The 57,671-nt window shown below is 45.3% G+C and carries 43 protein-coding genes and 2 tRNA genes (2 of these 45 cut by a window edge); 25 read left to right on the forward strand and 20 right to left on the reverse strand.

From position 1 onward, the window contains the following. On the reverse strand, positions 1 to 368 hold the 5' portion of the coding sequence (locus AC5JPT_RS12555; protein WP_443524796.1) for a dienelactone hydrolase family protein. The gene continues 424 nt to the left of window position 1, outside the view; only the first 368 of its 792 coding nucleotides appear in the window; it begins with the start codon at positions 366 to 368; the stop codon falls past the left edge of the window. A gap of 425 nt (positions 369 to 793) precedes the next feature. On the opposite strand from AC5JPT_RS12555, the gene AC5JPT_RS12560 reads away from it, so the two are divergent. Then, positions 794 to 2,881, forward strand: a complete 2,088-nt coding sequence (locus tag AC5JPT_RS12560; RefSeq protein WP_493858290.1) for a catalase — start codon at positions 794 to 796, stop codon at positions 2,879 to 2,881. Between the two features lie 302 nt (positions 2,882 to 3,183). Next, entirely contained in the window at positions 3,184 to 3,972 is a 789-nt protein-coding gene (locus AC5JPT_RS12565; RefSeq protein ID WP_493858291.1) for an MBL fold metallo-hydrolase, read from the forward strand. Positions 3,973 to 4,041: 69 nt separating this feature from the next. On the opposite strand, the gene AC5JPT_RS12570 is transcribed toward AC5JPT_RS12565, so the two are convergent. From AC5JPT_RS12570 to leuS, 7 genes are all read right to left on the reverse strand, one after another. Further along, a tRNA-Lys gene (locus tag AC5JPT_RS12570) sits at positions 4,042 to 4,117 on the reverse strand. A gap of 203 nt (positions 4,118 to 4,320) precedes the next feature. Next, positions 4,321 to 4,396, reverse strand: a tRNA-Lys gene (locus tag AC5JPT_RS12575). 205 nt (positions 4,397 to 4,601) lie between these two features. Then, positions 4,602 to 6,551, reverse strand: coding sequence for a MacB family efflux pump subunit (locus tag AC5JPT_RS12580; RefSeq protein WP_493858479.1), 1,950 nt, complete (start codon positions 6,549 to 6,551; stop codon positions 4,602 to 4,604). 260 nt (positions 6,552 to 6,811) lie between these two features. Next, on the reverse strand, positions 6,812 to 8,134 hold the full coding sequence (locus tag AC5JPT_RS12585) for an efflux RND transporter periplasmic adaptor subunit (RefSeq protein WP_493858292.1): 1,323 nt from the start codon (positions 8,132 to 8,134) through the stop codon (positions 6,812 to 6,814). Positions 8,135 to 8,455: 321 nt separating this feature from the next. Beyond that, on the reverse strand, positions 8,456 to 9,529 hold the full coding sequence (locus AC5JPT_RS12590) for a DNA polymerase III subunit delta (RefSeq protein WP_493858293.1): 1,074 nt from the start codon (positions 9,527 to 9,529) through the stop codon (positions 8,456 to 8,458). Positions 9,530 to 9,715: 186 nt separating this feature from the next. Beyond that, positions 9,716 to 10,426, reverse strand: coding sequence for an LPS-assembly lipoprotein LptE (locus AC5JPT_RS12595; protein ID WP_493858294.1), 711 nt, complete (start codon positions 10,424 to 10,426; stop codon positions 9,716 to 9,718). A gap of 50 nt (positions 10,427 to 10,476) precedes the next feature. Next, complete coding sequence (gene leuS, locus AC5JPT_RS12600; RefSeq protein ID WP_493858295.1) at positions 10,477 to 13,176, reverse strand: leucine--tRNA ligase; 2,700 nt, start codon at positions 13,174 to 13,176, stop codon at positions 10,477 to 10,479. Positions 13,177 to 13,413: 237 nt separating this feature from the next. Between leuS and AC5JPT_RS12605 the strand changes: the two genes are divergently transcribed. Further along, entirely contained in the window at positions 13,414 to 13,785 is a 372-nt protein-coding gene (locus AC5JPT_RS12605) for an arsenate reductase (RefSeq protein ID WP_493858296.1), read from the forward strand. A 154-nt stretch (positions 13,786 to 13,939) separates the two neighbouring features. On the opposite strand, the gene argB is transcribed toward AC5JPT_RS12605, so the two are convergent. The 5 genes from argB to AC5JPT_RS12630 all read right to left on the reverse strand — a co-directional run bounded on the left by argB (position 13,940) and on the right by AC5JPT_RS12630 (position 21,191). After that, positions 13,940 to 14,842, reverse strand: coding sequence for an acetylglutamate kinase (gene argB / locus AC5JPT_RS12610; RefSeq protein WP_493858297.1), 903 nt, complete (start codon positions 14,840 to 14,842; stop codon positions 13,940 to 13,942). A gap of 84 nt (positions 14,843 to 14,926) precedes the next feature. After that, complete coding sequence (locus tag AC5JPT_RS12615; RefSeq protein ID WP_493858298.1) at positions 14,927 to 16,876, reverse strand: phosphohexomutase domain-containing protein; 1,950 nt, start codon at positions 16,874 to 16,876, stop codon at positions 14,927 to 14,929. Positions 16,877 to 17,001: 125 nt separating this feature from the next. After that, positions 17,002 to 17,466 carry a dUTP diphosphatase gene (gene dut, locus AC5JPT_RS12620; protein WP_493858299.1) on the reverse strand — a complete coding sequence of 155 codons (465 nt, stop codon included), beginning with the start codon at positions 17,464 to 17,466 and terminating at the stop codon, positions 17,002 to 17,004. 161 nt (positions 17,467 to 17,627) lie between these two features. Then, positions 17,628 to 19,031, reverse strand: a complete 1,404-nt coding sequence (gene mgtE, locus AC5JPT_RS12625; RefSeq protein ID WP_493858300.1) for a magnesium transporter — start codon at positions 19,029 to 19,031, stop codon at positions 17,628 to 17,630. A 126-nt stretch (positions 19,032 to 19,157) separates the two neighbouring features. Beyond that, positions 19,158 to 21,191 carry a UvrD-helicase domain-containing protein gene (locus AC5JPT_RS12630; protein ID WP_493852479.1) on the reverse strand — a complete coding sequence of 678 codons (2,034 nt, stop codon included), beginning with the start codon at positions 21,189 to 21,191 and terminating at the stop codon, positions 19,158 to 19,160. Positions 21,192 to 22,021: 830 nt separating this feature from the next. On the opposite strand from AC5JPT_RS12630, the gene ndhC reads away from it, so the two are divergent. The 14 genes from ndhC to AC5JPT_RS12700 all read left to right on the forward strand — a co-directional run bounded on the left by ndhC (position 22,022) and on the right by AC5JPT_RS12700 (position 39,402). Beyond that, a complete protein-coding gene (gene ndhC, locus AC5JPT_RS12635; RefSeq protein WP_493858301.1) occupies positions 22,022 to 22,645 on the forward strand; it encodes an NADH-quinone oxidoreductase subunit A in 624 nt (207 codons plus the stop codon). A gap of 186 nt (positions 22,646 to 22,831) precedes the next feature. Next, on the forward strand, positions 22,832 to 23,500 hold the full coding sequence (locus tag AC5JPT_RS12640) for a NuoB/complex I 20 kDa subunit family protein (protein WP_443524778.1): 669 nt from the start codon (positions 22,832 to 22,834) through the stop codon (positions 23,498 to 23,500). Between the two features lie 168 nt (positions 23,501 to 23,668). Then, on the forward strand, positions 23,669 to 25,423 hold the full coding sequence (gene nuoC / locus AC5JPT_RS12645) for an NADH-quinone oxidoreductase subunit C/D (RefSeq protein ID WP_493858480.1): 1,755 nt from the start codon (positions 23,669 to 23,671) through the stop codon (positions 25,421 to 25,423). Between the two features lie 152 nt (positions 25,424 to 25,575). Beyond that, the gene (gene nuoE / locus AC5JPT_RS12650) at positions 25,576 to 26,085 is read left to right on the forward strand and encodes an NADH-quinone oxidoreductase subunit NuoE (protein WP_201555956.1); all 510 of its coding nucleotides are present in this window, start codon (positions 25,576 to 25,578) and stop codon (positions 26,083 to 26,085) included. Continuing rightward, positions 26,082 to 27,506, forward strand: coding sequence for an NADH-quinone oxidoreductase subunit NuoF (gene nuoF, locus AC5JPT_RS12655; protein ID WP_493858302.1), 1,425 nt, complete (start codon positions 26,082 to 26,084; stop codon positions 27,504 to 27,506). Before nuoE ends, nuoF begins: the two co-directional genes overlap by 4 nt. A 10-nt stretch (positions 27,507 to 27,516) precedes the next feature. Continuing rightward, positions 27,517 to 30,594, forward strand: a complete 3,078-nt coding sequence (nuoG, locus tag AC5JPT_RS12660; protein WP_493858303.1) for an NADH-quinone oxidoreductase subunit NuoG — start codon at positions 27,517 to 27,519, stop codon at positions 30,592 to 30,594. A 1-nt stretch (position 30,595) separates the two neighbouring features. Continuing rightward, positions 30,596 to 31,639 carry an NADH-quinone oxidoreductase subunit NuoH gene (gene nuoH, locus AC5JPT_RS12665; protein WP_493858304.1) on the forward strand — a complete coding sequence of 348 codons (1,044 nt, stop codon included), beginning with the start codon at positions 30,596 to 30,598 and terminating at the stop codon, positions 31,637 to 31,639. Positions 31,640 to 31,697: 58 nt separating this feature from the next. Continuing rightward, a complete protein-coding gene (gene nuoI / locus AC5JPT_RS12670) occupies positions 31,698 to 32,246 on the forward strand; it encodes an NADH-quinone oxidoreductase subunit NuoI (RefSeq protein ID WP_021813437.1) in 549 nt (182 codons plus the stop codon). Continuing rightward, positions 32,243 to 32,998 (forward strand): NADH-quinone oxidoreductase subunit J, encoded by a 756-nt coding sequence (gene nuoJ, locus AC5JPT_RS12675; protein ID WP_493858305.1) that lies wholly within the window; start codon positions 32,243 to 32,245, stop codon positions 32,996 to 32,998. Before nuoI ends, nuoJ begins: the two co-directional genes overlap by 4 nt. A 98-nt stretch (positions 32,999 to 33,096) precedes the next feature. Continuing rightward, positions 33,097 to 33,405, forward strand: a complete 309-nt coding sequence (gene nuoK / locus AC5JPT_RS12680) for an NADH-quinone oxidoreductase subunit NuoK (RefSeq protein WP_025653102.1) — start codon at positions 33,097 to 33,099, stop codon at positions 33,403 to 33,405. 4 nt (positions 33,406 to 33,409) lie between these two features. Next, positions 33,410 to 35,284 (forward strand): NADH-quinone oxidoreductase subunit L, encoded by a 1,875-nt coding sequence (gene nuoL, locus AC5JPT_RS12685; protein WP_493843583.1) that lies wholly within the window; start codon positions 33,410 to 33,412, stop codon positions 35,282 to 35,284. A 3-nt stretch (positions 35,285 to 35,287) separates the two neighbouring features. Further along, positions 35,288 to 36,913: an NADH-quinone oxidoreductase subunit M gene (gene nuoM, locus AC5JPT_RS12690; protein ID WP_319049918.1), complete on the forward strand. Its 1,626-nt coding sequence runs from the start codon at positions 35,288 to 35,290 to the stop codon at positions 36,911 to 36,913. A 3-nt stretch (positions 36,914 to 36,916) separates the two neighbouring features. Continuing rightward, positions 36,917 to 38,395, forward strand: a complete 1,479-nt coding sequence (locus AC5JPT_RS12695) for an NADH-quinone oxidoreductase subunit N (protein WP_493843582.1) — start codon at positions 36,917 to 36,919, stop codon at positions 38,393 to 38,395. A gap of 176 nt (positions 38,396 to 38,571) precedes the next feature. Further along, on the forward strand, positions 38,572 to 39,402 hold the full coding sequence (locus AC5JPT_RS12700; RefSeq protein WP_493858306.1) for a ferredoxin--NADP reductase: 831 nt from the start codon (positions 38,572 to 38,574) through the stop codon (positions 39,400 to 39,402). A 93-nt stretch (positions 39,403 to 39,495) separates the two neighbouring features. Here AC5JPT_RS12700 and AC5JPT_RS12705 read toward each other — a convergent pair whose 3' ends face one another. Beyond that, positions 39,496 to 40,275, reverse strand: a complete 780-nt coding sequence (locus tag AC5JPT_RS12705) for a hypothetical protein (protein WP_493853458.1) — start codon at positions 40,273 to 40,275, stop codon at positions 39,496 to 39,498. A gap of 514 nt (positions 40,276 to 40,789) precedes the next feature. Here AC5JPT_RS12705 and AC5JPT_RS12710 point away from each other — a divergent pair. Both AC5JPT_RS12710 and AC5JPT_RS12715 read left to right on the forward strand, forming a co-directional pair. After that, complete coding sequence (locus tag AC5JPT_RS12710; protein WP_319049922.1) at positions 40,790 to 41,677, forward strand: energy transducer TonB; 888 nt, start codon at positions 40,790 to 40,792, stop codon at positions 41,675 to 41,677. A gap of 164 nt (positions 41,678 to 41,841) precedes the next feature. Next, a complete protein-coding gene (locus AC5JPT_RS12715) occupies positions 41,842 to 42,717 on the forward strand; it encodes a mechanosensitive ion channel family protein (protein ID WP_493843578.1) in 876 nt (291 codons plus the stop codon). A gap of 34 nt (positions 42,718 to 42,751) precedes the next feature. Here the strand turns inward: AC5JPT_RS12715 and ybeY are convergent, their stop codons facing one another. Both ybeY and AC5JPT_RS12725 read right to left on the reverse strand, forming a co-directional pair. After that, a complete protein-coding gene (gene ybeY / locus AC5JPT_RS12720; protein ID WP_493858307.1) occupies positions 42,752 to 43,381 on the reverse strand; it encodes an rRNA maturation RNase YbeY in 630 nt (209 codons plus the stop codon). A gap of 350 nt (positions 43,382 to 43,731) precedes the next feature. After that, positions 43,732 to 44,817, reverse strand: coding sequence for a PhoH family protein (locus tag AC5JPT_RS12725; protein WP_493858481.1), 1,086 nt, complete (start codon positions 44,815 to 44,817; stop codon positions 43,732 to 43,734). A 697-nt stretch (positions 44,818 to 45,514) separates the two neighbouring features. Between AC5JPT_RS12725 and AC5JPT_RS12730 the strand changes: the two genes are divergently transcribed. From AC5JPT_RS12730 to AC5JPT_RS12740, 3 genes are all read left to right on the forward strand, one after another. Then, positions 45,515 to 46,822: a UbiH/UbiF/VisC/COQ6 family ubiquinone biosynthesis hydroxylase gene (locus tag AC5JPT_RS12730; protein ID WP_493858308.1), complete on the forward strand. Its 1,308-nt coding sequence runs from the start codon at positions 45,515 to 45,517 to the stop codon at positions 46,820 to 46,822. A 166-nt stretch (positions 46,823 to 46,988) separates the two neighbouring features. Further along, entirely contained in the window at positions 46,989 to 48,248 is a 1,260-nt protein-coding gene (locus AC5JPT_RS12735; protein WP_493858309.1) for an FAD-dependent monooxygenase, read from the forward strand. Positions 48,249 to 48,394: 146 nt separating this feature from the next. After that, positions 48,395 to 49,366 carry a DUF3644 domain-containing protein gene (locus tag AC5JPT_RS12740; RefSeq protein WP_493858310.1) on the forward strand — a complete coding sequence of 324 codons (972 nt, stop codon included), beginning with the start codon at positions 48,395 to 48,397 and terminating at the stop codon, positions 49,364 to 49,366. 64 nt (positions 49,367 to 49,430) lie between these two features. Here AC5JPT_RS12740 and AC5JPT_RS12745 read toward each other — a convergent pair whose 3' ends face one another. The 3 genes from AC5JPT_RS12745 to nadA form a co-directional block, all read right to left on the reverse strand. Continuing rightward, positions 49,431 to 50,342 (reverse strand): LysO family transporter, encoded by a 912-nt coding sequence (locus tag AC5JPT_RS12745; protein WP_493858311.1) that lies wholly within the window; start codon positions 50,340 to 50,342, stop codon positions 49,431 to 49,433. Positions 50,343 to 50,476: 134 nt separating this feature from the next. Next, complete coding sequence (gene nadB, locus AC5JPT_RS12750) at positions 50,477 to 52,444, reverse strand: L-aspartate oxidase (protein WP_493858482.1); 1,968 nt, start codon at positions 52,442 to 52,444, stop codon at positions 50,477 to 50,479. 70 nt (positions 52,445 to 52,514) lie between these two features. Continuing rightward, complete coding sequence (gene nadA / locus AC5JPT_RS12755; RefSeq protein WP_493858312.1) at positions 52,515 to 53,654, reverse strand: quinolinate synthase NadA; 1,140 nt, start codon at positions 53,652 to 53,654, stop codon at positions 52,515 to 52,517. A gap of 346 nt (positions 53,655 to 54,000) precedes the next feature. Between nadA and AC5JPT_RS12760 the strand changes: the two genes are divergently transcribed. The 3 genes from AC5JPT_RS12760 to AC5JPT_RS12770 all read left to right on the forward strand — a co-directional run bounded on the left by AC5JPT_RS12760 (position 54,001) and on the right by AC5JPT_RS12770 (position 56,942). Beyond that, entirely contained in the window at positions 54,001 to 55,032 is a 1,032-nt protein-coding gene (locus tag AC5JPT_RS12760) for an NUDIX hydrolase (protein WP_493858313.1), read from the forward strand. Positions 55,033 to 55,207: 175 nt separating this feature from the next. Next, positions 55,208 to 56,068, forward strand: coding sequence for a carboxylating nicotinate-nucleotide diphosphorylase (gene nadC / locus AC5JPT_RS12765; protein WP_493858314.1), 861 nt, complete (start codon positions 55,208 to 55,210; stop codon positions 56,066 to 56,068). Between the two features lie 232 nt (positions 56,069 to 56,300). Continuing rightward, positions 56,301 to 56,942 (forward strand): MarC family protein, encoded by a 642-nt coding sequence (locus tag AC5JPT_RS12770; RefSeq protein ID WP_319049933.1) that lies wholly within the window; start codon positions 56,301 to 56,303, stop codon positions 56,940 to 56,942. A 178-nt stretch (positions 56,943 to 57,120) separates the two neighbouring features. Here the strand turns inward: AC5JPT_RS12770 and AC5JPT_RS12775 are convergent, their stop codons facing one another. Further along, positions 57,121 to 57,671, reverse strand: the 3' portion of a protein-coding gene (locus tag AC5JPT_RS12775) for a LysE/ArgO family amino acid transporter (protein WP_493858315.1). Its footprint extends 52 nt past the window's final position; 551 of the gene's 603 nt are visible here — the last part of the coding sequence; the start codon falls outside the window, past its right edge — the gene reads right to left on this strand; the stop codon is at positions 57,121 to 57,123.

Raw genomic sequence — 57,671 nt, forward strand, 5'->3', positions numbered from 1 at the left:
TTGTTGCGGTCATCGTATAGCTCTCCTGTTAAACGCTTGTTTTCTTCAACAGAGGTAGGACGAATGCCTTGCCCAAACATATCTGCTGCCAGTACGTTATAACCTTCAGCTGCCAACATGTCAGCGCGTTTGCGCTCATAGTCAGTTAAACCATCCCAATCATGAATCAGCAAGATAAAAGGCGCGTTAGCCTTATCTGCTTTGGCGTAATAACCTTCGTAAGTTTGGTTCTCCACTGTATAAGTAACATTTTTGGTGGTGATAGCAGCAGCCGTTTGACTGACTGTTAATGCCATCAAACCCATTGATGCACCCATTAATAATGAGCGATAAGGTTTTTTGGATGCAGAGCTGAAAGTTTGTAACATGGTAGGTGGCCTTATAGTTATATAAATTAGTCATATGAAAAGATAAATATAAAGCTAAAACTATGCCAATGTATTTATCGATTGTCTCTAATACTCTCCAAAAGCATACCTGAAACAATAACTATATTACAAGATTCTATTGTTAACGTTGATGCATCGCTAAGATAGCTTAAAAATACGAATTTATGATGACTGCAAACCTTAACCAAACATCAACAAGGTTCATCACCTACGCAACTTAATTTTTGGGTAGTATAAGCCGTATGCCTTTTATTCTTTTATGTTTTTTAATAATTGGTCATACAAAACACAGAGAAATAACCGACATATGAAGTCACTATTATCTCAAAGGAATCAGCACCCTGTGTAAACCTATTTCTAATGGTCCTATAAGAGACCATTTTACTTATTAGCTAGGATTTTTTATGAATAAGAATATCGATCATACCGACCCAGCAAAGGACATGAATACTGAGCGCGGCAATGGAGGGGAAACCCATCAACGTGCAGGCGACGACACCAAGGTTTTGACCACCCAACAAGGCGTGGCTATTGGTGACAATCAGAACTCACTAAAAGCAGGCGAACGCGGTCCTACTTTGCTAGAAGATTTTGTACTGCGTGAAAAAATCAACCATTTTGACCATGAGCGTATCCCTGAGCGTATCGTTCACGCACGCGGTAGTGCCGCCCATGGTTACTTTGAATTGACTGAATCGTTAGAAGAATATACGACTGCCAAAATCTTGACAGAAACTGGCAAGCAAACCCCGTTGTTTACTCGTTTTTCGACGGTGGCTGGTAATAAAGGCTCAAAAGATACGCCACGTGATGTACGCGGGTTCTCTGTAAAAGTATACACAGAAGAAGGTAACTGGGATATCGTTGGTAACAACATGCCGATCTTCTTTATCCAAGATGCTATCAAGTTTCCAGATTTGATTCACGCCGTAAAACCTGAACCAGATCGCGGTTTCCCGCAAGCAGCATCTGCTCATGATACGTTTTGGGATTTTGTCTCGCTGAGCCCTGAAACCATGCACAATCTGATTTGGCTTATGAGTGATCGCGGACTACCACGTAGCCTACGCATGATGGAAGGTTTTGGTATTCATAGCTATCGCTTAATCAATAAAGAAGGTAAGAGCACGTTTGTACGTTTCCATTGGAAGCCAGTACTGGGTGTGCAGTCGACCACATGGGACGAAGCTGTAAAAATCTCTGGTGCAGATCCTGATTATCATCGCCGTGATTTGTTCGAGTCTATCGACAATGAGATGTATCCTGAATGGGAGTTTGGGGTGCAGTTGTTTACGGAAGAGGAAGCAAACAACTTCCCGTTTGATCACCTAGATGCGACCAAGCTTATTCCTGAAGAAACCGTACCTTTAAAGATCATCGGTAAAATGGTCTTGAATCGCAATGTAGATAATTTCTTTGCAGAGACAGAACAAGTCGCATTTTGCCCATCACATGTCGTGCCAGGTATTGATTATAGTAACGATCCACTATTGCAAGGGCGTCTGTTCAGTTACTTAGATACGCAGCTATCACGCTTGGGATCACCGAACTTTGCGCAGATTCCAATCAATGCACCAAAATGTCCGTTTGCTAATAATCAGCAAGATGGTCATATGCAAATGCAAGTGCCTAAAACGCGTGTTATGTACGAGCCACAAAGCCTGGATCCAACACGTCCACGTGAAAGCGTTAAACGCGGATTTGAATCGTTCCATGAACGGTTGGACGATGGTGTAAAAGGTCGCGTAAGAGCAGAGAGTTTTGCAGATCATTATAGTCAACCACGTATGTTCTATCGCAGCCAGACAGCGACAGGACAAGCACATATTGCCTCTGCGTATGCGTTTGAGCTGGGCAAAGTAGATACCGCACATGTACGTACTCGTACTCTTAGCCATCTGCGTCATATTGATGAAGATTTAGCCAACCGTGTGGCCACAGCGCTCGGTATGGATTTACCAGAGCCTGCAGATGCTGCGGCCCCTGTGCAAGACTTAGGTACTTCTGAGGCTGTTCAAACTATCGGTATCAGTCCTAAGAGTCTAAAAGGACGTTTGGTTGGTATTTTAGTTGCTGAAGGTTCTAGTCATAGCGAAGTTGCGAATTTTGAAAAGGCGGCTGTCGACGCTGGCGCTAGTGTCAAGATCGTCGCTCCTAACAAAGAAGTGACGTTAGACGATGGCACGAAGATCCAAACTGACGAGCGTTTGGCTGGTGCTCCTTCTGTACTCTTTGATGCCATTGTCAGTATTATTATGCATCCACCAGCCAAGAAATTGGCAATGGATAGCGCGGCGTTAGACTGGTTCAATGATGCTTATGCACATTGCAAAGCGATTGCTTATTGCCCTGCGACCGAAGAGCATATTTTGAGCAAATTACCTATCGAAAAAGATGCATTTGTGACGCCGCTTGATAATGTAGATGGTTTTATCGAAAACGCTAAAACTCGTCTATGGGAGCGTGAGCCAAAGGTACGTGACCTCGCGTAATTATATATAGCGCACTGGGCACGTCTCAGTAGAGGTAGGGTAAGCTATTATTTGAACCATACCTAAAGCGCTATAGAACAGTCATATCGAATGTTGTCTCAAACCCAGCCAAAGTGCTGGGTTTTTGCTTTTTGCATTTAGGATTATGATTGACAAGGCCATTTTTGCTTAGCTATTTATAGGCGTTTTTATAGTCACAAGCGTTCACTCAAAGGCATTTTATTTGGAGTGGTGGGCGCTATACTAAATAAGGTTTACGATATACAAACTTATAAGAATAATGAATGCGCTAGGGAATGCCAATGAGTTTATGCAAAATTATACGTTTAGAGGGGTACATCCAAAGTACTTATCTTGCGGTGTATCCAGATAAAATCATGCTACTAGATGGTGGCTGCCGTGCGGACGTACCGATGGTGCTTGATTACATCAAAACGATCTTGAAGCGACCCATAACTGATCTTAAGGTAGTGGTGGTCACGCACATGCATCCTGATCATGCTGGCGGTGCACGTAAGTTTCGGCAAAAGACCGGTTGCCTCATCGTCTCATCTGACAAAAAAGGTCAGTGGTACGGCGGTATTGGGGGACGCGCGATGCACTTCGTAGATATACATCTGGGATACTACGTGGCCAGACGTCAAGGACGCCAATTCAAAAACCTATACTACTCTGCAAGTCTCAAACCAGATATAACGGTTACAGATGGCGATCTGGTCCCGGAGTTTGATGAGTGGCAAGTATTAGAGACACCTGGGCATACAGATCGTGACCTGTCGTTGTTTCATCTGCCCAGTCGCCAAGTATATACGGCTGACTTAATCATCAAATTACGCCATAAGTTTGTAGCACCGTTTCCTGTCTATAGCCCTGTAGACTATGTAGAATCACTAGAGAGAATAAAAGCACTGAAGCCGTCAATGGTGCTTATGGCACATGGTCGAGAGTTGGCAATGAGTACAGCAGAGTTTGATGCTTTTATTGCTCAAGCCCCCAAACATCCACGTACCATCAAAGATACGATCAAGCACAAACTACTATGGCGCAGAAAAGATAAGTCTCGAGTTTTTAAGCGTAAATCAGACAAGTGATTGTAGGTAGATAGAAGCGCAGACAAAAAAAAGCCCAGTTACTATTATAGTAACTGGGCTTCCTAAATATGGTGGGCTGTCCGCGACTCGAACGCGGGACCAATTGATTAAAAGTCAACTGCTCTACCAACTGAGCTAACAGCCCTGAGAAGCGTATAAAAATTGCACTGCAATTTTAGCTTCGCAAGAGAAAATTCTTTAAATAGAATTTTCTAAAAGTTATGCTAACAATAAATGTATATTATTGCCAACAAGAGTAATTTCTTTAAAAAAGGAATTACTTAAAACTTACCTTTATTAGTCTACTGCCGGATAGGGCAGAACGATTAATAAAGATTAAACTAAATATGGTGGGCTGTCCGCGACTCGAACGCGGGACCAATTGATTAAAAGTCAACTGCTCTACCAACTGAGCTAACAGCCCTAACGTTTAAAGTGTTTGTATCCCTAAACGTGAGAGCACATTATATATATTATTATGACAATTACAACCCCGAACCATAAAAAAAGTGTAAATCTCTTATAAAATTGCTTATTTATTTAAGTTTCTTTGGGTTTCTTTGGATTTTCGGGGTCATATCGGTATTGATACGCTTTAGACATGGCTAAAACATATCAATAAGTGGTAATTAGTCTCGAGATAGTGCTTCCACTGGGTCCAGTTTGGCTGCATTGCGAGCTGGCAAGAAGCCAAAGACAACACCAATCAGTGTGGAGCAAACAAAAGCGGCGATAATCGAGGTCGATGAGTAAATGACTTTAAAGTTGTCACCGCCGACACTATTGATCAATTCACCAATGGCAAAGGCCAGTCCGATACCAATGAGACCGCCCAAGATACAGACCAACACTGCTTCAATCAAAAACTGCTGCATGATATCGCTCTGACGTGCACCGACCGCCATGCGTACGCCAATCTCATTGGTACGCTCAGTGACAGAAACCAACATGATATTCATCACCCCGATACCGCCAACTATCAACGAAATAACCGCCACGGACGAAATCAATAAAGTCATCGTTCCTGTCGTCGACTCAATAGTCTGACGAATAGAGTCAGAATTTCGTATTTGAAAGTCATCTTTGCCATGGCGACTCTCTATGAGATCAGAGATGGCAGTCTCGGCGGCGCTCGAAGAAATGCTATCGTCTAACAAAGCCACAAAGCGGTCAATATTGGTACTACCAGTAATACGAGACATGACGGTGGTATAGGGCATGTATATGGTAGGTGTGGTGACATCTGGACCAAAACCACCATCACTTTCTTCAAGTACTCCAATCACGCGACCTGGCACACTACCAATCAAAATCACTTCACCGATAGGATTGTCAGCATCAGAGAAAAAGGTTTGCTTGGCATTGTCATCAATAATGATATCTTGGCTACGTAAGTTGATGCTCTTTGCATCAAACCCTTGACCCAATGCCAATGTCTCACCAGTGACCTCTAGATAGTCTTTACCAACGCCGTTGACGGTAGCGTCCTCTTGTACACTACGATAGCGCACACTAGAGCTTGCATTGACTTGTGGACTGACGCTGATGATATAAGGCTGATTGCCCACAGCTTGGGCGTCCTCTGGCGTAAGATTATCATCATTATAACGTCGTCTAGGATCGCCTCTAGGATAGCCGTCATTGACAGTGATGGTGTTAGTACCAAGAGAGCTGATATTAGCCAGTATTTGCTGCTGAGAGCCTTGCCCGAGACCAACGATAGAGACTACTGCTGCGATACCGATAATGATACCCAGCATGGTCAATAGGGTACGCATTTTGTGCGCGCGCATAGCCAGCAAAGACATCTTGAAGGCTTCAAGCAGGCGATCGACAAAACTGCCAAACGCGCTTTTGCGATGACCACCCAAAATAGACTCTGGTTGTTTCTGCGTATGCTTATAATGCTCTGTCTTATAATCAGCAATGACGTAGCCGTCTTTGAGCTCAATCACGCGCTCAGCTTGAGCTGCAAGCTTGGGGTCATGAGTCACCATGATGATTGTATGACCCTGTGCGCTCAGATCATGCAATATCGCCATCACATCTTCGCCGGATTTGCTATCCAAAGCACCAGTTGGCTCATCTGCCAGAATAACATCACCACCGTTCATCAACGCGCGAGCAACAGAAACACGCTGCTGCTGTCCACCTGAGAGCTGATTGGGACGGTTATTAACTTTGTTACCAAGTCCTAAGTCTGTGAGTAGCTTTTCGGCACGGTTGGTACGCGCCTCAGTATCCATACCTGCATAAACAGCGGGAACAGCAACGTTATCCTTGGCGCTGATATCACCAAGCAGATGGTAACGCTGGAAAATGAAGCCAAAATGCTCGCGGCGTAGTTCTGCTAACTGATCAGCGTCCAGCTTGCTTGCTGACTGACCATATATTTTATAATCCCCTGCTGTCGCTTGATCCAAACAGCCCAGTATATTCATTAGCGTCGACTTACCAGAGCCAGATTGTCCAATGATAGCGACCATCTCGCCTTGATTGATCGTCAGATTGATATCATGCAGTACTCGGATGGTCTGTTCGCCAGCAGCAAATTCTCGGATGATACCAGACAGCTGCATGATTGGCTTATCAGCAGGTGAGGTATTGTTGTCTGGGCTTACTTTTGCTGGGCTTGATCCTACCGAGTCTGCTTCTGGCGATCTGAGTGAGCCATCAACAGATTTATATGACTCTGAGTCTTTGGGCGGGTGATCGTCAGGCAATGGTTTAGAAGAGTGAGGTATAGTCATAGCAATGTCTTCAATAGAGGGTAGTCAGTGTCGCAGTACAGGGCTCTTTCGCTTGAGCCCTACGTCAGTCAATAGATATAAAGCACAAGTTACATTCTCGGTCCACCAGGTACGCGTCCGCCTGAGTTGTTCGCACTTTCTTCACTGATGATGACTTCTTCGCCTTCTTTCAAACCACTTAATATTTGTGCATTTACTCGGTTATCGATACCGACTTCTACAGTACGCTCTTCTACAGTACCGTCCTCTTTTAATACACGTACAAACTTACCAGTAGCCGCGCTACCTTTTTCTTTACCCTTACCACGCTTTTCTTGTATCACTGTTGACGGTACTAAAAGCGCGTTTTTGGCTTCATTGACAATGATATAAATCTGCGCGGTCATATCAATACGAAATAAACGGTCAGGGTTTGGCACCTCTACATAGCCGACATAGTAAATAGCAGCATCCGTTGAGCTGGTACTACTGATTTGCTCAGGAGCTGGTTCAATCGCAGTCAAAGTTGCATCATATTGCTGATCTGGATTACCGATAATATTGAAATAGGCGGGCATACCAGCACTGACGTTGATAACGTCGGCTTCAGAGATTTGAGCATTGATACGTACTGTTGATAGATCAGCAAGCGTCACCAAGGTTGGCGCCGTTTGATTGGCGTTAACAGTGGTGCCTTGTTCCGTTGTGATGGAGACTACCGTACCTGATATAGGGGCGCGGATGGTGGTGTAGCTGAGATCTTCTTCTGCCGTACTGACATTGGTACGTGATTTACGTAGGGCCGCTTGTTGACTGTTGATATTGGCTTCAGTGGTTGCAATGGCTGCCTTTGCGGTATCGATAGCAGCACGAGCATTGGCAACGGCTGCTTTGGCCGTCTCGACACTGGTCGCTTGCGTATCGTATTCTTGCTGCGAGATCGCATCGATAGCGACTAAGTCTTGCAAGCGCGCAAAATCAGACTGTGCTTGCTTGAGCTCAGACTGACGACTGGCAAGATCGGCATACGCGCTTTTTAGTGCCGCTTGTTTGCTGAGCGCTTCTGCTTGCGCGCTTTGCAATGCCGCCTCACTCTGCTCGAGGCTGGCCTGCTCATTGCTCAGGCTATTTTTTTGGGTGACCTGGTCAATTTGGGCGATCAAATCGCCTTGCTTTACCTCATCGCCCACTTCAACGTACAGACGTTTTACTTCACCAGATACTTGCGCCCCTACATCGACAGTATTTAAGGCTTTGACCTTGCCTGAAGCCATGACGTTATTTTCAATATCGCCAATCTCAGCCGTCGCAGTCAGGTAGTTGGGGGTGGTTTCTTCTGGTTTTAAGAAGGTATAGGCTAAAGCCCCTAGAGCTATGACGACTAAGGCGATAACGCCCCATTTGATAGCAGACTTTTTGCTCATTTTGCGCATGACAACAATCCAATCACAATTAAATCAAGTGTAGACATAGTAGAGGCTTCATGTACAAAAGGGAATGGTAATTAGTTTACGAAAGGTTAAGGTAAATAGCGTGGAAATAATATGACAGTAAGTGAGCGACTGAAAAGGTAGGTAGTAGATGGGTAACACTTGAGGAAGGTAGTGTGCTGTAGAGGGAGGGGTTAGTACGGCTATCTCTATAAAAAAGGTAATAGAAAGTGATGTTTGACTACTATGACTATGACTAAGAATAGAGGTACAGATACAGGCTTGATAGTTGGAGGTTTAACGACTAAATACTGTCACAGGAGGTCAGCGCATCGTAAATAAGCGCTTACCTGCTAATTCTAATGCTGCTTGCAATAGCAGCTCCCATGCTGGCTGGCGGATCAAACCCTTGATAGCTTGGTCACAGCGGTAAAGAAGCGTCGGCCATTCGGCAGTTTGTGTTTTGGTCTGACGACGGCAGGCTTGTTGATATAGCCCTTGCTTGCTACGCCAAATGCCAAGCGCCTGAGGATCTTGTCCATCCATCAGTTGTATGATCTGGCGCATGTCTTTACTGATTGCCCAAAGCACCAAGGTAGTCGGCTCATCGGTTGCCTTTAACTGAAACATGATTTTGGCAACTTGCGTGCTATTACCCGCGAGCATAGCATCAGACAAATCAAACACACTAAATTGAGCATCACTGACTAAAGCGGCTTGTAGGTCTTTAATGTCCAATGCCATATTGTTCGTTGGTTGTGGAGCATTACTCGGAGGTTCGCTACCTTCATTATGAGCAGTTAATTGCGGTGCAAACAGATATGACAGTCGCCATAGCGTCTGATAAGCACTCAATAGATGGTGCTCAGTATGAGACATAAGAAGTTGCCACGCTTCTTGTGATAGTCGTAACCCAAAATTTTGCGCCTGTATTTGTAGTAACTGCTGACGCTGCTGCTCATTGTATAAATTGCAGTCAATGACAGTGCCATATTTTGCAAAAGGAGCAAACCATTTACTGCTCTGGCTACGTTTGTCTTGCTTGGGTGTTAGCCACAACAAACTATGACTGCCTGCGTTTGTCTGCGCTTCAACGGCAAAGCGTTCTAGCTCAGCAAGGACGGCTTTGTCAGGCTTGTGATTACCAGTAACGATCAAAGCACTAGCATCATCGAATAGAGATTGGCTACCAAGCTCTGACAGCACCTCTTGCCAGCTTTTGACGGATATCAGCTCGATACGTTTGATGGCGTAGTTTTGCGCGCGCCAATGCGGACGAAGCGCATCAATCAGCCATTGACTGAGTAATGGCTCATCACCATGCGCCAGCCACAAGCCCGCGACCGCAACTGAAGGTTGCAGTAGTTTTGGATAGGCTTGTATAAAGGTATCTTGCATAGAGTGATAGGACACAGGTTGGTAAGCAGGTGATAGCATTTGCAATAATGCAGTAATATAACGAGCGCTTTCGAACCTGCTTAGCTGACTAACTGGCTCATTAACTAAATATAGTACGTACGCTCGTTATGATTCATACTTAAACGACTGCAAATGGTATGGCTTAATAATAGTATTGATTAAAGGCTACTTCTCGGGTACGACAACAACCGTCGGAGTTACGCCTTTACTTGTTAATACAGATTGCTTGGTAGTAGATCCGACTTTTGGTAAAGAGATCGCCACGTATTGATCGGTAATACGGCGCGCTAAGCTATCATAGAGCCAATCACGAATCTGATCGCCTTGCTGGTCATCGGTACTGACAGAGGCTTCATTGTACTGGTAGCTGCGCTCGACTTGAATCGGATTGGTAAGGGTGACTGGCTTGCCGTTCTCAATCGTTTGGTAGCTGACGTCTGCTGAGAGTACCAAGCGAATCTCTGTCAATACACCAACCAATTCGTAACGTTTAAAACGTATGTTTCGGATATCGATCGCTGCAATCGTTTTAGCACCTGCTTGCTGATTACTACGAATCACATCGTCGACGCTCATATTATCAATGACGTCGACACCCAACGTCGTTAGGCGACGGGTCAATGGTAATTTTAGAGGAAAGGAGGTGCGATTATCTTCGATAATGACGGCTGTTTTGCTGGCGTTGAGTAGCATCGGTGTGTCATAACCGCGCAGCTGAAAACCGCAGCCACTCAGGCCTGCGGTCGCCCCTATGATTGCAAACATGGGTAATACTGCGAGCATTGCGGTTACAAGCTTACGCCCACCAGATTGCTTTGCACCAGCGTACCGCGTGCTTGGTATTTGTGACTGCCCAGATCGATGCTTATATGACATAAACGCTATCCTCAGATAATAAAAAGGCTTAGAGCACTAAGCCTAGACGACTAGCCTACAACCACGATATTAACCAGCTTATTAGGAACAACGATTTCTTTTTTGATCTCGCCTGTAATGAATTTTGCCACGCTATCCATCGTTCGAGCTTGTGCTTTTAATTGCTCAGGATCGCTGTTTGGTGCGACATCCATCTTACCGCGCATTTTACCATTGACCTGTACGACCATCGTGATCGTATCCTGTACCAGTGCACTGTCGTCAACGGTTGGGTAGTCTAGGGTTAAGGTGTCAAGACCTAGCTGCTCAAGTAAATGCTCACCGACGTGCGGTGCGTAGACAGACAGCATGATAAGGAGGTTAGTCAACGCTTCATGCTTAACTTGTAACTCTTGCTCGCCAGTAGCGTTAAATGCAGTCAACTCGTTGGCAAGTTCCATTAGGCTCGATACTGGGGTATTGAGTGCCAAACGATCACCCAAATCACTATCGATCTTGGCGATAGTTTCGTGCGTTTTACGGCGTAAGTTTTTGGCCTCTTTGCTCAGCCCCTCTGTGCTTAAGGTCGCACCGTTCAGCGTATCAATACTGATGCCAGCTGCCGTTAGCGCTTGCATGTGATCATTGGCAATGCGCCATACTTTTTTCACAAAGTTATAAGGGCCTTTTAGCGCATCATCTGACCACTCAAGTGTCTGATCAGCAGGTGCGGTAAATAGCGTATATAGACGAACCGTATCTGCGCCATATTTATCAATGGTGATTTGCGGGTCGACGCCGTTGTTTTTTGATTTAGACATTTTTTCGATCTTACCGATGGTGACTGGCTGACCATCTAGCTTTAAGATGGCTTTGATCGGCTGACCACGTTCATTGAAGTCAATATCGATATCTTCTGCAAAGTAATAAGTCGTACTACCATCTGCATTGACGCGGTAGAACGTACCAGCGAGTACCATGCCTTGCGTCATTAGATTAGCGAACGGTTCGTCACCAGTGACTAAGTTTTCATCACGCATGAGCTTGTGGAAGAAACGAGCATATAGTAGATGCATCACCGCATGTTCGACACCGCCCACGTATTGATCGACAGGCAGCCATTTATTGGCAGCAGACTTGTTGACCATGTTTTGCGCATCCGTTGGGCTAGCAAAGCGCGCGTAATACCAGCTTGACTCTACGAATGTGTCAAAGGTATCGGTCTCACGCTCAGCAGGGTTGCCACATTTAGGACACGTGGTGTTCACAAACTCTGGGATGTTTTTGAGTGGGTTACCGCGACCATCAGGCACAACATCGGTTGGCAGGACAACAGGCAAATCTTGCTCTTCGACAGGCACCGTACCGCAATGCTCACAGTTGATCATTGGGATAGGGCAACCCCAATAGCGCTGGCGAGAAACACCCCAATCACGCAAGCGATATTGGATTTTTTTCTTGGCAAGCTCTTTTGGTTCAAGCTTGCTCAGCATCGCCTCAAACGCCTGCTCAAAATCTAAACCATCAAACTCACCTGAGTTAACCAAAGTATTGCGCTCGGTATAGGCAAGATTGACCTCAGTATTAACATCAGTCTCGTTTGCTTTAGCATCCGCTTTAGCGTCGTCAAAATAGCCATCAGGCGTATGGATAACTTGCTTGATCGGTAGGTTGTACTTCACTGCAAACTCGTAATCGCGCTCATCATGAGCTGGTACTGCCATGACCGCACCTGAGCCATAGCTCATCAGCACATAGTTGGCGACCCACACAGGCACTTCTTCGCCAGTCAGCGGATGCGTCACAGTCAGGCCCGTATCCATACCGATTTTTTCGGCTTTAGCAAGATCGGCTTCAGCCACTGAGCCTTTTTTACAAAGCGCACAGAACTGAGCGATTATCTCATCATTTTCAGCAGCGTACTGGGCGAGTGGATGCTCTGCTGCAACGGCGACATAAGTCACGCCCATTAAGGTATCAGGACGAGTGGTGAACACATCTAGCGTGTTTTCTTCACCAGCAAGCTCATAAGGGAAGTGGACTTCCATACCCGCACTACGACCAATCCAGTTGCGCTGCATGGTCAATACTTCAGACGGCCAGTGACCCTCTAGCTGATCCAAATCATCCAATAGCTCATCAGCATAGTCAGTGATGTTGAAGTAATACATTGGGATGTCGCGTTTTTCCACTGCCGCGCCACTACGCCAGCCTTTACCGTCGATGACTTGCTCGTTTGCCAAGACAGTGTTATCCACTGGATCCCAGTTAACTGTCGATAGCTTTTTATACACTAAGCCTTTTTTGTACAACTGCAAGAACAACCACTGTTCCCACTGATAATACTCAGGGCTACAAGTGGCAAACTCGCGTGACCAGTCAATAGACAGGCCAAGTAATTTAAGCTGGGCGCGCATGTTGTCGATATTGGCAAATGTCCATGCAGCAGGCGGGGTTTGATTGGCAATTGCCGCGTTTTCAGCTGGCAAGCCAAAACCATCCCAGCCCATTGGTTGCATGACTTCATAGCCTTTTAGACGATAATAACGGCTCAGTACGTCAGAAATCGTATAGTTACGTACATGACCCATGTGTAGCTTGCCGCTTGGGTAAGGAAACATCGACAGCATGTAACGGCTTGGTTTGTCGCTTGGCTCATTGCTGACTTCAAAGCGCTTATCAGTGGCCCATTTGGTTTGCTGTGCGGCTTCTATCGCTTGCGGGTTGTAATAATGGTTATCGGTTTGGTCTGCTGTCACGGCATTGCTCATAGTCGGCTCGAAATTGGTTGATACTGATTTATTTAATACGGATTTGTTTAATACTGATTAAAATAGGTGGAATTTGACAATGCCATAGCATAGCGTAATTTGGCGAAAATTGCGACGATATGATGCATTCGCTAACAAGGTTTGTGGATTGACCGTGAGGTATTTTCTATATCCAGTCAGCCTTCGGTATAATAGGAACATTCACAGGCATTTATGGGCAAATAATAAGGACTCGCAATGACTATCACTATTTACGGAATCAAATCATGCAGCACAATGAAAAAGGCGTTCAATAAGCTAGATGAATTAGGCGTTAGCTATGATTTTCACGACTATAAAAAACAAGGTGTCGACAAAGAAACGGTACAGCACTGGGTAAGTGAGTTGGGTATTGATAAGTTGCTGAATAAACGCGGCACGACATGGCGCAAGCTAGACGACAGTCAAAAGCAAGCGGCTGATGCTGGTGTAGACAACGCGATAGATTTACTCGTAGAAAATACCAGCATGATTAAACGCCCGATTGTAGAAGGTCAGCTGGCAGATAAAAATCAAGAAGTATTGCTGTGCGGTTTTAATGAAGCGGAGTTTGATAAGGCTTTTTCGTAGAGAGGTGGCTTCCTGATTATTCTACATGACTAGCTTTCAAGAATTGCCACTCTAAAAGCCCAAAATTTTAAAAAACATAAAAGAGTCCGAGCTAGTGTAAAGCTCGGGCTCTTTTATATTGATAGCTGATAATAGGCACATTGTGTGAGTCTAATTATGCATCTATCTCACGGCTAATGAGGGTACCAACGCCTTCGTTAGTGAAAATCTCCAACAAGGTTGCGTGGGGTACACGGCCATCGACGATAACGGCACTTTTGACGCCGCTACGTACCGCATCAAGCGCGCACTGAATTTTAGGAATCATACCACCTGAGATCGTACCGTCTTCGATGAGACCATCGACTTTCTTTGGCGTCAGTCCAGTGACCACTTCACCATCACGGCCCAGTACGCCTTTGATATTAGTGAGCAGCATCAGCTTCTCTGCTTGCAAAAACTCTGCGACTTTTCCTGCGACCAGATCGGCATTGATGTTGTAGGTATTGCCTTCTTTATCAACGCCAAGTGGTGCGATAACGGGAATAAAGTCAGAGGCAATCAGCATGTTGATCACATCTTTATTGACACTCACCACATCACCGACGAACCCTAAATCGACAGGAACAGCGATACCATCTGCGCCTATTTTTTCCATCATCAGTTTTTTCGCTTGAATCAAATTGGCATCTTTACCGGTCAGACCGATCGCGCGCCCGCCATGCTTATTAATTAAGCTAACAATGGATTTGTTGACACTACCGCCTAACACCATCTCTACAACATCCATGGTGCTTTTGTCGGTGACACGCATCCCATCGATACGGTTTGATTGACGACCCAACTCTTTTAATAAGTTATCGACTTGTGGACCGCCACCATGAACGACTACTGGATGCATACCCACAGTTTTTAGTAAGACGATATCGCGAGCAAATGAGCTCTCAAGCTCAGGGTCGGTCATTGCATTGCCACCATATTTCACCACGATGAGCTTATCAACAAAACGCTGAATATAGGGTAACGCTGTGGTCAATACCTCAGCAGTGTTTTTGGCATCATCTAAATTAAGCGTCATTATGAACTCCTAAGGGCAGTGTTGAGTGGGTTGTTTTTGTTGTATCTATTGTCTTTAACGAGATAATTATTTGATTGCGCATGGCTACTCAGCAGGCATAGCAACGATCTGTTGTGCTAACGCTGCGCTAAATGGCCGGCACAGAGTCGCAAACGTTGCCTGAATATCTCTTAAGTCGTCCATGCTGTTGCCTGCAAAGCGTGCAGTTAGGTTGTTGCTGGTGTTTGATTGGCGTAATACCCCAAACCCATGTGCAAAGTCTAAGCGTATACCATCAATGCAATTCAGCTTAGCTCCTGTGGGGAATAAACACTTGGCTTGCCCAACTGCTATGTGTGATCTGACTGTGGCGCAAGCACATATTGATGACTTGCATAAGGCAGTTGGTAGATGGGTAACTTTTAGGGGTTGTTCAGGCTTATTGATAGAGTTGCTAACAGAGTCGCTCGTAGAATCAGTATCGACAGACATACCAACCAGATGCTGCAAGTAGGTACAGAAACTCGTCAATTGCTCCATAATTGTACAATCTGTCATAGTCGCCTGTGGTATTGGTAGATAATGGTCAGCGGTACTGACCATCGCAGGCAAGCGTTGCATAATATCTGTTAGAGATTTTTTATTGTTAAGTGCATTACGAGATTGATCAAACCGATACAGCAACCGTAATGCAGCGTACATCGCATCATCATAAGCAATAAAACGACTGTCATTGAAAATAAAGTGTCCCGATAGTTCACCAGCGAAAACAATTTGACTGTCAGGGTGTTGTATCTGTTGGCGCATAAAGCTGCTGCCTGTTTTACTGATCACAGGCGTGGCTTTGAGGTTGGTCAGTAATTGTGGTAAATGATGGGTACATTTGACATCGAACAGCACTTCAGGCGCTAGTAAGGAGTCAAGTAGAGGTTTGGGATGCTCAGTGATCGCAATACGTGCCAAAAAGTAGAGCAAATAATCAGGAGTGACCACTTTACCTTCATTGTCGACGACCACCAAACGATCACCATCGCCATCAAAAGCCAGACCCATATCTGCATTGTGATAAATGACAGCTTGTTGCAACTCGGTTAGACGGTTAGGCTCGGAGGGGTCAGGGTTGCCCAATGGAAAGCTGCCATCTGGTGTACCATTGAGAACAATGACCTGCTGACAAAAACGCTCAAACAAGCGCTGAGCAATGTTGCCTGTCGCACCATGCATACAGTCAATGACTATGATTAAATCATGGTTGAGAGGGTTTTCTGGTGTTTTTGTAGATGTTGTCTGACTGCAGCCTGTCCGATTGTGAGTTGTCTGTTTGTGCCGAGACAGCTTCTTGAATACTTGTTCGATAGCCGTGATATAAGCATCTGAGATCTGCTCAGCAGGTAGCTCTGTTAGCAAATCGTTCGATGATTCGGTATCGAGGATAGTGTCTGTAAAGCTTGAGTCTAAGGTGACTTTGTTAGATTGGCGTTTAGGTGAGTAATGATTGTGATGAGCAATCAGCTGTTGATAAAGGGTTTGTATCTCTGAGCTGCTTGGGGATTTATGATTGACTAGCCACTTGATGCCCAATACATCTTTGGCAGAATGGCTGGCAGTCACCATGATACCGTGACCCTGATACTGCTCTGACCAAAACGCCATCATCGGCGTGGTAACTAGCCCCAGCTGGATAACACGTAAGCCTCTCTCTATAAGGGTTGTAGAGAGCGCGCGAGCAATTGCCTCACTGCCAACACGCATGTCGTAACCGATAACGACAATATTTGTAATAACATTATTTTTAATGTCAGTGTTCTTAATACTCTGGCTTTTAACATCAATGCTCTCACTGCGAGCACCTTGCTTAGTGCTTACAGTGCGGTTTTTATAGCCATCTATATCAATGACCCTATCATTACGCTGAGTCAGCTGGCGGTTTTGGGAGCTATAGAGATGCGCAAAAGCATATCCCAATGCTTGTACAAACTCGTTTGTAAAATACTGATGCGACCCACGGATATCATAAGCACGAAATAAGAAATGCTGAGCCGCAAAAGATGGCATTGCTTACACTCCTTATTTCCGTAATTATGGTGAGATGATAAGTAAGATAAAAACGAGATAGCCTAAGATCTTATCAATGTTATCCAAATAAACGCTAGTCGCTATCCAAAAAACTGCCTATTCGACTACTGACGACCTGAATGTCCGAACCCACCAGCACCGCGTACGCTTTCATCATTGAATTCTGCGACGATTTCAAACGCAGGACGGGCAATAGGAACGACAATATACTGCGCCATGCGTTCTGCTGGATTAAGTACAAAATCATTTTCGCTACGGTTCCAAACACTGACCATCAGCTCACCTTGATAGTCAGCATCAATGAGCCCAACCAAGTTACCCAAGACGATACCGTGCTTATGACCGAGACCTGAGCGCGGTAGGATCATGCCCGCATAATTAGGATCTTGGATATAGACCGCAAGGCCTGTACCGATCAAATGGGTTTCGCCTGCTTTGATGGTCAAAGGCTCATCGATACAAGCACGCAGATCTATACCAGCACTGCCATCGGTTGCGCGAGTCGGTAGAGAGAACGCTTCATCTTCAGTAATTTTATGGTTTACGACTTTAACTTGTACAGCCTGCATAACGCACTCACTTAATGGTTTGATAGTTTCTATATTTTAGTTTTTAGAGTTTAACTCTTAGATTTCAGTTTATAGATTACGATGTTAAAAAGTTATTCAACGTTTTTAGATAAATTATAGTGTCATATTTTAGACAGACAACTGACTATTCGATAGTTTAACTAAAGTATCAGTACACTCGCTAATCCTAAGAATGACATAAAACCGACGATATCCGTCACGGTCGTTAGAATCACTGAGGCGGACAACGCAGGATCAATATTCATGCGTTTTAGCATCAGCGGTATACTAATCCCCGAGACGTTAGCCGCAGTCATATTAATCGCAATGGCAAAGCCAATGACGGCACTAATCTTGATATCATGAAACCATAATTGAGCGATAAACGCCATAATTATCGCCCAAATGATACCGTTTATCGCACCCACCCACAGCTCTTTGTTGAGTAGCCAGACTCGGTTAGAACCACCGATTTGACCCATTGCCATACCGCGGATGACGACGGTCAATGTCTGTGAGCCTGCAATACCGCCCATACTGGCAACCACAGGCATGAGTATTGCTAGCGCCACCACTTGTGCCAATACTTCCTCGAACTGCCCAATCACTGCTGCGGCCAAAAGCGCGGTACATAAGTTAATGCCTAACCAAACGCTACGGCTTTTGGCGCTGGTTAGGATAGGCGCGAACAGCTCTTCATCTTGACTAACACCAGCGAGGTTTTTCATGGTGCTATCGACATCATCTTGGATAATTTCCATAATGTCCTCGCCATTTAGCTGTCCAACCAGTTCACCATGGCTATTAATCACTGGGGCAAAACGGATGTCTTCTGAACGAAAAATCGCAGCGGCATCTTGGATGTCTAAGCGATCGTTAATCGTAATAGCAGTATCAATCAGCTCCGAGACTAGAGTGCTCTGCTTATGCTTGATCAAATCTACTAGGCTCAATAGACCGAGTAATTGCTGGCTTTGATCAACCACTAGCAGCTCTTGGCTTTCGTCATCAAGCAAATCGTCGTTCTGGCGCAGCCAATCTTGTACATTAGACAGATAGATATCATCTCTTATTTGGATAATATCAGGATCCATATAGCTGCCAACTTCCCAGTCGTTGTACGTATCAAGTTTATTGACTTGGACACGCGTCTCTTCGTCCAGCGTTGCCATCACTGAGGTACGGACGCTCTCAGTTAGGGTATCCAGAATCTCAGAGATATCCTGAGCATCGAGGTCTTGAGTAAACAATGAGATCTCTTGAGAAGAGATGTTCTCCATCAACGGCTGGCGAGTATCGTACTCGAGCTCAGCAAGCACTTCACCCTTGATGCTCTCTGGTACTTGTTCCCAGATGAGTAAACGGTTCTGGGTAGGGAACGATTCTAGTAGGCTTGCAATCTCATACTCAGACTGCTTTTCTAAAAACTCAGTGATCGCTTCATATGCTTTATCGGCCACCAAATCCTGCAAATACAACAGTTTATATTCGGCGCTATATTCAGCTGGATTGTAATCGCCTGGTAGTGTTGAGGGTCGTTCCTGCTCGGGCGTCGTGGTAGGCATAAGGGATCCCATATTTTTAGAAAGGTGAAATAACTATAGCCCAATCATGTGTCAACGATTGCAGCGTGACGCTTGCCAAATGTACTCAGTCAACGATATGTGCTGCCAATACTACTAGTGCTAATGTTAGCGTTTACCGAGTAGCGCTCGAATATTGGCCAAGTATTCATCAGCGACAGCCTCTGGGTCTTTGGTCGCTTTTTTCTTTTTCGCTTTGGCGGGCCAATCAATATGATCTTCAGGCAGCTCGTCCAAAAACCGAGACTCAGAGGTGACACGCATTTGCCCACCAGCACGGCGCTGGGTCGCAAGCGTCAATGTCAGCTCGCGACGCGCACGAGTAATCCCTACATACATCAGACGACGTTCTTCTTCGACTGTCTCACTCATGATAGAGTTGCGATGCGGTAGCATCTCTTCCTCAAGCCCCATGATATAGACAAAATCAAACTCCAAACCTTTTGCCGCATGCAAGGTCATCAAGTTAACTTTGTTGGTGTTTTCTTCTTCTTGCTGTTGTTCGAGCATATCGAGCAAAACCAGCTTACGAATGATGGTATCAATCGTCCGGTCTTCGTCTTCTTCCGCGCGATTGATCAATGACTGAATACTGGTATATAGCATATCGATATTATCAATACGGTTTTTTTCTTGCTGCGGTGTTTTGGCATCGCTACGGACAAAATCAATATAGCCCGTTTCATCAATCATTTGACGCACGATTGGCACAGGATCAGGGTGCTGATCGAGCTCACGCGTATAGTGCTCAATGAACTCACCAAACTCTTTTATTGTGCCATAAGCCTTGGAAGGTAGCACGTGAGTCAAACCTGCGTGAGTACAGGAAGCCAGTAGCGATATGCTGTGTTCTTGTGCAAATAAGCCGAGCTTTTCGAGCGTGGCAGGTCCCATACCGCGCTTAGGCGTATTAATAATACGCAAAAATGCACTGTCATCTTCGGGGTTCAATATCAGACGCAGATAACCCATGATGTCTTTGATTTCACTACGGGCAAAGAAAGACTGCCCACCCGATAATTTATAAGGAATTTGCAGCTGTCGCAGTTGCGCCTCTAGCATACGTGCCTGAAAGTTACTGCGGTATAGTACTGCATATTGTTCCCACTCATTGCCAAAGCGCAGTTTATGGGTGACGATTTCTTTAGCGACGCGCTCCGATTCGTCATCGTCATTACGGCAGTTGATGATCCGAATCTTTTCGCCTTGGCCCTTATCTGACCACAGTTTCTTTTCAAATAAATGCTCGTTGTTGGTAATAACCGCGTTGGCAGAGGTCAAAATACGCGTGGTCGAGCGGTAATTTTGTTCCAGCATGACGATTTTTAGTTTTGGAAAGTCTTCTTTTAGCAGCGCCATGTTTTCAGGTTTTGCCCCGCGCCATGCGTAGATAGACTGATCGTCATCACCCACCACGGTAAATCGCCCTTGCGGCCCAACCAGATTTTTAATCATTTCGTACTGAGCGGTATTGGTATCTTGATACTCATCAACTAATAGATAACGAATACGGTTTTGCCACTTGTCACGTAGCTCTCTATTTTCACGTAAAATCTTGGTAGGCAATACAATCAGGTCATCAAAATCAACGGCATTATACGCGCGCAAGTTACGCTCATAAAGCGCATATAACGTCGCAAAAATCATCTCTTCTGGATCGTCTAGCGTTTCCATCGCCTGATCAGGCTCGACCAAATCGTTTTTCCAGTCAGAGATCATCTTGATTGCTTTGCCAACGAGCTCGCGACTTTCAGCGCCACTCAGGTTATCACGCATCATGAGCTCCATGAGCAAACGCTTACTGTCGTCACTGTCCATGATAGAAAAATTGCCCTTAAGCGGGGTATGAATCAACTCATAGCGCAAAAACTGGAGACCAAATTGGTGAAAGGTCGATACCGTTAGACCGCGCATTTTTTCACTTGGTAGTAGTTTACTGACACGCGCTTTCATTTCACGTGCTGCTTTATTGGTAAAGGTCACCGCCGTGATACGCTCAGCTGGCATATCACACTCTTGGATCAAGTAAGCGATCTTACGCGTGATCACTGAGGTCTTACCGGAGCCTGCACCTGCAAGGACGAGTAGGGGACCAGATACGTAGAGCATGGCCTCGGATTGTTTGGGATTGAGTTGACTCATAACGTGACCTGTAAGACAAAAGCAAAAAGAGGGTAGCACTGATATCGCACAAGTAGATGAACACGACGCGTCTCACCAAAATCAATATCGTAGCGACAGTTGAATACTATTTATTGTTGGATACTATGTATTATAAGAATAATTGAGTTTACGGTCTGATAGTAAAATATCACCAAAATCAGGTGGGTTATTATAAAGCAAAAATAGCTCCTTTGGGGGAGGAGTTGGTTAGTGAAATAAGAGTGCTTGATCAACTAAGTTTTGATAAATACCGTAGCAAGATACGAGCATAGTCAAAAGTATGGATTTGGGGTTAATATAAGGTAAAGTCCATATCATAATTCATAGTAAAAAAAACACATTTTTTTTGCACAGAAAGTGACCGTTCAATACAGTTAAAAACTAGCTTTTAGGCACTGATATGCGTATAGTACGTAAATAATTTATGCCAGTTGTCACGCCATTATTGACCACGTGTAATGAGCTATTAAATCAATTAAATACGCAGCCAGATATGATATTGATTTAATACGTTGATCTTACGTTGTTAGAAGATGCGTTGGGCGACCAGCCTTTGTCCGCGTGCATTCCGGAATCTCTATAGTTGGTCATGTCTGACATCGTCGTCAATACGCTTGATAATTGGTTATTACCAGCAAAATACCTAACATGTGACTCAATGACAGTTACTTAAACTCAGTGACAAATGCTTAAATGCAGTGACAGTCGCTTTGTGTTTTCGTCTACGTTATACCTGTCGTGAGGCGACCCTCGTAGGTCAGTACTTGCGCTGTGTATGACACTCGATTGGGTGAGGAGCACGTATTATCATGTCTGCTTTTAATTGGTCAGCAGTTGCTTTTATCTTAGCCGCCATTGGGCTAGTTGTCTTTATGCTGGTTGTACCGCGTTTGCTTGGTGGCCGCTCTCAAGGCTCACAAAAAGAAGAAATATTTGAAGCGGGTGTTGTCGGATCTGGCAACGCCCGTATTCGTTTGTCTGCTAAATTCTATCTTGTAGCGATTTTCTTTGTTATTTTTGATTTAGAAGCGCTATATCTCTACGCTTACGCTGTTTCAGTACGAGAAGCTGGCTGGCTTGGTTTTGCCGCCGCTGCTACCTTTATCACTATCCTAATTATTGGTCTGATCTATGAGCTCAGCTTGGGTGCGATGAACTGGGCACCTGCAGATAAGCTACGCAAAAAAGTACGCTTACATGCCGCTCCTGCTGGCTTTAACTTGGCAGACATTACTAAGTTTGATGGCGCTCATGAATTGATGGTCGATCCTACCGGTAAGGTGCCAGCACAGTCATCAGGACAAATCAATGTCTCAAACAATATTGAGGCCAATCGCCGTCATCTACAAAACATTGATCATATCAATACGACAGGTAATGTGACCACTGTAGATTTTGCGATGTCTGCTCAACAAGACAAGACTGAGCGTTAGCACCAGCTGTTGATTTTAGCTTGTAGCGTTTGTCACAATGGGCAGCAAGATATAAAAACGGTAGTCGGTTTTATCAATGATCACCGATGATCAGGCATTTATGATCAGATACTCAATAATAAAAGTTATGGCGATAGCACAAGTAAGACGATTGCTACGCCAAACTTAATATGAAGGTTGTATGTTATGAAATACACATTAACAAAAGCCAACCCTGATGCAGATACCTATCCTGCACAGACCAGCCAAACGGTCAATGATCCTATCGAAGACGAAGTCAATAAAAACGTCTTTATGGGTCGCCTAGAAGATCTTGTTCATTCAACAGCAAACTGGGGGCGTAAGCACTCACTGTGGCCATTTAACTTTGGTACCTCTTGTTGTTATGTCGAATACGCCACTACCTTGACTGCGGTTCATGATTTGTCACGCTTTGGGGCAGAGGTTATCCGTGCGTCACCTCGTCAGGCCGATGTGATGATCGTCGCCGGTACCTGCTTCGTCAAGATGGCGCCTGTTATCCAGCGTCTCTATGAGCAGATGCTTGAGCCAAAATGGGTCATCTCTATGGGTGCCTGTGCCAACTCAGGCGGTATGTATGATATCTATTCAGTCGTACAAGGCGTGGATAAGATCATCCCTGTTGATGTCTATGTGCCAGGTTGTCCACCGCGCCCAGAAGCGTTGATTCAGGGTTTGATGTTACTGCAAGAATCCATCACTAAAGAGCGTCGTCCGTTAGGTGCTTATGTCAATGAGCAGGGTATCTATCAGCCGCAAATGACGCCTGAGCGTGACCGCAAGCAGGCTGATCGTATTGCTGTCAAAAACTTGCGCAGCCCAGACAGTATCTAAGTTCTAAACAGCATTTAGACTTGTAGCAATAGTTTCAATATTTTATGCGCTTATCATAGTTCGGTTATGATCAACATAGCTCAGTTATGGTTGACATAGTTCAGTTATGATTAATGAAGGAATACATCATTCATGGTCACGGTAGTCGAAAACAAAGATTCTAAAAACATGGATCCTAGGATCAAGCCCGTCCCAGCAGTCATTACAGAGCTGGAGCAGAAGTACGCTGGTAAATTTGTTGTGCAGCACACTGTGGATGAGATTCCAACGGTTTGGGTGGCGCGTGCAGACTTATTAGACGTTCTCTTATTCCTGCGTAAATTGCCCAAGCCCTATGTCATGCTATTTGATTTGTCGGCTATAGATGAGCGCTTGCGTCAGCATCGACAGGGTTTGCCTGACAGTGATTTTACCGTTTTTTACCATTTAATGTCGCTTGAGCGCAATAGTGATATACGTGTCAAAGTCGCACTGAGCGAAGACGATCTCAACGTGCCAAGCGCTACCAATATTTGGCCAAACGCCAACTGGTATGAGCGCGAAGTATGGGATATGTTCGGTATTGTCTTTAGCGGCCATCCGCATTTGACCCGTATTTTATTGCCAAAATACTGGGAAGGGCATCCACTGCGTAAAGAGTATCATGCGCGTGCGACTGAGTTTACTCCGTATTTCTTGAACACGGCCAAGCAGCAATACGAGCAAGAAAACCTGCGTTTTGTCCCAGAAGAGTGGGGTATGAAGCGCTCAGGTCGCGATGAAGACTTTATGTTCTTGAACATCGGTCCTAACCATCCCTCTGCTCATGGTGCGTTTCGTTTGGTGCTACAGCTGGATGGCGAAGAAGTCGTTGATTGTATCCCTGATATCGGCTATCACCATCGCGGCGCCGAAAAGATGGCTGAGCGCCAAACGTGGCACTCATTCATTCCTTATACCGACCGTATTGATTATCTCGGCGGTGTGATGAATGAGCTGCCGTATATCATGTCGGTTGAAAAGCTTGCAGGAATTACGGTTCCACCTCGCGCCGAAACTATCCGTGTGATGATGAGTGAGTTTTTCCGAATCACTAACAATTTACTATACGTTGGTACGTTCATTCAGGATGCGGGCGGCATGACGCCTGTATTCTATATGTTTACCGATCGTCAAAAAGCCTATGACGTTATTGAGGCTGTGACAGGTTATCGTATGCATCCTGCTTGGTTCCGTATCGGTGGTACGGCGGCTGACTTGCCACGTGGTTGGCAGCGTCTGGTTCGTGAGTTCTTAGATTGGATGCCGAAACGCTTGGACGAGTATGTCAAAGCAGCATTACAGAACAGCGTACTCAAAGGCCGTACTCAAGGCGTTGCTCAGTACAACGCCAAGCAAGCATTGGCTTGGGGTGTGACAGGTGCGGGACTGCGTGCGACTGGTGTGGACTTTGATTTGCGTAAAGCACGCCCGTATATGGGCTATGAAAATTACGATTTTGAAGTACCCGTTGGTTACAACGGTGATGCGTATGATCGTTGTATGGTAAAAGTTGAAGAGATGCGCCAGTCATTACGTATCATTCGTCAATGTATGGACAACATGCCACAAGGCCCTTACAAAGCGGATCATCCACTCGCTGTGCCACCGCCAAAAGACCGTACGCTAAATGATATTGAGACATTGATTAACCACTTCATCTCAGTATCTTGGGGTCCTGTGATGCCAGCGGGTGAGTGTGCGACAATCGTCGAGGCGACCAAAGGTCTGAACAGTTATTACATCACCTCAGACAAAGCCACGATGAGCTATCGTACGCGCATTCGTACACCAACATTTGCGCATATACAACAGATGCCATCGGTCATTAATGGATCGCTTGTTTCTGACGCCATTATGTATTTAGCATCGATAGATATTGTGATGGCAGATTGTGATCGTTAAAGATGCCAGTAAGTCTTAAAGAATAGTTGTTTATCAATATATTATTGCCTGATGGCACACCAAAATGCTGTCACTTTTCGATATAACCCAGTTGCAATGAGACTGATATTGTCTAGTGATAGAGCAGGATGAGTGAGGAAAGATAGAAGATTATGAAAATTGTTTCCGACAAAATGCCAAAAGTAGATGTAGAGAGCATCCTCACCACTGAGGAAATTGCTGCCATTCATGAGTTTATGCATCATTACCCGCAAGCACGTGCCGCCTCGCTAGATGCACTTAAAATCGTGCAAAAGCGTAATGGCTGGGTTGATGACGCCCAGGCAAACGCTATTGCCAATATCCTAGACATTCCGATGTCAGATATGGATGGGGTTGCGACTTTCTTTAACCGTATCTACCGTCAGCCGGTCGGTCGTCATGTGATTCTGATCTGTGACTCTGTAGCTTGTTACTTGACAGGTTATGAGGCGCTATCAGCTGAAATTAGATCGCAGCTGGGTATCGAGTACGGACAGACAACTGCTGATGGTCGATTTACGTTACTACCAATTTGCTGCTTAGGAAACTGCGACAAAGGCCCGGCAGTACTGATTGACGAAGATACTTACGGCCCTGTCCAACCCTCCGAGGTCGCGCAACTATTGGAGATATACGCATGAGTTTAACGATTTCAGAGCAGATTGCTCGTCGCGGTCAAGGTCAAGCACCAAGTCAGCTAAATGCACAGCGTGTTCCAATCTATGGCGATAAAGCCACAGCGACTAGCGAAACTAAGCCATTGACGTGGCGCCTAGCGCACCATGACGCCGTGCTTGATTTAGCCACTTATGAGTCCCTAAAAGGCTTTACGGGTCTAAAAGAAGCGCTATCTAAATCGCCTAAAGAAGTTGGCAATATGATTAAAGCGGCCAACGTCAGAGGTCGCGGCGGTGCAGGTTTTAACGCTGGTCTTAAGTGGTCATTTATGTCACCTCCAGATGGTCTACCGCGTTATCTTATCTGTAATGCTGATGAAATGGAGCCGGGCACATTCAAAGACCGTTTGCTCATGGAGCGTCTACCGTTTCAGCTGATCGAAGGTATGCTCATTACCGCTCATGCGATTGGCGCGACTGACGGTTATATCTTTATCCGCGGTGAGTACATCTTAGCAGCTGAGCGTCTGGTCGCTGCTATCGAAGAATGCTTGGCTAACAATCTAATGGGCGACAATATTTTAGGCTCAGATTTTAGCTTTAATTTGCACGTGCATACGGGCGCTGGACGTTATATCTGCGGTGAAGAAACCGCATTGATTAACTGTTTAGAAGGTCGCCGTGCTAACCCACGTACCAAACCACCGTTTCCACAAATCTCTGGTGCATGGGGTCGTCCAACCGTTGTCAACAACGTTGAAACGCTGTGCAACATGCCAGCCATTTTGAACCATGGCGTTGAATGGTATCAGTCATTATCTGAAATCAAAGGCAAAAGTAAAACGCCGGGCACCAAGCTATTTGGCTGCTCAGGATTGGTTAATGACCCAGGTCTATGGGAATTGCCATTTGGTTATACGGCTCGCGAAATCATCGAAGATTTGGCAGGCGGTATGAAAGATGGTAAAACGCTGAAGGCTTGGCTACCGGGCGGTGCCTCGACTGACTTTTTAACCGCTGAACATTTAGATGTGGTAGTAGATTTTGACACCATTCAAAATGCGGGTAGCCGTATGGGTACTGGTCTGATTATGGTCGTCGATGAATCACAGGACATGGTGCCATTACTGCGCAACCTTGAGATTTTCTTTCAACGCGAGTCATGTGGTTGGTGTACACCATGCCGTGATGGTCTGCCATGGGGCGTTAAACTGCTCACTGCCATCAATGATGGTGAAGGGCAAGTGGGTGATGTAGAAAAACTAGAAGGCTTAACGCGTGACTTATGGATCGGTAAAACATTCTGTGCTCATGCGCCAGGTGCGATGGAGCCACTAATGAGTGCGATTAAATATTTCCGTCCAGAGTTTGATCAAAAAATCGCGCAGGCGGTTGGTGTCGATGTTATTGATGCGGCAGCCAACCAACAGCCAGTAGCGAAATAAGGAGAGCGGCATGGCAGTCATACATATTGATGGAACCACTGTCGAAGTAGATAGCAGCGACAACTTACTACAGGCCTGCTTATCACTTGGCATTGATGTGCCGTATTTTTGTTATCATCCAGCCCTTGGCTCAGTAGGCTCGTGCCGTCAGTGTGCGGTCAAGCAATTTCAGAATAAAGACGACATGGAAGCAGGGCGCGGTCGTTTGGTGATGTCCTGTATGGTCGCTCCTGGCGATGACATGTACATCTCTGTGACTGACGATGAAGCCAAAGCATTCCGTAAGTCGATGGTTGAGCTACTCATGACCAACCATCCACATGACTGTCCAACTTGTGAAGAAGGTGGACATTGTCACTTGCAAGACATGACCTATATGTCAGGTCATAGCCGTCGTCGCTATCGCTTTACCAAACGCACGCACCATAACCAAGAGCTTGGGCCATTCATCGCACATGAGATGAACCGTTGTATCGCTTGCTATCGCTGTGTACGTTTTTATAAAGATTACGCGGGCGGTGAAGATTTGGGCGTTTATGGCTCAAACAACCGCGTTTATTTTGGCCGTGATAAAGATGGTCAGTTTGAAAGTGAGTTTTCAGGTAACTTGACTGAAGTCTGCCCAACCGGTGTGTTTACTGATAAAACCCACTCCGATCGCTACAATCGTAAGTGGGACATGCAGTATGCGCCTAGCATCTGTCATGGCTGCTCAGCAGGTTGTAATATCTCGCCAGGTGAGCGTTATGGTGAATTGCGCCGTATCGAAAACCGCTATAACGGTGAGGTGAACCGTTACTTCTTATGTGACCGTGGTCGCTTTGGTTACGGCTACGTCAACCGCGCGGATCGTCCAACGCAAGCGCTTGAACGTATCAATGATAAGCATGTCAAAATCAATATCGACTATGCACTTGATGAAACCATCAAACGTATTAAAGATAAAAGAGTCATTGGTATTGGCTCACCGCGTGCCAGTCTAGAGACCAACTTTGCGCTCAAAAACCTAGTCGGCTTTGATAACTTTTCAACCGGTCTGAACCATCAGCAGCAAGCACTGGTCAATAAGTGCATAGAAGTGCTGAGCACTGAAGGTATTTATAACCCTAGTATGACCGATATCGAAGCGCACGATGCGGTGCTCGTATTGGGTGAAGACATCACGCAAACCTCATCAAGAGTCGCGCTATCAGTACGCCAAGCGGCAAAAAACGAAGGCTTGAAAATGGCGGCTGCGTTACAGACACAGCCGTGGCTTGCCGAACCAGTTAAACGTATTGCTCAAGATACGCTGAGCCCAGTCTATGTCATCGATGTGACGCAAACCAAGCTAGAAGACATCAGTAAAGTGAGTGTGGTTGCGACTCCCGAAGATATTATTAAACTTGGCTTTAAGGTTGCTGATGAGATTACAAACCTTTCTGACGACTTATCAGAAATAGTAGATCCGCAAGCGGCTGAGCAAGACACTGATACAAGTACTGAAACTGACGGTATGCAAGCATTGGCGCAGCAAATCGCTTATGACTTGATCCAAGCCGATAAGCCATTGGTTGTGTCAGGTAGTAGCCTGTCTTCTACCGCATTGATAGAAGCAGCGGCGCAGATTACCCAAGCATTGACCCAAAAACGTGAGGCAATCAAAGCCACTGAGCAACAGCAGGTTGACGCCCATAATGCCAAAGTAAATGCAGCTCAAGCAGAAGCTGCTGATGATCAGCCTGAAGAAGATAAAGAGCTGTCAGCCAAACCGAACAAGCCTGAAACAGGTGTGGATACAGAAGTACAGGACGATATAGAACGCGAACCTGCTGAAAACCTTGAGCTGAAAGAAGTTAATACTAAATACCAAGCGCAAGCAGGTATTTACTTAACGGTTCCTGATGCCAATAGTATGGGTGTCTGTATGCTTGGTGGTCACTCGGTTGAAGAGTTACTTGCCACTGATTATGATGTGGTCGTGGTTGCAGAAAACCAGCTAACAGATGCGATCGATGCTACTAAGTTGACACAACTATTGACGGATAAGACGGTCATTGCGTTAGATCACCAGCTGCTTGATTGGCATAAAGACGTCGATATCGTATTGCCAGCGGCTAGCTTTGCAGAGGCGGATGGTACCCTAATATCTGCTGAAGGTCGTGCCCAGCGTTTCTTCCAAGTTTATGATAATGAATACTACCACCCAATGAGTAGTATCAAAGAAGGCTGGCGCTGGATACATGCTGTCCATAGTAGCATCGAAGGTCGTGATGTTGACTGGACGCAGCTTGATGATGTGATTAATGCTCTGATTGCAACGCACCCTAAACTTGCGGGTATCAAAGGCGCTGCGCCTGAAGCGGACTACCGTATTACCGGTCTTAAGATTGCGCGTCAGCCGCGTCGTTACTCAGGTCGTACCGCCATGCGTGCACCGATCTCAGTACATGAGCCGATGCAGCCAAAAGATTTGGACACAGGTTTAACTTTCTCAATGGAAGGCTATAGCGGTAAAGAAACACCAAGCTCGATGATTCCTTTTGCCAGTGCAGCAGGCTGGAACTCACCGCAAGCATGGAACAAATACCAAGACAAAGTTGGTGGTCATCTGAAAAATGGCGATCCAGGTGTGCGCTTGTTCGATCAGCTAGAGCGTCTAGCCACTCGTCAATATGTTGCGCCAGAGGCTATGTCTGTAAACACCACTGATTTACAACAAGGTCAAGCCAAGCTGGTACCGATGCATAACATCTATGCCAGTTCAATGATGGCATCACGTAGCCCACTCGTTGCAGAGCAACTACCCGTTGCCGCATGGCGCATCGGTATTGATGATGCCAAAGACTGGAATATCGCTGCTGGTGACTACTTAGCGATTGAGATTGATAAGCAGCAGATTACTTTGCCAGTACAGTTGGTTGGTTATCTAGCAGAAGGCTGCATCGGCTATCCAGTCGGGCAGGTGAGTATCATTCATCCATCAATGCCAGCGTCGGTACGTAAAGTGGATGCACCAGTAACGATGATGGGTAGCATGGCTAACGATATGAATAACAATGTGGCTGTGCATATGAGCGCAGCACCGACCACGACACAGGAGGTGTAATATGCAAGTGACCCGTATTATCCCTGATGTGCCAAGCTTTTTGGCCAATAGCATAAGCTTTGATGCTTGGTCTATTTTGTTTTTGGTAGGTCAATCGCTAGTCATTTTTTTGGTTGTGGTACTGGTTGCTGCAATGATGATTGTCTATGAGCGCCGCATGCTAGCCTTATGGCAAGATCGCTACGGTCCCAACCGCGTTGGTCCTTTTGGTTCATTGCAGCTCATTGCAGATATGCTCAAAATCTTCTTTAAAGAAGATTGGACACCAAAATTTACCGATAAGTTTATGTTCACGTTGGCGCCTGCGGTTGCCATGTTTACGGCATTGGCCTCATTTGCCATTATTCCTATCTCGCCGACATTGGGCGTGGTTGATTGGGATATTGGTATTTTGTTTTTCTTTGCTATGGCTGGTATTGCGGTCTATGCCGTGATGTTCGGTGGTTGGGCATCTGCTAATAAATTCTCACTGCTTGGTGGTCTACGCTCTGCTGCACAGACCATCAGTTACGAAGTGTTTTTGGGCTTGTCATTAATGGGTGTGGTGGCGCTGACAGGTTCATTTAACCTGCGCGCCATTGTTGAGTCACAAGCGGACGGCTGGTACATCATTCCGCAGTTTTTTGGCTTTTTGACCTTTGTGGTCGCTGGTGTGGCGGTAACGCACAGACATCCATTTGACCAACCAGAAGCCGAGCAGGAGCTTGCCGAAGGCTATCATGTCGAATATTCGGGCATGAAATTCGGTATGTTCTTCATTGGCGAGTATGTCAATGTTGTCTTGATTTCTGCCTTGATGACTTGTTTATTCTTTGGCGGTTGGCTGGCACCTTTTAATTTAGATATTTCATTTATTCCACCAGCTTTTTGGTTCATGATTAAAACGCTGTTCTTTATGACATTGTTTGTTTTGGCTCGAGGCTCACTCATGCGTCCGCGTTATGATCAGGTGATGAACTTTGGCTGGAAAGTGTGCCTGCCAGTAACCTTGATCAATCTATTGATTACGGCTGCAGTCATTTTGATCTTTTCCCCAACGTTATAGTCATTACTAGTAGCCATCACTGATGAACTAGGGTAAAGCTGATAAGGATAATAATCCCATGTTTACTACCATAAAAAAGACCGTCATTGGTATATTTACCATTGTCCGCAGCATGTGGATGGTCAACAGTCATGCGCTTAGACCGCGTGACACCATTCTTTATCCTGAAGAGCCGGTACCGGTACCGCCACGTTTTCGTGGACGTATTGTCCTAACGCGTGATCCTGATGGAGACGAGCGCTGTGTCGCTTGTAACTTGTGTGCAGTAGCCTGTCCGGTAGGGTGTATCTCATTACAAAAAGCCGAGCGCGACGATGGACGCTGGTATCCAGAGTTTTTTCGTATTAACTTCTCGCGCTGTATCTTTTGCGGATTGTGTGAAGAGGCTTGTCCAACGACAGCCATCCAAATGACCCCAGATTTTGAATTGGGTGAATATAAGCGCCAAGATTTGGTCTATGAAAAAGAGCATTTGCTTATTTCAGGACCAGGTAAATATCCTGATTATAACTATTATCGTGTGACAGGTATGGCGGTAGCGGACAAACCAAAAGGCGCCGCGCAAAATGAAGCGGCACCGATTGATCTAAGGAGCTTGCTGCCATGATGAATATTTTGAACCATCCTGAACTGGCTGGGTTTTATTCACTGGCGGCAGTGGCTATATTTGCCAGTTTGCGCGTCGTGACTCAGGCCAATCCAGTACATGCTATCTTATCGATGATTGTGTCATTACTGGCCATCGCGGGGATATTTTTTGTACTCGGTGCACCATTTGCTGGTGCGCTAGAGATTGTCGTCTATGCTGGTGCCATTATGGTGCTATTCGTCTTCGTGATCATGATGCTCAATTTGGGTATGAGTAATGACGAGCGTGAAGAGCGTTGGCTCGATGCGGGCACTTGGGCGATACCAACAGGATTGACGATAATTATTGTAGTTGTGCTATATGCGATGATCGGTCTTAATCACGATGATGCAGTCATGATGGGCGGTACAACAATCTCTGCCAAAGCAGTGGGTACAGTGTTATTTACCAAATATATTATGCTGGTTGAAGTGGCTGCATTGCTACTCTTGGCGGCACTGGTTGCAGCCTATCATTTGGGTAAAGAATCAATCGATGAAGAGATCGTTGGTAACGATAGCCAAGACTTTCAGCCGAGCGTGGGTAGTATTGAGTTGTACGATAATGACAGCACCCACACAGAGCATGACGCCGTACAAATGGCTAAGCCCTACGAATATAAAGATGTTGACCCGCATGACTACGTAGGCATGAAGGTTGATACGAAGGTAGGCATGAAAATAGGTAGCCAAGTAGGTACGAACAAAGTCACGCGCAAGGAGTCAGACTAATGGTACTAGCAGCAAGCGTGGCACAAGATGTGTCAAACGTGCCGTTTGCCCACGAGGTGGCAGGCTTAGTACAGCCAGTTTCCGAGGCGCAGAACGTATTGGGTATGATACCCATGAGCCATGGACTGATTTTGGCAGGAATTTTATTTGCCATTGGTCTGTGCGGTGTCATGGTACGACGTAACTTCCTATTTATGCTTATGAGCCTTGAGATCATGATGAATGCGGCAGCATTGGCATTTGTAGTGGCGGGGAGTCGCTGGGTCGATCCAGACGGGCAGATTATGTTTATCTTTATTTTGACCTTGGCTGCGGCCGAGGCGTCAATTGGTCTGGCAATATTATTGCGTTTTTATCATCAGCGTGGGCATCTCGATGTCGATAGCGCCAATGAGATGAAAGGATGATGTCATGAGTTTATTACCATTAACCTTTATATTCCCGCTCATTGGCTTTTTGATTTTAGCCTTTATGCGCGACAAATTATCAGAGACGGTCGCAGCGATTGTTGGCGTAGGTAGCATGTTGCTATCAGCATTATGTACGCTGGTGGTTAGCTATACCTTTTTGACCACCAATTCAGCAGGAACGGTCGTACAGGTTCCGCTGTGGACATGGTTCCAAGTGGGCGACTTTGCGCCAAACTTTGGGTTGAGCTTTGATGGCTTAGCACTGACTATGACGGGCGTGATCACTGGGATTGGCTTTTTGATTCATATGTTTGCCGCTTGGTATATGAAAGGCGACACTGGCTTTGCGCGCTTCTTTAGCTATATGAATTTATTCGTAGCCAGTATGTTGTTACTGGTGCTAGCAGACGACTTGTTCCTGCTATATCTTGGCTGGGAAGGCGTGGGCATCTGTTCGTATCTATTGATTGGTTATTATTACCACGATAGAGCCAATGGTCTTGCAGCAATGAAAGCCTTTACCGTCACACGTGTCGGTGATGTGTTCTTGGCTTTTGGTTTGTTCTTATTATTCCGCGAGTTCGGTACGCTCAATATTCAAGAAATTATTACGCGTGCGCCGGAAGTGTTTGACATCAACAATCCAACGATGATGCTAACGACCATGATGTTGGTTGGCGGCGCGATGGGTAAATCAGCGCAGTTGCCACTACATACATGGCTTGCTGATGCGATGGCAGGTCCAACACCTGTATCAGCACTTATTCACGCTGCGACGATGGTAACGGCAGGGGTTTATCTGATTGCCCGTTTACATCCATTGTTTGAACTGACGCCGGGCATCTTGTTGTATTGGGTTGGCGGCGTGGGTGCATTGACGCTTGTCGTTGCTGGATTCTGTGCGCTCGCGCAAACAGATATCAAACGTATCCTTGCTTACTCGACCATGAGTCAAATTGGCTATATGTTCCTAGCACTTGGCGTAGGCGCATGGCAAGGGGCTATCTTCCATCTAATGACCCATGCTTTCTTTAAAGCATTGCTGTTCTTATCATCAGGGGCGGTCATCCTTGCGGTACATCACGAGCAAGATATCTTTAAGATGGGTGGTCTGCGCAAAAAGATACCATTGGTATTTTGGTGCTATATCGTCGGTGGCGGTGCACTCGCTGCGATACCTTGGGTTACCGTTGGTTTCTATTCTAAAGAAGCGATTCTTTGGGAAACTTATGCAACAGGTCACTTAGTACTATTCTATATGGGTGTATTTGGTGCTTTCTTAACCGCGATTTATACGTTCCGTATGATTTGGATCATATTCTTTGGTGAAGAAAAAACCCATGCGCATAAACTATCAGGGGTGTCGTATTGGTTACCGTTGACGGTATTACTCGTGCTATCTACAGCCGTTGGTGCATGGATTACACCGCCACTACAAGGCGTATTGCCGGAGAGTGTGGGTCATCTGTTAGAAGTTGCAGGTCAAGATCACGCTAAGCACACCGCAGAGTATATTGCGATGGGTGCGATGGTAGCAGGTTTGATATTGGCAGCACTATTATACGTCGTCAATAAAGGTCGCATGCTGACCAGCTTTAAGCGCTCACGTATCGGCGCGGCACTATATCACTGGTGCTACCATGGCCTAGGTTTTGATGCGCTGTATGATGTGATTTTTGTAAAACCCTTTTTGTTCATCGGCCGCTTACTTAAAGCCGACCCTATCGATAAAACGTGGCTAACATTACCTAAACTGGCTTCAGTAGGTAACAAAGTATTGTCTGCGACGCAAACAGGGTCACTTCGAGGTTATGCTACAAGCTTTGGTTTGGGTATGGCTGTATTGCTGGTGCTGGTAATGATGACGGTGGTGTAAAAGATGATTGAATTACAACAAACGTGGATGCTACCAGCATTAATCGCAATTCCCTTTATTGCAGGGTTGCTATGCTGGTTGGTAGAGCGATTTAATAAACGTCTGCCGCGCTGGATTGCCTTAATTGGTATGACGTTGACCTTTGCGTTGTCATTGGTACTTTGGCAGCAAGGTGATTTTAGCGGTATGAGCAAGCAGGTCATTGCGCCAGATGCGGCGGTGCCTTGGGTCGCTGAGTTCAGTGTGCCATGGATACCAAGCTTCGGTATTAGTTTTCATTTAGCATTAGACGGTCTGTCATTGATGATGGTGGCATTGACTGGTTTGCTAGGTGTGGCAGCTGTTGCCTGTTCATGGAATGAGATTCAGCGCCGTGTTGGTTTTTTCCACCTAAACTTGTTATGGAGTTTGGGCGGTGTCATCGGGGTTTTCTTAGCAATTGATTTGTTCTTATTCTTCTTCTTTTGGGAGATGATGCTGGTTCCGATCTACTTCTTGATCGCCATTTGGGGTCATGATGTGGTTGGTAAAACCAAAGAATATGCCGCAACCAAGTTCTTTATTTATACCCAAGCGTCTGGGCTTATCATGCTCATTGGTATCTTGGTATTGGTTATTATCAGTTACGCGCAAAAAGGGGTGGTGAGCTTCAACTATAATGATTTGCTCGGTACGTCTCTTGGCGGCTGGGAATATCCAATCATGCTGTGCTTCTTTATTGGCTTTGCGGTGAAATTGCCAATTATTCCTTTCCATGGTTGGTTGCCAGATGCGCATGCGCAGGCACCAACAGCTGGTTCGGTAGATTTGGCAGGTGTTTTGATTAAAACTGCTGCATATGGTCTGATTCGTTTTGTCTTGCCATTATTCCCAGTAGCGTCACAAGAGTTTGCGCCGATAGCGATTACCTTGGGTACGATCGGTATTTTCTATGGCGCGTGGCTTGCGTTTATGCAGACCGATATGAAGCGTTTGCTCGCTTATACCAGCATCTCGCACATGGGTTTTGTGGTACTAGCAATCTATGCAGGGACATTGCTCAGCTTACAAGGTCTGATGATTCAGATGCTTGCTCATGGTTTGAGTTCAGCGGCATTATTCATTATGGCAGGGCAGTTGTATGAGCGTTTGCATACTCGTGATTTGACCTTGATGGGTGGTATGTGGGGTCAGTTCCGTTACTACGCGCCGATCCTGATGTTCTTCTGTGCCGCGTTATTGGGTATCCCAGGCACAGGCAACTTCATTGGCGAGTTCATGATTTTATTTGGCTCATTTGCTCAGTATCCTGTGTTTGTGGTGTTTGCAACATTTAGCTTGGTACTAGCTGGTCTGTACTCACTTATTTTGATTCATCGCGCATTGTTTGGTGAAAACAACATTGCTGCATTGGCAGAGCGAGAAACCAAGTCACATGGCCTACCTGTTCGTAAACTTAAAGATCTTGGCAAACGTGAGTTGTCACTACTACTGATGTTGGCGGCGGGTTTGGTATGGCTTGGACTATATCCACAGCCATTCCTTGATACGTCAAGTCATGCGATGCAGTGGATCAACAATGCATATATATACAGTCAAGTGACGCAGGTAGATGCATCGCAACTGCTTGATGTAATGGAGGCACGTTAAGTCATGAATGAGATTAAGATGAATGATTTGATAGGATTGTTACCTTACGCGCCGATCATTGCCGTGGTCATTACGGTACTCGTGGTGATGATTGCACTCACTGTTAAACGCTCTCATATGGTCACTGGTACGATTACGGTGGTCGGCTTAAACATCGGTCTATTTACCTTATTAGGGCAAATGGCTGGTCTAATCGAGAGCGGTGCTATTGCGCCAAATGCTGAGCAGTTATTTGTTATTGATAACTTCGCTCAGTTTAATATGGTAGTGATTTTTGTCTGTGCCTTGGCTTGCTGTACGTTATCGTATGCGTACCTCGCCAACCTCAAAGACAATAAAGAAGAGCTATACTTGCTCATGTTGCTAGCGACCACTGGTGCACTATTAATGGTAAGCGCGCAGCACATGGCATCGTTCTTTATGAGTCTAGAGATGCTATCAGTACCGCTGTATGGGATGCTGGCTTATACGTATATGCGTAACCAGTCGCTTGAGTCGGGACTTAAATATTTGGTGCTATCGGCGACCGCATCAGCGACGCTTCTGATGGGCATGGCCTTTATCTATGCAGAAGTAGGCTCGCTGGCATTTAAGCCAATCAACATGGTACTGGGTAATTTATTTGAGTCGCCACTATTGATTTTGGGCGCGGCGATGATGATGTTTGGTATCGCGTTCAAGCTCTCTGCAGCTCCCTTTCACATGTGGACACCCGATGTGTACGAAGGGGCACCAGCACCTATCGCTACTTTTTTAGCCTCTGTATCAAAAGTTGCGATGATGGCGCTAGCGGTTCGCTTCTTGATCGATACGGCGTTATTAGCACTACCATCAGTACAAATGCTACTAATGGTAATGGCAACCTTGTCTATCTTAGTGGGTAACTTATTGGCAGTTCGTCAGACCAGTCTCAAACGCCTACTCGGTTACTCATCTATTGCCCATATGGGTTATGTGATGATTGTTATCGTCAGTATTGGCTCAGCTGCTGATAGTATCTCTAGTATGTATATGGCAGTCTATGCCTTTACCTCTATTGGTGCCTTTGGTGTTGTGACGTTGATGTCGAGCCCATACCGCTTATCTGGTGAAGCTGACGAGCTGACTCACTATCAGGGGTTATTCTGGCGTCGTCCAGTACTGACCGCTGTGATGACTATCATGATGTTGTCATTGGCTGGTATTCCACTGACGGCAGGCTTTATCACAAAGCTATTTGCTATCTTGGCTGCTGTACAAGGAACCAATTGGTTCTTGGCTGCGATGATTATTTTGGGTAGTGCGATTGGTCTATTCTACTACTTGCGCGTTTTACTTACGCTATTCAAACGTCCTAAGCAGTTCATTGAGTTTGATGTCTCTGGACAATGGGGTATTCGTACCGGTGGTATCATGGTCATTGCGGTCACAGCGATTATTCTGTTCTTTGGTATCTTGCCGAACAGCATGATTGAGTGGGCAAGCTTGGCTCGTATTTGGTAGTATCAAGATTGAGCAGTAGGTAAGCCTTATCTCCTGTTACGGTTAAAAAACCAAGATGCGCCCGCTTTATGATAAGCTTGGCGCATCTTTTTTTGCCTGCCTTCGCTTGCTGTTACTTACCTGGCGAGGGTCTCTGATAAAAATACAGCTTAACAAAGTATGAGTGACGAATAATTATGAGTGATAATATTCAAACGGTAACGGTACTTAGTAAGACTACCTGGACGCCCAATCTATTTAGCTTTACCGTCAGCCGTCCTGAAAGTTTTAAGTTCACAGCAGGGCAGTTTGTACGCTTAGGGGTCAATCCTAGTCAACTAAAATATTACCAAGAGCAGAACGAAGCAGATGATGCCGCTACCGATGCGGCATTGAATGAAGATATATTCCGTGCATATTCGATTGTGTCTTCGCCGTTTGATGAGGTACTAGAGTTTTTCTCTATTGTGATACCTGATGGTGCCTTTACGTCGCAGTTGCAGCATTTGCAAGTAGGCGATGAGTTACTGCTCAACACCATGCCATTTGGATTTTTGACATTAGCACGTTATCAAAAACCATTACCAAAGGATCTGTGGTTGCTTGCGACAGGTACGGGTCTTGCACCATTTTTATCGATGCTACAAGATCTAAAGACATGGGAAGACTACGAGCATATCGTACTAGCTTATAGTGCACGTTCGATAGAAGAGCTTGCTTACGTTGAGCAGATCGAGCGCTTGCAAGAAGACTTTGGCACGCTAGTTGAGAACCCAGCAAAACTGATTTTTATCCCCATTGTCACAAGAGAGACTGTCGAAGGTGCACTATCAGAGCGTTTGCCTAAGTTATTGTTAGAGGGTACGTTACAAGCGAGTGCAGGGATCGATTTGGATATTGATACGACTCATGTCATGCTATGCGGCAATCCAGATATGGTAGAAGATACCAAAGAAGCACTGAAAACGCTAGGGCTGGTAATGAATCGCCGCGGTGAAGGCAATATCGCTGTCGAGAATTACTGGTAGTCATAGTCAATCTCACAAAAAACGCTGTATCTTTGAGGTCATTAGACTTTAGATACAGCGTTTTTTTATGCACTGAGGTTTTAATTTAGCGCACTATTCTTGGCTAGGTTCCGTTGCATCGTCGATAGGATTGATCGGGCCTTGCATGATTTGAGGCTCGTCATCATCACCGATAATATCTTCATTGTTTGTTGAGGCTAGCAGGTCGCGATAGTTGACTTGAGCCTTCAAAACCATCTGATCTTCTTCGAGTTTACCGTAATTTACCTGCACCTTATACAAAGCGCCCATGATCTTTTTGTTGTTCTTTAGCCAGCGATTGATATCGAGGTAAATGACCTCGTCTTTTGGCCGTGCGATATTGACATAAGAGAGGATAAAGCCCAGCGGGTCTTTTTTGAGGACACTATGATAAAACCAGATAGCAAGCTTGACGCCTTGACGTTTGATAAAAGACTCACAGCGTAGGTTTAGTATGTCGGTATAGGTTTGTTGACCAAATACAAAGCGCTGGACGTTGCGATCAAGCTGTACATGGATCAAGCTAAAATTACTGGCGATTTCAGCATATATACCGCCTGCATCGACCGTACAGTAAAGGCGAAACCAGTCGTCGTGCAGCTCAACACGCAGCTCTAATATTGCCTTTACATTGTCCGTCACAAAATTTTGTAGCGCATCGTTGACGTAGGTTTGTGCGATGGGTAAAGATATCTCGTCTTCAAGCTTTTCCGTGGTTCGGTTATAGATGTCTCGAACCGACTGGGCAATGCGATCCCAACCGTTGCCGAGTGACTCGTCAAAACGATAGCCGATATTCTCAAAGAACTCGTCAAAATTGTCTGAATTGTTCACGTTATCAAAGTCACTCAAACTTATTATCCTTACAATTATAGGGCTTATCATTCGATAGGTGGTACACAGCGTACTGGCATCAGGTATAAACGAAAACCTCGTAACAGATACCAGTAGACAATAATTTTGCACCGAATAATAGGGTGCTCAGTGTCACAGTGCTAAAACAGTATATAACAAATACAGTGGCTTCAAAATGGACACATGCGTTTTATGACAATTCATTTGATATCACAAGCCTTATATCTGTTTTATCATGATTTTGAGAATGTGATTCTTACTAAGATAAATATGACTTATTGCTCGAACTGAAAGTTTTCAGTGAGAACGATATTCAATGACACAGTATCGAGTGACACAAGTAGTAAATGATAAGGTTAAAGCAATACCGTTGATGGTTAAGCTAGCGACATAATTCTATGTCATGTTATGATAGCGCCAACATATATCGTGCCTGTCGTTACAGTGCTTATATCGTAGCTATTGAAAAGTGCGGTTACTGATACACGGCATCCATAAGCAGAGACCTACTGTGGCCTATATCAAAGACTCACAAAGCTACCATTTTTCAGCGCAGCCTCCAAAACGCGATGTGAGCTTACCTGTGGCAGTCGTTATTGCGGTCGCCATACACGTGTTGATTATTTTTGGTATCAGCTTTTCGATGGGTAAAGACCCTGCAGCAATGATGCAAGATGTCGCAAAGGCATTGACCGATAATATGCAACCAAATGAGGATGCTCAATTTATTGCCAACGCCTCACAAGCAGGGGGCGGTACCGTAGAGGAGCAGCTCAGACAAGAGAATGACCAAATAAGCCCACTGTCTGCTGAGCAAATGAGCGAGACGCAAGACGTCATCAATTTACAGCGTCAAGTACGACAGCAGCGCTATCAAGAGAGCTATCTGCGCACCACGTTGAGTTGGCGGCAGGCGAGCGTAGAGTCGGATAATGACAGTAAACAAGCACAAGACGATCTAATGGCACAAGAGGAGCGTCTGCGTAAGCAAATCGCGACTTTGGAAGCACAGTTGTCTCAACGTCAGCAAGTCTATGCGACCAAGTCCAAAGTGGTGACGATGGATAGTAATTCGACCACGCGCGGAGCGGCAGCAGATTATATCAATACTTTTCGTGAACACGTCGAGCGTGTCGGTAACTTGCATTATCCTGTGCAAGCGCGGGCGCAAGGTATCACAGGTGAAGTGCGGCTGATGGTTATCATCAGTAATAACGGCAATATTAAGGCCATTCGTCTGCTTGAAAGCTCAAACTCGACGATACTGGATGAAGCAGCCAAGCAATCAGTCAGGCAGGCAGCACCCTTTGGACCATTTACCAAAGATATGCGTGATATCGTTGAGCTGCGCCTGATACGTACTTATCGTTATAGTGACACAGTGGACGTCACGTACTAACGTTAGAGAAAGTAAGTAACACGATAAGCGAACATAGAGTAGCAATGAATGCGTCATACTATTTTGGCGAAAATCATTGTTTGGCGATAGCCATTGCAAACAAGATAATGGTAAGTAACTAGTACCCAAATTTATAATACACCGCTATAGAATAAAGAGTCAGTATGGAATTTTTAGGTTTTACAGTAGATGTTGCAGCGCTCACCAGCAATGCATTAGAGCTAGTCATCAAGGTAGCACTAGCCATATTAATATTCATCGTCGGGCGCTGGCTTGCCAAGAAGGCTGTCGCTTTTGCAGATCGTTTGATGACTCGTAGCCATTTAGATGTTACGGTTGCCAGCTTTTTGAGTCGTTTGTTATACGGTGTTTTGTTGGTCGTGGTAGCATTGGCTGCTCTCAGTAAGGTAGGTGTGCAAACCACATCGGTCGTTGCTATTTTGGGTGGTGCTGCAGTTGCCGTTGGTCTGTCACTAAAGGATCAGCTGTCAAACTTTGCTGCTGGGATTATGATTGTGACTTTTCGTCCGTTTGTGCGCGGTGACTATGTGCAGATCAGTAGCTATACAGGTACAGTGACAGAGATTAACTTGGTCAACACCCATCTAACGACGATCAACAATCACGATATCATTATCCCGAACAGTGATATCACAACATCGCCAGTAGTCAACTACACTGCGTTACCCAATCGCCGTGTCGATATTACAGTTGGGATTGGCTATGATGCAGATATCAAAACAGCCAAAGATCTCATGCTGAGCCTAGCCAGAAACAACCCACTGTCTTTTACCGACCCTGAGCCTATCGTACGAGTGACCAATCTAGGCGACAACTCAGTTGATTTGACACTGAACGTCTGGACCACCAACGATGACTGGTGGTCAATGCAGTGCCAATTGCTTGAGCAATTCAAGCACGCACTAGATGATGAAAAAATTGAGATTCCATTCCCGCAGCGTAGCGTCCATGTTAAAGGTCTGGATCATATGATCAATCAAATGGGTCAAGCACAAAAACTACCACTATCTAAAGACTAATTGGACTAAAGACTAATTGATAAAAACAGCTGTGTTAGATATACGGATTTGGTAGGTTAAGACCTGCCAAAATCTCAATCTCGAAACGCTCCATCTCATCTTGCTCAGCTTGTCCAAGCTCATGATCAAACCCTAGTAAATGCAGCATACCGTGTACCAGTAGATGGCTAATGTGCTGTGCTAGGGTTTTGTCTTGTTCTTGCGCCTCACGTACCATCACTTCATGACAGATAATAAGCTCACCAAGCGGTAACGTTGGCATAAGACCGATGATCGCAGTAGGTAACTCACTTGGATAAGACAAAATATTGGTTGGATAGTCTTTTCCGCGAGCTTCTAAGTTTAGAGCGCGTCCCTCAATCTCATCAGTAATGTATAAGTCCAATGCTTTAGATTTGTCTTGCCACAGCTCGTTATCTATATCCGCAAAATAGGGTAGGGTCAGGCCTTTATCGACACGCTCATCGATATAATCCAAAACAGCCCTCATCACAGACAGTAGATGAGCACGATCATAAAACGCATCTAATACCTCATCACTAATACTATCGGCTGCACTGATATCAAGTGCTGCGAGTTCCGCATCATGACTCATAGCATTACTATCAGTATCAGTATTATCAACATTGGCACCATCAATATTAGTATTGTCAGATTGGCTCATATCATTATCCTTTTTATTGTAGATGGTCGCATATAAACAGCTGCACTATATTTTAGTTAATCTTTTAAATATAGTGCTATTCAAGATAGTGCTATTCAAGATAGTGGCATCTGACATAGCACGATTGCTAAATAGACTCGTTAGTTAGTGCTTTACTCGTATAATTAGCTGATTATCGACCACACCATGAAGGCGACTACCGCTAAGTTGTGAGCAGACAATGGTTAAAAAGCGAGACAGCATTTAGAGCAGGCTAAACCTATGCAAAATTAAGTAATGCATAGTAAGAAAAAACCGGACTACCCTGAGTAATCCGGTCTTTGTTAGAACCAAGCTTTTCAAAAATATCTTTATAGTTTGGCAGCCGCGTTAACCACAGCTTGTCTACGCTCTTGCTCCTTGATACGTTCAAATTTACGCTTCTCTTCTAGAGCCATTTGCTCTTCGTCGAACACATCATAAGCTTCAACGATTTGTTGTACCAACTGATGGCGTACCACGTCTTTTGAGTCAAACTTGGTGATATGAATCTCTTCGATGTCTTTTAAGATATCCATCGCCTGTGCGAGACCTGACTTATGACCGCGGGGCAAATCGACCTGAGTGATATCACCAGTAATTACCGCACGTGAGCCAAAGCCTAAACGCGTCAAAAACATTTTCATTTGCTCAGGTGTGGTGTTCTGTGCTTCATCCAAAATGACAAATGAGTTGTTGAGCGTACGACCACGCATATAAGCAAGCGGTGCGATCTCGATAATTTGACGCTCGATCATTTTACCGACTTTCTCAAACCCTATCATCTCATAAAGCGCGTCATATAATGGACGCAAGTATGGATCAATCTTTTGCGTTAGATCCCCTGGCAAAAAACCCAATTTTTCGCCTGCTTCTACGGCTGGGCGTACGAGTAAGATACGTTCGATCTCGTTGCGCTCAATCATATCCACCGCGCAAGCGACCGCAAGATAGGTCTTACCAGTACCAGCAGGTCCGATACCGAACGAGACATCAGAGCTTAAGACATTTTTTACATAGCGCTGCTGGTTGCCACCGCGCGGGATGATACGACCTTTACGTGTGCGCAAGCTAATAGGCGTAAACTCACTGGCCTCATCTAAGTCTTCTTCATCTTCGATATCGTCATCTTCCTCATTGTCCATATCTTCATCGCGTGAGATACTCGATTGGATCATCAGGTGCAGCTCTTCTGCGCTGATATCTTTGGTGTTTTGAGCTTCATCTACCATCTTGTAGATGATACGTTCACCGCGCTCAACAGCGGTCACATCGCCACTCAGGCAGAAATCACCTTGGCGCTGCATGATTTTGATATCGAGGCGTTCTTGAATATATTTCATGTGGTTGTTGTATTCACCCAGCACGGTTTTTAGCTGTGCTGGCGTTAGAAATTCAAACTTTATACGGCGGCTCATGGTATCAGTCAAGCGATTATCCTTGTATTGTATGCCCGACGCTATAGTCTAGTATTGCATGCGTCACGGACTTCAGAGATAAAATAGTTAGTAGCGTTGTTATGTTTTAAATCACAAGTGTTCTAAATGATAAGTAGTTTCTAAATGAAAAATGGTTTTTAGATATAAGGGTAACGGTCGTTTTGTTATTGATGTTGTGAAAAATAATAAATAAAAGTCTTGTCTTCATTATGGTAGAGAATTTTTAAAATTCAAGCCATATATTGGATAGATAACGTCGTTTTTGTATGTAGATTGCAATATCAGTACAGGCGACCTTTATCGACTGTTTTTAGGTCAAATCAAAATATAGGTTGACCTGAATTTCTTGTATTCTACTGACCTTGTTTGGTAGTTATAGACCTTGTCCTTGAGTAGAGTAGATATACGATTTGTCTACGGTTTAGCTCGCAGTATGATCAGGAATTTGTGGTAATCTATGAACGATATCTCAGCGCTTTACCATTGAGATAAAACGATAGCAATGAAGCCAAAGTAACTGAGCTGAAACTAAAGCAGCTAAGCTAAAGAGTATAGTCAGATGACAAAGGCTACAAATTAAAGGCAGTGGCAATCGAGTACAAAGCGGCTATCAATCGCTGTGGATATCAAGAACTGACCGCAGGCATGCTCAAAAATTATAATAGGAATAACTACGATGCAAGAGACTGATTCACATTTATCTAATTCCAAATATGACTCTAACAATAAAAATGCAATCACCGATCAGCAAGTGCTTATCGTTGGTGGCGGTCACGTGGGCTTGTCCTTTGCCTTGCTATTAGCGAATCACGGCATCGCTAGCACATTATTAGAAAAAAACCGTTATCCAACCATCAGTCCAACCGATGACCGTACACGCAGTCATTATCTGGACAGTCGCAATACAGCGCTGTCACGGCGTACGGTACAGATCTATCAAGAGATCGGACTGTGGGATGAGCTACAAAGCCATGCGTGCCGTATTGATAGCGTACAGATTAGTGAGCAAGGCAGTTTTGGACGCGCGCAGCTTAATAAAGCCGAAGAGAAAGTCGAGTCTTTTGGACAAGTGATTGAGAACGCGTGGCTCGGGCGCAAGCTCTTATTAGCCGCGCAGCAGTCGCCACTTGTGACTTTGATCGATAATGCCAGTGTCAATGCAGTAAACCAACAAGCGGACGGCGTAACGCTGAGCTTTAGCAACGATGACGAAGTAGAAAATGAGCAGCAGCTACAAGCCAGCGTGTTGGTCGCTTGTGATGGACGCGATTCTACGGTACGTCCACTATTGAATATTGGCACCACGACCTATGACTATCAGCAAACGGCTATCGTTGGCGTGGTAGAGACCGATACGGCGCACGAGCATGTGGCAATTGAGCGTTTTAGCCCAGCAGGGCCGCTGGCAGTGTTGCCACTAACGGATCCAGAAGGTGATGGCAATGATGAGTATCAACAAGGCTATAGACGCTCTGTGGTTTGGGTCTGTCCAACAGGCGAGGAAACCAAATATCTAGAAGACGACGCACATTTCTTGCAAACGCTACAGCAGGCATTTGGACAACGCGCGGGCACGTTTGTTGCTGCTGGTCGCCGCGGTGCGTATCCATTGTCGCGTGTATTGGCAGACAAGCAGGTCGAGGGTCGCTGCGTCATTATGGGTAATGCTGCTCATACTTTGCATCCTGTCGCGGGTCAAGGGTTCAATTTGTGTATGCGCGATGCGCATGTATTGGCGCAAATGATGAGCTCACAAGTGCTCAAAGGCGAGGACATCGGTAATGCGCCATTACTACAGCGTTATGAAAAAGCACGTCAAACCGATCAAAAACGAGTGATTCGCTTCTGTGATGCCGTGGTACATGGCTTTACTCATTCCAATCCCGCCATTAAGCTGGCACGAAATATGGCGCTGTTGGCCTTTGATAAATTACCAAATATCAAGCCATTGGTGGCAACCTACGCCATGGGTCTAAAGTCATAGCGCTATAGTTAATCCTCTTTAAAAGAGTGACAGCGCTAACCTCGCTTGAAGTATTGCTTATACATCTGCACTCGGTTGCCTTGTCTCTCTTTTAAACTGAATCAACTATATGTAATTGAGATTGATGATAAGCATTCTAATATTGAGCAATATTGAGAGACACCTTATGAAAAACAATCGTACGCTGATTATCGGTGGCGGTATCGTTGGCGCGACGCTCGCGCTAAAGCTGGCACAGGATAAAATGCCAGTGACCTTAGTTGATGCTTGTCCTGCCCGTGACGAGTCAGCGTGGCAAGCGGTGCTGAGTAAACGTGACGCGCGTGTCTATGCGCTCAGTCTAGCGAGTATTAACTTGCTCATGGAGGTTGGCGCGTGGCAACACATTGCCGCATCTAAGCGCAAAGCGGATTACTCACAGATGCAGGTCTGGCAACTCAACGGCATGGGCGAGCTATTATTTGGTGATAGCCGTGATCAAAGCGCTGCGCCTGAGATACTCGGTAGTATGGTGGAGCCTGCCGTCATTGAGCACGCCTTATGGCAGCGTTTACATGAAGAGAATATCAGCGAGTATCTGACGGTTATCGCTGGACACAAAGTAGTAAATATGGACTGGTTGGGTGCGCAGCAAGGTTACCGTGTGACGCTAGATGATGAGACAGCGATTGATGCGCGTCTATTGGTCGGTGCTGATGGTCGCGGTTCATTTGTCCGCAAGCAAGCAGGGATTGGGATCGATACGCTTGATTATAATCAAACGGCGATTTGCTGTGCGATTCAGACCGAGAAACCCCATCAAGCGACTGCTCGTCAAGCTATGTTGCCAACGGGCACGCTAGCGATATTGCCGTTAGCGGACATTACTGAGACTGATAAAGCAAACCCACAACATTGGCAATCGATCGTATGGACATTGCCGCGCAATCAGGCATTGGCATTGATAGAAGAAGACAACCGCTATATCGCGGATAAACTTGCAGCAGCAAGCCATTACGAGCTGGGCGCTATCCATCAGATTGAATCCATTGCCAGTTTCCCTCTAGCAGCACAGCAAGCAAAAAGCTACGTAGCTGATAACTTGGTACTCATCGGTGATGCTGCCCATGGTGTACATCCGCTGGCAGGTCAAGGATTGAATCTCGGTATGCTCGATGTAAAAGTATTGAGTGAGCAGCTGGCGCATGACTTTACCCGTAGTGGCGGCACGCTGTGGGGTAGCAATCAAACACTGCGTCATTATGAGCGTTCGCGCCGTCCGCATAACAGCCTAATGATGCACAGCTTCTCGGCACTCAACTGGTTGTTTGCAGGGTCGCTTGCCCAAGCGCGTCCTGTACAGCAGATCCGTAATGAAGGCATGTACCGCGTCGGTAAAATCAAGCCATTGATGCGCTTGTTTGCGAAGCAGGCGAGTGGGGTTTAGGGATGCTCTTTCTTGAGTGACTAGAAGAATAATAAGTAAGAACTCAGTTTTTCGATAATAAAAGATGACAAATTGAATGAAGTTTATCTTGATGTTTCTAAGCTGCATACGTCAGTATTTTATTAGAAAAATAAAAGGATTTTAAGATGAGTATTCTTAGAAAGGGCACGAAAAAATACGAATTGGTCAAAAAGTCGAGAGAGTCTGCTTTAGCGGCAGTTCAGATATTTAACAATCCTAATATTACGTTCAAGTCGGAAGCATTCTCAGTCTTGATCATAATTAGTTGGACGTATCTTTTACATGCCTATTATGAAGATAAAAATATTGATTATCGTTATTATAGAAAGCCAAATCAACGTAAAATCTTTGATAGGACTAAGCATGGCGCATATAAACACTGGGAGCTTGAGCGATGTTTAGATAATACGAATAGCCCGATAGATAGAGAGTCTGCCTTAAATTTAAAGTTTTTAATAGGCTTACGTCATGAGATTGAGCATCAGATGACGTCTAGGATTGATGATAGTTTGAGTGCTAGATATCAGGCATGCTGCTTAAACTATAATTACTACATCTGTAAGTTTTTTGGTAAAGAGTTCGGTATAGAAAAACATTTATCATTCAGTTTGCAGTTCTCAAGCATATCTGAGGAACAAAAAGATCTTTTATCAGAGTTTGAGGATTTACCTAGTAATATTAAAAGTTATGTAACTCGCTTTGATGATTCTGTTTCAGACGAAGATTTTAGCAGTCCGAAGTATGCTTATAGAATATTGTTTGTGCCCAAAACTGTTAATAAAAGAGGACAAGCAGATAAAGTAATTGAGTTTTTAAAACCAGATGATCCATTGGCTGCAAAGGTAAATACAGAGTATCAGTTAATAAAAGAGACTGAGAAAGTTAAATATCGACCTAGTAAGATCAAAGAGATAATAAACAATGCTGGATTTGCAGGTTTCTCGATTCATCATCATACAAAATTATGGCAATCTTTAGATGCAAAAAATAATTCAAAAGGATATGGTGTAAAGATTGAGCAGCAATGGTATTGGTATGAAAGATGGTTAGACGTGGTTAAGCAGCATTGTCGAGACAATGCAAATATTTACCAATGAAACACTTTCAAAGCATCTGTCATTGAGATGTAACCTCACTAGATTTAAACTGGAATTATGGCTATTACCTCAACGCCGAAAAGAACACCATCAGCACAGGCGAGATAATATTAATCAAGAAGCCAAAACTGATCGCCAGTGGTACAACCTTTAGACCACCTGACTGTTGAATAATGGGCAAGGTAAAGTCTAAGCTGGTTGCACCGCCAAGCCCCACCGCAGCAGAAGGGTATTTGCGCATAAATACAGGAATAAATAATAAGGCAAAAAACTCACGTACCAAATCATTAAATAGCGCGACACTGCCCCATACAGCGCCATAAGCATCGGTCATGACAATCGCGGATAGCGAATACCAACCAAACCCTGATGCCATTGCCAAGCCTTTCGTCCATGACACATCTGTGAATAGTAAGGCAAACACAAGCCCACCAACCAACACCGATAGCGTAAAGATAATGCTCATCTCAACACCGCGCTTATTGAGCATGACTTCTTTTAAGGTAATGCCTGAGCCTTTTAAGCCAATGCCTACGAGCAAAATCAAAATCATCAGCATGACCGTCATAGAGTTTTCAGGCGGCATATAATCAGCAGGTAGGAAAAAGCCAATTACCATCCCAATCACCACGCAGACGACCTGTAATAGGCTGCCCCGAATACTGACACGATGTTCTTTGGATTTGACGCTTGGTTTTTTGGCCTGCCACGGTCGTACATGGTCAAACACCATCAGTGCGAACAGCCCCGTACCAATTGTGAGTATTGATAGAACAGTAACATATAGGGCAATTTCGCCAACTTGACTGCCTAAGCCTTCTACCTGCGACAGCTCAATACCGATCAGTGCCAAGATGAGATATACCAAATAAGACAAGCCCATATCGGCAAGTCTGGTCAGAGTTGGGTTGGCAGGAATGGCAAAGCCAATAAACATTGGCATCAATACCAAAACGAGGGTAATCAAGCTTTGCATTGTAGGGAACTCGCAGCATTTTAACAGGGTGTTTTTGACAAGCTTGCGATTGTACCATAACACCAAAATAATGCTGAAAATACATCCCTAAAATCATATTGACCATACCTTTCAGTATGGTCTTTTGGACTGGCTTAATCGATTTCTACTAGCACGTGACTTTTTTCAGGCAGACAGTGTTTAGGCAAACTATGCTCTGGCAGGCAGTTATCGCTTTTAAGAGGCTGCGTGGATCCCGCAAAATAACTGAATTGATCATAAGCTAGGTCATGCTGTGGCTCCACAACGCTAGTAAGAGGGGCAGTCGCTAGGTTTGGATAGTCCTGTCTGTAATGACCACCGCGACTCTCAAAGCGCTGATAGGCCGACTGGATAATTAAGGTTGCTAATGTAAGTTGTCTTTCTAATTGAAAGTATAACAACTCATTGATAGTAGTAGGGCTGCCCGCATTATTTGTGCCAAGCTGGCTCACCTTTGACTTTGTACTCCAATGTTGCCACTCTTGTATTTGTTGCAACGCTTGCTCTAATTGCTCGGCGCTGCGAGTGATACCCATATTAGCAGTCATCAGCGTTTTTAATGCTGCGGTTATGGTTGCAATATCAGTGTCAATATCAGTGTCAATGTCAGGGGTGAGCGATTCATGGGTAAGCTCATAGTGATATGCTGATGATACAGATGCCGGCAGCATCACAGACTGCGTATCCCTAAGCACTGGCGCTGACCATGCACTAAGGTATGATTGTGTTAACTCATCACATGATGCGCGATCGAACGTAGCCATTTTTGTTAAGTCTTCTAGGTTCTGCAAGTTGTCTAAACGCTCTAGATAATGCGGTAGGTTGGCTGCGATATTACGGCCAACCACCACACACTCTAGTAGGGAGTTGCTTGCCAAACGGTTGGCACCATGTAGGCCAGTATAAGCTACCTCACCAGCCGCATAAAGTCCTGGCAAATCCGTTAACCCTTTGGCATCAGTCACCACACCGCCACAGCTATAATGTGCCGTTGGCGCAACTGGGATAGGGTCGGTAGTCATGTCGATACCATGTGCCAGCAGGGTCTTATAAATCTGCGGGAAATGCGCTTTTACGAAGTCTGCGGGCAAGTGACTGACATCAAGATGTACATAACCAAGTCCATTGCTATCAATCTGCGTGGCTATCGCGCGAGCAACGATGTCTCGCGGTGCTAACTCCGCCCGTGCGTCTATATCCAGCATAAAACGCACGCCTGTTTGCGGACAGTATAGTCGTCCACCTTCGCCTCGTAGTGCTTCAGATATCAAAAAGCTACTGTCGCCCAGTGCTAATCCAGTTGGATGAAACTGGATGAACTCCAAATTCGCCAAACGGCAGCCCGCTTGCCACGCCATCATCACGCCATCGCCGACACAGACATTGGGTGCGCTTGCCCGCTTAAACAGTTGACCTAATCCACCGCTGGCTAGTACGACTGCATGACTTTGAAAGGTAAGTTGACGCGCCTGTTTATGATCGAATACAAGTGCGCCTTGGCAGTGCTTGGCACCATAGCCACCGAGGTATTGAGTATCAGCTATAGGAGATGTGAGTAACTCTAAAGCTTCGTGATAAGGCAATATAGTAATATTGGTCGCAGACTGTGCTTTTAGGATTAAGGTGTCCATCACGTGCCTACCAGTCGCATCATCTGCATGGGCGACGCGTCTACAGCCATGTCCGCCTTCTTTTGTTAAATGCAACTCGCTGGTCTGTAACTGAGAGAAGTCCTGTGCGTTTATGTTATCCGAAGCTTTAGGTGAGTTCTGAGTAAAAGGCACGCCTTGCGCGCATAGCCACTGAACCGCCTGCTGTCCAGCACCCAAAATTCTGGCAGTATTGTCAGCTGTGCATAGTCCTGCACCAGCCACTAGGGTATCGGCGATATGGTCACTGACAGAGTCATCTTTGTCTAAGCTGGCGGCAATACCACCTTGAGCATAGTGACTTGAGCAAACCTCAAGCGCTGCTTTACTCAAAACGGTAACATGCAGTGATGTAGGTAGGGATAGTGCAGTGCTCAAACCTGCCAATCCAGCACCAATAACAAGGACGTCAGTTTTTATAATCGTGTTCATGTTACTGTTACTCCCATTATTATCAGGTTTAATAGTACTGGCATGGTTGGCTGAGTGCTGCTTATTCATATTATGCTGCTCCAACATTAGCGAACAGTGTACGGTCTTTGACAATATCGCCACTGGCAGCGACGTTTTGCTTTTGTGCTTCAGCAAAATCAAGCATACGTTGCAAAGGTTTTTTGGCGGCTACTGCCAGCTCAGGTGTCATTAACACTTCACCGCTGTTATTAGTTAGGCATTGTTCGATACCTTTTAGACCATTCATCGCCATCCAAGGACAAAATGCACAGCTCTTACAGCTCGCACTCTCACCAGCAGTAGGCGCTGCCAAAAAGCGTTTGTTTGGTGAGCGTTTTTGCATTTCATGCAATATGCCTAAGTCAGTGGCAACGATAAAGGTATCAGCGTCCATCTCGTAAGTTGACTTTAACAACTTGCTGGTCGAGCCTACCACGTCAGCGAGTGCAACCACGCTATCAGGTGACTCAGGATGCACCAGTACTTTGGCCTCTGGATGCTCAGCTTTTAATTGCTCAAGCTCGGTAGCTTTAAATTCATTGTGTACAAGGCAAGAACCCTGCCACAGCAACATATCTGCGCCCGTCTCACGAGCGATGTATTTGCCCAAATGACGGTCAGGTCCCCAAATGATGGGCTCACCTTGCGCATGCAGATGACGGATAATTTCGATACCGACAGATGAGGTCACTACCCAGTCAGCTCTTGCTTTCACCGCAGCGCTGGTATTGGCATAGACAACGACCGTACGCTCAGGATGCGCGTCGCAAAATGCCGAAAAATCATCAGCAGGACAGCCCAAATCTAGAGAGCATTCCGCCTCTAGATCTGGCATAAGCACCGTTTTTTCCATACTTAATATCTTTGCCGATTCGCCCATAAAGCGCACTCCAGCGACCACGAGCGTTTGGGCACTATGGGCCTGGCCAAAACGCGCCATCTCGAGCGAGTCACCAACACAGCCACCTGTTGCCAGTGCCAAGTCTTGGATAAAAGGATCAACATAATAATGCGCTACCAGTACGGCGTTATGTTCCTTTAATAGTTTCTTGATGTTCTCTTCAACCACGATGCGCTCAGAACGCGGCAAGTCAGCTGGCATTTTTGCCTTGGCATAGTCGATATTCATTTGAGTAGCGATACGGTTGTCGGTACTCATAATGGGTGCGTCGTAAGGATAAATTTTCATAATGGCGACCTCTATTGGTACGATAATGATAAATGTATGTGTCAAAAATTCAGATAATTTAAGATTAGAAAATGATTGAGTTAACTTAATTATGCTCATTTTGAGCATAATTACAAGTGTTTTTTGTATACGGATGGATATACATAAGCTGTTTAGGCGCTCCCAATTCATATATTTTGGTGATTTTTATCAAACGATGCTGATGCACTATGTTTACAACGGCGGTCTATGATAGTGTCAGTTTCACGCTATAATATTCTGGATCCGCGTTATACTGAGGCGTAAGAGATTCTTATTATTGGTAGTCTACTCGCCGCAGTTCAGAAAAAAGGTAGTCCTAAACATTATGACGTTGTCTTATTCACATGCGCATCAGCAGGGTAGCGGCACGACAGAAGTTGTCGCTGTGTTGGTTGCTATTACTGATCATATCGCTCGAGTCCTGACCGTTGATCAAGGCAAGCTATTGCCAAACGGTCCTCTTATGCCGCTACACCGCTCGTTACAGGCGGGCGTACGTCAGTGGGTGGAAGAGCAGACACAGCAGCCGCTTGGGTATTTAGAGCAGCTATATACCTTTGTCGATACCAATAGACGTAATATCGACGGCCATGCGCTTGTCTATGTCAGTTACTTAGGTCTGGTACAAGAGACACAGACGCAAGAACTGCAAAGCCAAGCGTTATGGCGAGACTGGTATGATTATTTCCCGTGGGAGAATCACCTAGATGGTATGCCAAGCATCATCATGGATTTTATCGTGCCTGTGCTTTTGGAATGGGCAAATACCGCTGAAGACTCAAGTGTTCGAGAGCGTAGACGTCAGCGTATTGGACTATGTTGGGGGCTAAGCGAGTCGTTTTTGGCAGGTGGTGAGTTGACGAATATCAAAGCAGTAAATGATGACGCTCATGAGCAGCGAGAGTGGATTGCAGAGCATGTGCTGCTACGTTATGAGATGCTCTACGAGGTAGGTCTAATACCCGAAGCACCCAATTACCCACCCAATTATCAAGCAGTTGTGCTGCCAGAGGATTGGTCAAAGCGTATCGGTGTGCCCATGTACTATGATCATCGCCGTGTCATCGCCACTGCGATTTCTAGACTGCGTGCTAAGATTGAATACCGCCCACTTATTTTTGGTTTAATGCCAGATGTATTTACCTTATCGCAATTACAGCAGAGCGTTGAGGCTTTATCAGGTATGCGTTTGCATAAGCAAAATTTCCGTCGACTGCTAGATTCACAGAACTTAGTGATGGAGACTGGGGAGAGTAGTAGCGCTCAGCGTGGTCGCCCTGCCAAACTATATTGCTTCCGCCACGATATCGAACTACAGAGTTTATTGATGGATAGTAAACTTCCCAAGCGTAAATAGCTTAGAGCATATGCTCAATTAAAAGGTGTTCCATTTCACTCTGAAAATTTTTGATGAACCGATAAGTTTGTCACATATCCTTGCCAGTTGATCAGCTTTGCGTTATATTTATGCTCATTTTGAGTTTAAATGCTTAGCAGTTTCCATTACTATCATGGCTATATGAGGGTCAAAAATGACAATTGAAAAAGAACCAGCATTAGATGAAGTATTGCTCACGCCATTGGTCAAAGATGCTTTGACTGAGGATCTGGGGAGACGCGGCGATGTCACGTCACAAGCGACTATTCCAGCTGATATGCAAGCGAAGCTACAGATCAAAGCACGGCAGGCAGGGGTGATATGTGGTATGGATTTGGCTCGCTTGTCTTTTGCAGCAGTCGATACGCAGATTGAGTTTGTGGCACACGTCCATGATGGCGAAACCGTCGCCGCTGGTACAGTACTAGCAACGGTACGCGGTAATGCGCGTCATTTGCTCACCGCTGAGCGTACGGCATTGAACTTTATGACGCACCTTAGTGGTATTGCGACAGCGACCCGTCAGATTGTCGATAGCGTGGCACAATATCCGGCGCAGATTACTTGTACACGCAAGACCATTCCAGGTCTACGTATCGTCCAAAAATACGCTGTACGCTGCGGCGGTGGTCGCAATCATCGCTTAGGGTTGGATGATGCTATTTTAATCAAGGACAATCATATCGCTATTGCAGGCGATATCAAAACTGCCATTCAGCAGGCACAAGACTTTGCTGGGCATCTGATTCCCATTGAAGTTGAAGTAGATACATTAGAGCAGTTAGAACAGGCGTTAGATGCCGGTGTGAGCTTGGTGCTACTAGACAATATGTCGCCTGAAACGCTATCGCAAGCAGTGGATATGTGTAAAGGACGTGCAAAGACTGAAGCATCAGGTGGTATTACGCCTGAGACTGTAGAGGCAGCCGCAAGTACAGGCGTAGACTTTATTGCGATGGGTTATCTGACACACAGTACTACGGCTTTGGATATTGGCTTGGATTTTAGCGCATAATATAAACGCTTAGCGAATTGTAGGAGATAGATTGTCTACTAGTGATATCGCTCTGTAGATACAAACTGTTCAATAACATAAAGCAAGCGTGTAATCGAGCAAAGTTAATGATTTAATTCGCTTATCTGCCTATGTTACAATGCCGTTTGTATCTGCCTATTGGTCATCGTTGCACTCGCACGATGGCCTTATCTTTTTGCACAAGTGGTATCAATAGACAAGCGAGCGCTCAGTGAATACTGAAATTATCAAGATAATCCTAGCTTTTATGGTGTTGATCAATCCATTTAGCGCATTGACGTTATTTTTGGATTTGACTCGTGGCTATTCGATGAACAACCGCCGCAAAGTTGCGCGCGTTGCTTGTTTGACCATTTTTATCACCATCAGTTTTTTTACGCTTGCAGGTGAGACCTTACTAAAAACCCTTGGTATTTCTATCGGCTCGTTCCAATTGGCGGGCGGCATATTGGTGTTTTTGATTGCCTTAAATATGATGAACGGAGAGGGTAACCCCGTAAAACCTGATCAAGAAAACTTCGATGTGGATCATGTGAAAGATGCGCCTGTTTCTATGGCAGCTGCTGTGGTACCTCTCGCCATTCCAATGATGATCGGGCCTGGTGGTATCTCTACGGTTATTATTTACTCTTCACAAGTCTCAGGCGTGTTGCAGGTGTCTGCCATATTGATCGCGGGTCTGTTTATCAGTTTGTTTTGCTATTTGGCATTGATGGCTGCAGGTCGTATCAGCCGCTTGTTGGGTGATACCGGTCTAAATATTATGAGCCGAATCATGGGTATGTTATTGGCGGCTGTTTCTATTGAAATCATCGTTAATGGCCTGCGTACCCTGTTTCCTGCTTTAATGTAGGCTATCTATTTTATCTCTGATAATAACTATAATTCTAGCAACTACAACTCTAGCAACCATAATTCTAGTATCTAAAATCTTAACCACAAAAAACCCCAATAATTAAATTAAGAGGCCGTGCCAGATACAAATAACGACCTCTTAATCCAGCACTCTATATCTAATGGCTAGCCTATCTTTAGCTGTGGTATAAATGCCACGCCAAATACAGCATCAGCAATCCTACCAACGCATCGAGTATATTCCACGCTTTTGGCTTCGCAAATAGAGGTCTCAGCAAGCGTGCGCCATAACCAAGTGCAAAGAAGAAAAAGAACGACGCACTAACCGCCCCTGCGGCAAAAGTCATCTTGCTATTTGCACCTGTTGAAACCATCCCAACGAGCACCAATGTATCTAAGTAGACATGGGGATTTAGCCAAGTGAAACCAAAGCATAAAAGCAGTGCTTTTTTTAAGCTGGTCACCACTTGACCATCGACTGTCATTGCATGTGATCGTTTAACACTGGCATATAAGCTCTGTAAGCCGTAAACCAGCAAAAATAGCGCGCCTGCCAGTCTGGCTATATCGACAGCATGTGGATAGCGAGCCGTTACCGCACCAAACCCAGCGACGCCTGCTGAGATCAGTAGCGCATCACTAATGGCGCAGAACAGGCAGATAAAAAAGATATGTTCACGTTTAATGCCTTGCTTGAGTACAAACGCATTTTGAGAGCCAATTGCCA

This window comes from Psychrobacter sp. H26 (genome assembly GCF_059073035.1).

Bases quoted from the DNA above. Each gene is read 5' to 3' on its own strand.
- AC5JPT_RS12560 (WP_493858290.1), top strand. From the start codon at position 794: ATGAATAAGAATATCGATCATACCGACCCAGCAAAGGACATGAATACT.
- AC5JPT_RS12565 (WP_493858291.1), top strand. From the start codon at position 3,184: ATGAGTTTATGCAAAATTATACGTTTAGAGGGGTACATCCAAAGTACT.
- AC5JPT_RS12580 (WP_493858479.1), bottom strand. From the start codon at position 6,551: ATGCAGCTGTCTGGTATCATCCGAGAATTTGCTGCTGGCGAACAGACC.
- AC5JPT_RS12585 (WP_493858292.1), bottom strand. From the start codon at position 8,134: ATGCGCAAAATGAGCAAAAAGTCTGCTATCAAATGGGGCGTTATCGCC.
- AC5JPT_RS12590 (WP_493858293.1), bottom strand. From the start codon at position 9,529: ATGCAAGATACCTTTATACAAGCCTATCCAAAACTACTGCAACCTTCA.
- AC5JPT_RS12595 (WP_493858294.1), bottom strand. From the start codon at position 10,426: ATGTCATATAAGCATCGATCTGGGCAGTCACAAATACCAAGCACGCGG.
- leuS (WP_493858295.1), bottom strand. From the start codon at position 13,176: ATGAGCAATGCCGTGACAGCAGACCAAACCGATAACCATTATTACAAC.
- AC5JPT_RS12605 (WP_493858296.1), top strand. From the start codon at position 13,414: ATGACTATCACTATTTACGGAATCAAATCATGCAGCACAATGAAAAAG.
- argB (WP_493858297.1), bottom strand. From the start codon at position 14,842: ATGACGCTTAATTTAGATGATGCCAAAAACACTGCTGAGGTATTGACC.
- AC5JPT_RS12615 (WP_493858298.1), bottom strand. From the start codon at position 16,876: ATGCCATCTTTTGCGGCTCAGCATTTCTTATTTCGTGCTTATGATATC.
- dut (WP_493858299.1), bottom strand. From the start codon at position 17,466: ATGCAGGCTGTACAAGTTAAAGTCGTAAACCATAAAATTACTGAAGAT.
- mgtE (WP_493858300.1), bottom strand. From the start codon at position 19,031: ATGCCTACCACGACGCCCGAGCAGGAACGACCCTCAACACTACCAGGC.
- AC5JPT_RS12630 (WP_493852479.1), bottom strand. From the start codon at position 21,191: ATGAGTCAACTCAATCCCAAACAATCCGAGGCCATGCTCTACGTATCT.
- ndhC (WP_493858301.1), top strand. From the start codon at position 22,022: ATGTCTGCTTTTAATTGGTCAGCAGTTGCTTTTATCTTAGCCGCCATT.
- AC5JPT_RS12640 (WP_443524778.1), top strand. From the start codon at position 22,832: ATGAAATACACATTAACAAAAGCCAACCCTGATGCAGATACCTATCCT.
- nuoC (WP_493858480.1), top strand. From the start codon at position 23,669: ATGGATCCTAGGATCAAGCCCGTCCCAGCAGTCATTACAGAGCTGGAG.
- nuoE (WP_201555956.1), top strand. From the start codon at position 25,576: ATGAAAATTGTTTCCGACAAAATGCCAAAAGTAGATGTAGAGAGCATC.
- nuoF (WP_493858302.1), top strand. From the start codon at position 26,082: ATGAGTTTAACGATTTCAGAGCAGATTGCTCGTCGCGGTCAAGGTCAA.
- nuoG (WP_493858303.1), top strand. From the start codon at position 27,517: ATGGCAGTCATACATATTGATGGAACCACTGTCGAAGTAGATAGCAGC.
- nuoH (WP_493858304.1), top strand. From the start codon at position 30,596: ATGCAAGTGACCCGTATTATCCCTGATGTGCCAAGCTTTTTGGCCAAT.
- nuoI (WP_021813437.1), top strand. From the start codon at position 31,698: ATGTTTACTACCATAAAAAAGACCGTCATTGGTATATTTACCATTGTC.
- nuoJ (WP_493858305.1), top strand. From the start codon at position 32,243: ATGATGAATATTTTGAACCATCCTGAACTGGCTGGGTTTTATTCACTG.
- nuoL (WP_493843583.1), top strand. From the start codon at position 33,410: ATGAGTTTATTACCATTAACCTTTATATTCCCGCTCATTGGCTTTTTG.
- nuoM (WP_319049918.1), top strand. From the start codon at position 35,288: ATGATTGAATTACAACAAACGTGGATGCTACCAGCATTAATCGCAATT.
- AC5JPT_RS12695 (WP_493843582.1), top strand. From the start codon at position 36,917: ATGAATGAGATTAAGATGAATGATTTGATAGGATTGTTACCTTACGCG.
- AC5JPT_RS12700 (WP_493858306.1), top strand. From the start codon at position 38,572: ATGAGTGATAATATTCAAACGGTAACGGTACTTAGTAAGACTACCTGG.
- AC5JPT_RS12715 (WP_493843578.1), top strand. From the start codon at position 41,842: ATGGAATTTTTAGGTTTTACAGTAGATGTTGCAGCGCTCACCAGCAAT.
- ybeY (WP_493858307.1), bottom strand. From the start codon at position 43,381: ATGAGCCAATCTGACAATACTAATATTGATGGTGCCAATGTTGATAAT.
- AC5JPT_RS12725 (WP_493858481.1), bottom strand. From the start codon at position 44,817: ATGAGCCGCCGTATAAAGTTTGAATTTCTAACGCCAGCACAGCTAAAA.
- AC5JPT_RS12730 (WP_493858308.1), top strand. From the start codon at position 45,515: ATGCAAGAGACTGATTCACATTTATCTAATTCCAAATATGACTCTAAC.
- AC5JPT_RS12735 (WP_493858309.1), top strand. From the start codon at position 46,989: ATGAAAAACAATCGTACGCTGATTATCGGTGGCGGTATCGTTGGCGCG.
- AC5JPT_RS12740 (WP_493858310.1), top strand. From the start codon at position 48,395: ATGAGTATTCTTAGAAAGGGCACGAAAAAATACGAATTGGTCAAAAAG.
- AC5JPT_RS12745 (WP_493858311.1), bottom strand. From the start codon at position 50,342: ATGCAAAGCTTGATTACCCTCGTTTTGGTATTGATGCCAATGTTTATT.
- nadB (WP_493858482.1), bottom strand. From the start codon at position 52,444: ATGAACACGATTATAAAAACTGACGTCCTTGTTATTGGTGCTGGATTG.
- nadA (WP_493858312.1), bottom strand. From the start codon at position 53,654: ATGAAAATTTATCCTTACGACGCACCCATTATGAGTACCGACAACCGT.
- AC5JPT_RS12760 (WP_493858313.1), top strand. From the start codon at position 54,001: ATGACGTTGTCTTATTCACATGCGCATCAGCAGGGTAGCGGCACGACA.
- nadC (WP_493858314.1), top strand. From the start codon at position 55,208: ATGACAATTGAAAAAGAACCAGCATTAGATGAAGTATTGCTCACGCCA.